Origin of the sequence: Burkholderia sp. LS-044 (assembly GCF_004803625.1) — a bacterium.
Taxonomy (GTDB): domain Bacteria; phylum Pseudomonadota; class Gammaproteobacteria; order Burkholderiales; family Burkholderiaceae; genus Burkholderia; species Burkholderia cepacia.
On sequence record NZ_SSWO01000013.1, the window covers coordinates 170,508 to 227,545 of the forward strand.

A 57,038-nucleotide genomic window follows, 5' to 3' on the forward strand; every position below is an offset into this window, starting at 1 on the left:
CCGACGCGCTGCAAACCGCCGGACGCCTGGCGGCCGGCTTTGCACGAACTGCGGCCGAACGCGACCAGCAGGGCGGCACGCCGAAGGCCGAGCGCAACCAGTTGCGCGACAGCGGCCTCCTCGCGCTGAGCATCCCCGCCGCCTACGGCGGCCTCGGCGCAAGCTGGCGCACGACGTTCGACGCGGTCCGCGTGCTCGCGGCCGCCGACAGTTCGCTCGCGCACGTATTCGGCTTCCATCACCTGATGCTCGCAACCGTGCGGCTGTTCGGCACGCCCGCGCAGTGGGAATCGTGGTTCGAGCGAACCGCACACCAGCAGTGGTTCTGGGGCAATGCGCTGAATCCGCTCGACGAACGCACGGTCAGCCGTTCGCGCGGCGCATGGCACGAGTTCAGCGGCCAGAAGAGCTTTTGTTCGGGGGCACTCGATTCGCAGATGCTGATCGCGTCCGCGCACGACGCGCAGACGCGCGCGTTCCTGATCGCGGCCGTGCCGACGCAGCGCAGCGGCATCTCGATCGCCGACGACTGGAACAACATCGGCCAGCGCCAGACCGACAGCGGCACGGTCACGTTCGAGAAAGTGCGCGTCGAGGAACACGAACTGCTGACGGACCCGGGCCCGCTGTCGACGCCGTTCGCGTGCCTGCGCCCGCTCGTCGCGCAGCTCGTGCTGACGAACGTGTATCTCGGCATCGCCGAAGCCGCGTTCAGCGACGCGCGGCACTACACGCTACACGAAGCGCGGCCGTGGCCCGGCGCGCAGGTCGCGAGCACCGGCGACGATCCGTACATCCTCGGCCAGTACGGCGAATTCTGGGTCGGGCTCGAAGCCGCGCGCGTGCTCGCCGACCGCGCGGCCGATCGCCTCGACGCCGCGTGGGCGCGCGATGCGGCGCTCACGCATGCGGAGCGCGGCGAGGTCGCGCTCGCCACGGCCGCTGCAAAGGTGTCGGCCACCCGCACCGGGCTCGATCTCTGCACGCGCATGTTCGACGTCGCCGGCGCGCGCGCGACGCATGGCGCGCTGCGGCTCGACCGGCACTGGCGCAACCTGCGCACCCATACGCTCCACGATCCGCTCGCGTACAAGATTCGCGAGATCGGCGAATGGGCGCTCAAGCGAACCTGGCCGACGCCGGGCTTCTACTCGTGAACCGCTCCCCTTCCGATGCGTGGCCCGACGCCGCGCCCGTGCTCACGCTGCCCGACCGGCCCGCGCTGGCGACGTCCATTCGCGCCCGCGCGCAGGTGTTCGTCGATCCGCGCTCGGTCGCGCTCCTCGAACGGATTCGCCTGGTCGCGCCGAGCGACGCGAACGTGCTGATCGTCGGCGAAACCGGCACCGGCAAGGAACTGATCGCGCGGCACGTGCACGGCCTCAGTCGCCGCAGCAACGGGCCGTTCGTCGCGGTGAACTGCGGCGCCTTCTCCGAGACGCTCGTCGAGAGCGAACTGTTCGGTCACGAGAAGGGCGCGTTTACGGGCGCGTTCAGCGCGAAGCCCGGCTGGTTCGAAGCCGCGAACGGCGGCACGCTGTTTCTCGACGAGATCGGTGACCTGCCGCTGTCGATGCAGGTCAAGCTGCTGCGCGTGCTGCAGGAGCGCGAGGTCGTGCGGCTCGGCTCGCGCACGGGCGTGCGGCTCGGCTCGCGCACGGGCGTGCCGATCGACGTGCGCGTGGTCGCCGCGACCAACGTCGATCTGCAGCAGGCCGTCGCGCACGGGCAGTTTCGCGGCGACCTGTTCTACCGGCTCAACGTCGTGCAGCTCGCGGTGCCGACGTTGCGCGAGCGCCCCGGCGACATCCTGCCGCTCGCGCGCCACTTCTTCGACGACTACCGGAGCCGCCTCGGCTACGGGCCGCGCAGCATCGACCCGCGCGCCGAGCGCCGGCTCCAGGCATACGGCTGGCCCGGCAATATCCGCGAACTCGAGAACGTGATCCATCACGCGCTGCTCGTGAGCCGCCACGACGCACTGCAGGAGGCCGACCTGCATCTCGCGTCGTACGACGCGACGGCCGCCGTGCATGCACCGGCGCAGGAACCCGACCCGGCAACCGGCGCGCAGGCTGCACTCGAACGCGCGCTGCGTGCGCTGTTCGACGAGGATCACGGCAACCTGTTCGAGCGCATCGAGGACACCGTGATGCGCGTCGCGTTCGAATTCAGCCACCGCAACCAGATCCAGGCCGCACGGCTGCTCGGCATCAGCCGCAACGTGCTGCGCGCCAGGCTGATTCGCGCGAAGGAGATCGCGGCAATGAAGTAGCCGCGCATGGGAGCACGCCGCCGCCCCGCTCCGGCGCGTTTCGCGCCGCGATCCGTGCGGCAGGGTTCGAACCTGATGTATCGTGGCGCGAGGCGCGCGCCTCGTTCCCCTCCCGCATCCGGTCGTCCGTTGCATGACCGCCCGGGCCCGGCGACAGGACGCACGCACGATCCTCCGCAACACGAAAGGCCGTCCGGCGCCCGTGCGGGCCCGGCCGTGCCTCGTTCACCCGTCCGGAACCCGTCGCCATGAAAAAGCTTGTCAACCGCCCGTCCGATGTCGTCCGAGAAATGCTGGAAGGCATCGCGCGGCAGTCGCCGCATGTCGCGATCCTCGGCGACGAGCACGTGCTCGTCCGCCAGCCGCTGCCCGAGCCGGCGCAGCGCCCCGTCGCCGTCATCTCCGGTGGCGGCAGCGGCCACGAGCCCGCGCACGGCGGTTATGTCGGCGAAGGGATGCTGAGCGCGGCCGTCTGCGGCGAAGTGTTCACGTCGCCGTCCACCGACGCGGTGCTCGCCGCGATCCGTGCCAGCGCGGGCCCGAACGGCGCACTGCTGATCGTGAAGAACTACACGGGCGACCGGCTCAATTTCGGGCTCGCCGCCGAGCTCGCGCGCGCGGAAGGCATTCCGGTCGAGACGGTGATCGTCGCCGACGACGTCTCGCTGCGCGGCCGCGTCGAGCGCGGCCAGCGGCGCGGGATCGCCGGCACCGTGCTGATCCACAAGCTCGCCGGTGCGGCTGCCGCGCGCGGGCTGCCGCTCGCACGGGTCGCGGCCATCGCGCGCGACGCGGCGGCCGAGCTGGGCACGATGGGCGTCGCGCTCGACGGCTGCACGATCCCCGGCGCCGACAAGTCGGGCTTCAGCCTTGGCGATCACGAGATCGAACTCGGCCTCGGCATCCACGGCGAGAAAGGCGTCGAACGCCGCGCACCGCTGCCGGCCGATGCGCTGGCCGACACGCTGCTGTCGAGCATCGTCGCCGATCTCGTGCTCGACCGCGGCGAACGCGTCGCGCTGTTCGTCAACGGCCTCGGCGCGACGCCGGACATGGAACTCGCCATCGTGCTGCGCGCCGCGCACGACAACCTGACGCGGCGCGGCATCGTCGTCTCACGCGCGTGGGCCGGCACGTTCCTGTCGGCATTGAACATGCCCGGCTGCTCGATTTCCGTGCTGCGGCTGAACGACGAACGCGCGGTGCTGCTCGACGCGCCGACTCAGGCGCGCGCATGGCCGGGCGGCGGCGCGGTGAATACGCAGATCCGCGTGGCCGAGGCCGCTGCGCAAGAAGCGCCGCTGCCGCCGCTCGATGCGACCGGCCGCGCGTGGGCGGCGCGCCTGCAACCGGCACTGCACGCGGTCGCGCAGACGCTGATCGATCATGAGCAGACGCTGACGGACCTCGATGCGGCCGCCGGCGACGGCGATCTCGGTGCGAGCATGCTGCGCGCCGCACAGGCGATCCTCGCGCTGCCGGAAACCGCGTACGGCTCGCCGGCCGGCGTGCTCGCGGCGCTCGGCGCCGCGTTGCGCCGCGCCATCGCCGGCAGTTCGGGGCCGTTCTACGCGACCGCGCTGCTGCGCGCATCGCGCCGGCTGGCCGATGTCGCCGAGCCGTCGGCGCGCGACTGGGCCGCGGCGTTCCACGGCGCGGTGGACTCGATCAGCGAACTGGGCGGCGCGCACGCCGGCGACCGGACGATGCTCGATGCGCTGGTGCCGGCCGTCGCGGCATTCGAACGGGCGCTCGACAACGATCGCGATCACGCGGGCGCATGGGCGGCGGCGGTCGAAGCCGCCGAGCACGGTGCGCAGGAAACCGCGCAGATGACGCCGCGCGCGGGGCGTGCGAGTTATCTCGGCGAGCGCGCGATCGGCACGCCGGATGGCGGTGCGGTGGCGGTGTCGTACTGGTTGCGCGCATTGCAGCCGCACGTGCGATAAGCGGTGGCGGCAGGCTGATGCGGGCCGCCCGCATCAACCTGCCGCACGCGTCCCGGTTCGCCCCGGCAGCAGCGCGGCGCCGATTGCGGCCACGCCGAAACTCGCGAGCCAGCACCAGTAGCCGATTGCATCGAGATGAACCGGCTCGACCCCGCCGGCTTCATTGACGACGATCCGATGCTGCGTCAGGAAGCTCGACCCGAACAGCAGCGCGAGCACGGCCAGGGTGACCGCCTGCGTGCGCCGGCGCTTCGCGATCAGCCACCAGGCCGCGAACACGAGCGGGTTCGCGAGCCACGCGAAGATGCCGAAGAAAAGGCCCATCCAGCCGGTCAGCAGCACCTGCCAGCCGTCGGCCCAGGAATGCGGATCGGGTGCGCCCGTGCGGAACGGCACGGTGAACATGGCGACCAGATAGAGCACGACGCTGATCGCGAGCAGCACGGTCGTGGCGCGGCCCATCGGCGGTCGGACGGTCGCAGTGGCGGGGGTCGATGTGTTCATGGTCGTGCCGGGCGCCCGATGCGGGTCGTTCAGACGCCTTCGACCAGCACGGCACGATAGCGCGCGCCCTTGAAACGATGCTGGACGACGTCCTGGTATTCGGGGCCGTGATACCACGCGTGCGCGGCTTCCTTCGACGGAAACTCGACGATCACGACACCTTCCGGGCCTTCGCCCTCCAGTGTTTCCTGCGGGCCATAGGCGGCGAGCACCTTGACCGGATGCCCGGCAAGCGTCGCGCCGACCTTGCTCTGGTAGACGTCGAGTTCGTGCTGGTCCTGCGTGCTTTCACGTGTAAACACAATGTAGGTGGCCAAGATACGTGCTCCTGATGCGATGCGTGGAAGGTGGAAAGGCCGGCCGCGCGCCGCACCGTCGGGCAGGACGGCACGCGGCCTGCTCGCAGCTTACAGCGGTTTCGCGACGAGCGCCGGAGCCCGCCCGCATGCCCGCCCGAGCAGCTGCGGCGGGCACCACCGGTCGTCCGCGTACGGATCCTGCCGCGACGCGGACGAACGGAACGGCGCCCGTCACGCAACGGTCGCGGTGGCCTGCATCGTCAGCCAGCCGTCGCGATCCTTCGCCCACAGCTCGATCGTCTTGCCGTCGTCCGACGGCTTGCCGCACAGCGTGAACGGCTCCCCGTCGAACGTCGGGCGCACCGCGCGGAACGCAAAGCTCACGAGCGCGGCATCGGGCCGTTCGCGCCGCACGAGATCGACGAGCAGCGTCGCGATCAGCGGGCCGTGCACGACGAGCCCCGGATAGCCTTCCTCCTGCGTCACGTAGCTGCGGTCGTAGTGGATGCGGTGGCCATTGAAGGTCAGCGCCGAATAGCGGAACAGCATCACCGCGTCGGCCGTGACCGTGCGCGACCACGCCTCGCCTGCCGGCGCCGCGATCGGCTTCGGCGCGGGTGCGCCCGGCTGCGGCGCATCGCGATAGACGATGTCGTGCTCCTCCTCGACGCACGGCACGCCGTCGCACTCGATCCGGTGCTGCACCGTCACGAAGACGAGCCGGCCGCTGCGGCCCGTCTTGTCCTCGAGGTTCACGATCGTCGATTCGCGCATCGCGCGCCGTCCCGTGCGCAGCGGCGCATGGAACGTCAGGCGGCCGCCGGCCCACATGCGGCGCGGCAGCGGCACGGGCGGCAGGAAGGCGCCACGCTTCGGGTGGCCGTCGGGGCCGAGTTCGGCCAGCGGCGCGACGGGCAGGAAATAGAGCCAGTGCCACATCGGCGGCACGACGTCGCCGGGCGACGGGCGGTCGAGCGTGGCGGCCAGCGCGTTCAGCGGGAACGCGGTGATGTCGTCGCCGAGCGTTTCGGTCTTGCCGAGCCACGCGTCGAGCGACGCCGGGGCGGACGGCTGCGAGGATGGGGTGGACACGTGCGGAATCTCCGGGAGGCTTGCAACGGCTTCAATATGCACGCCGCGCGCCGTTTCGCGAAGCCGGATTTCCCGAATCCCTTCCAGATTCCCGGCTTCGAACCCGCCTCCCCCGCCGCGTGGCCGCGCGGGACGGCTTTCGTCCGATCATTCGATCGCGCTCGCCGTGTGCGGGCCGGGCCGACATCCTTGCGGCTTGACCACCGCCGGCACGCCGCCTAAATTGCTTCAGACGGGCCGGCCGCGACGTGTCATACGGGTGACAAAAACGATAGTTTGCTATCGAATTATTTTGCCCCTATCATCTCGCCCATGACCAATCTGCACGACCTCCGCCTCGCCGTCAGCAGCCTGCTCGTGCTGTCCGCCCGCAAGTGGCGCCGCACCAGTGACGGCGTGCTGAACGCGTACAACGTGTCCGAGGCCTGCGCGACACCGCTGCTGATCGCCGGGCGCCTCGGCGAAGGCGTGCGGCAAGGCACGCTCGCCGAACACGTCGGCATCGAAGGGCCGTCGCTCGTGCGCCTGCTCGACCAGCTGTGCGCGGCCGGCCTTGCGCGCCGCGACGAGGATCCGCACGATCGCCGCGCGAAGACGATCTCGCTGACGGCCGCCGGCCGCGCGGTCACCGCGAAGATGGAGGAGGACCTGCGCGTGCTGCGTGCGCAGGTGCTCAAGGGTGTCACGCGCGCCGATCTCGAAGCGACGCTGCGCGTGCTCGACGCATTCAATACATCCGAATCGCCCCCACCCGCCGCGCGCGCATCCCGCACCGGCAACGCCACGTCATGACCTATCCGAGCCTTCGCGACTGGCTGTTCTCGGGCAAGACGTTCGCCGCGTCGATGCTGGCGCTGTACCTCGGCCTGTATTTCCAACTGCCGCGCCCGTACTGGGCGATGGCGAGCGTCTACATCGTGTCGAACCCGTTCGTCGGCGCGACACGCTCGAAGGCGCTGTATCGCGCGCTCGGCACCGCGCTTGGCGCGGCTGCCGCGATCTTCTTCGTGCCGCCGTTCGTCGAGACGCCGCTGCTGTTCGCGATCATCGTCGCCACCTGGTGCGGCACGCTGCTCTACCTCGCGATCTCCGACCGCACCGCGCGCAGCTACGTGTTCATGCTCGCCGGCTATACGATGCCGCTCGTCGCGTTGCCGACCGTGACCGATCCGTCCACCGTGTTCGACGTCGCGATCGCGCGTACCGAGGAGATCGTGCTCGGCATCGTCTGCGCGAGCGTGGTCGGCAGCGCCATCTTCCCGAACCGGCTCGCGCCGACGCTGATCGAGCGCACCGATGCGTGGTTCAAGGACGCCGCGTTCTACGGCCGCGAGACGCTGTCCGGGCACCTTGCCGGCAAGGCGCTGTCCGCGTGCCGGCAACGGCTCGCGGCAACCATCACCGGCCTCGAATTCCTGCTGAGCCAGCTGAGCTACGACCATGCGCATCCGCGCATCCTCGCGCGTGCGCAGGCGCTCGCGGGCCGGATGCAGCTGTTCCTGCCGCTGATGTCGTCGCTCGCCGATCCGTTGATTGCGCTGATGCGCGACCTGCATATCCGGCCGGCCGGGCTGGACGACCTGCTCGCCGATGCCGCGAAATGGTTCGACGCACCGTTGCCGGCCGTCAAGGCCGGCAACGACGGCGACATGACCGACGACCCGGTCGCGGAGCGCCTGCGCGAACGCATTGCCGCGCTGCAGCCGGCCGACGACGCGCTCGCGAGCTGGGACGGCGCACTGCTGTCGAACGCGCTGTGGCGGCTGCGCCAGGTCATCGACATCTGGCAGGACTGCCGCTCGCTGCGCGCGCTGATCGGCAACGAATCGGGCGTCTGGCAGCCGCGCTACCGGCACTGGCGGCTCGGCGGCACCGAGCGCTTCTTCGATCGCGGGATGATGCTGTTCTCGACGCTGACCGTCGCCGCCGCGATCGTGTTCGCGAGCTGGCTGTGGATCGCGTCCGGGTGGCACGACGGCGCCGCGGCCGTCACGCTCGTGGCCGTGTCGTGCAGCTTCTTCGCCGCGCTCGACGAGCCGGCGCCGCTGGTGTTCAAGTTCTTCCTCGCGACGACCGCGAGCGTGGTGTTCGCGGGCCTGTACCTGTTCGTCGTGCTGCCGCACGTGCACGATTTCGCGATGCTCGTCGTGATGTTCGCGGGCCCGTTCATCCTGATCGGCACGCTGCTGCCGCGCCCGCAGTTCAACATGGTGACGATGCTCGTCGCCGTGAACACGGCCACCTTCATCAGCATCCAGGGTGCGTACGACGCCGATTTCTTCGTGTTCCTGAACAGCAACCTCGCGGGCGTCGCCGGGCTGCTGTTCGCGTATGTGTGGACGCGTGCGACGCGGCCGTTCGGCGCCGAGCTCGCGGTGCGGCGCCTGCTGCGCTCGGGCTGGGAAGACGTCGCGCGCTCCGCGTCGACGCAGCCGCTCGACGACCAGCGCAACCACGCGTCACGGATGCTCGACCGCGTCACGCAGCTGCTGCCGCGCCTCGGCGCGTCCGACGACCACCGTCATCCGTCGATCGAGAGCTTCCGCGACCTGCGCATCGCACTGAATGCGCTCGACCTGCGCCGCTCGCGCCGCCGGCTGTCGGGCGACGTGCCCGACGCGATCGACCGCGTGCTGGCCGGCGTCACCGACCACTACGCACGCTGCGCGGCCGCGAACGCGCGCCAGCCGGCACCGCCCGCGCTGCTCGCGACGATCGACGACGCGCTGCAGCGCGTCGCGGGCCGCAACCTGCCGGGCGCCACGCCGGCGGAACACGGCGCCGCGCCCGCTGCGCCGGCCACGCCCGCCACGCATCGCCGGCTGCGCGATACGCTGCACGCGCTCGTCGGCCTGCGCCTGTCGCTGTATCCGGCCGCGGCGGGGCAGCCGCCGCAGGCGCCCGACGGAGCACGCGCATGATCCCGCTTTCCCATCCGTCTTTCCGACCGCGACCATGATCGGCGAAATCGACATCTTCGGCGTATTCGTGCCGGCCCCGCTCGTGCTGATGCTGATCGCCTACCTGATCAACATCGTCGTGCGCGCCGTGCTCGAGCGCGTCGGCTTCTACCGCCTCGTCTGGCACCGTTCGATCTTCGACCTCGGCATCTACGTGTTCGTGTTTGCCGCCGTCGTGATCGTTTCCCACCATCTCGTGGCTAGCTAACCGTGAAAAAAACCTGGCTCTCGGCAGGGCAAATCCTGCTTACCCTGATCGTCGTCGTCGTGGCGGCCGTCGTGCTGTGGCGCATCGTCAACTACTACATGTTCTCGCCGTGGACCCGCGACGGTCACGTGCGCGCCGACGTGATCCAGGTCGCGCCGGACGTGGCGGGCCTCATCACGTCGGTGCAGGTCGCCGACAACCAGGAGGTCAAGCGCGGCCAGGTGCTGTTCGTGATCGACCAGGCCCGCTACACGCTCGCGGAACGCCTCGCCGAAGCCACGCTCGCCCAGCGTCGCGCGACGCTCGCCCAGGCGAAGCGCGAATACGCGCGCAACCTGCAGCTCGGCAACCTGGTCGCGAGCGAACAGGTCGAGGAAAGCCGCACGCGCGTCGAACAGGGTGAAGCCGCCGTCGCCGATGCGCAGGTGTCGCTCGACACCGCGAAGCTGAACCTCCAGCGCACGACGATCGTCAGTCCCGTAGACGGCTACCTGAACGACCGCGCGCCGCGCATCGGCGAATATGTGCCGGCTGGCCGCGCGGTGCTGTCGGTCGTCGACCGCAATTCGTTCCGCGTCGACGGCTACTTCGAGGAAACCAAGCTGCGCGGCATCCATATCGGCCAGCCGGTCGACATCATCGTGATGGGCGAACCGCATACGCTGCGCGGCCACGTGCAGAGCATCGTCGCCGCGATCGAGGATCGCGACCGCACGCAGGGTGCGAACCTGCTGCCGAACGTGAACCCGGCATTCAGCTGGGTGCGTCTCGCGCAACGCGTGCCGGTGCGCGTCGTGCTCGACGACGTGCCCGACGATTTCCGCATGATCGCGGGCCGCACCGCGACCGTCTCGATGCGCGAAGCCGACACGCGCCGCAACGACAACGCGAAGCCGGCAGGCGCCGGCACGGCGTCGGCCGTCGCGCCGGGTTCGACGGCTTCCGCCACGGCCGCCAGCGCAGCAGGAGCATCGCAATGAAGCGGCATGGTCTGCGCCTCGCCGCGACGCTCGCACCGCTTGCGCTGGCACTCGGCGCGTGCAAGTCCGTCGGCCCCGATTACACGCTGCCGCAGCAGGCGTACGTGAATGCGCCGCTCGCGAACCACGCGCTCGACGACGCGAACGGCACGCTCGTGTCGCGCGACGCCGTGCCCGGCAACTGGTGGCAGCTCTACGACGACCCCGTGCTCAACGCGCTCGTGCGCGATGCACTGAAGTCGAACACCGACCTGCGCGTCGCCGCGGCCAACCTCGCGCGCTCGCGCGCGGCGCTGGAAGTCGCGAGCCAGCAGGGCGGCTTCTCGGGCGGCGCGGAAGCCGCCGTGCAGCGCGCGCAGGAATCGGCCGAGCAATACCTGCTCGAGAACAAGCTGCCGGTCGTCAATGAAGGCGCGGTCGGCATCAATGTGTCGTACGAGATCGACCTGTTCGGCAAGCTGCGGCGCGGCGTCGAAGCCGCGCGCGCGGACAGCGAGGCCGTCAGGGCCGCCGGCGATCTCGCGCGCATCACGGTCGTCGCCGACGTCGTGCGCGCGTACGTCGAATCGTGCTCGGCCGGCGACGAGCTGGCCATCGCGAAGCAGTCGCTCGCGCTGCAGAAGCAGCGCGTCGCGCTGTCGCAGCGGCTGCGCGATGCCGGGCGCGGCAACCAGACCGACGTGACGCGCGGCGTGACGCAGGTGCGCACCCTCGCCGCCGATATCCCGCGCTTCGAAGGCCGCCGCAAGGTCGCTCAATACCAGCTCGCCGCGCTGCTCGCGCGCTCGCCGGCCGACCTGCCGAAGGCCGTCGCCGAATGCGAGCGCCTGCCGAAGCTGCGCCAGCCGATTCCGATCGGCGACGGCGCCACGCTGCTGCGCCGCCGCCCGGACGTGCGCGAAGCCGAGCGGCAACTCGCCGCCGCGACCGCGCGCATCGGGGTGGCGACCGCCGCGCTGTACCCGTCGATCAGCATCGGTGCGTCGGCCGGCTCGGTCGGTGTCGCCGCCGATCTGTTCTCGTCCAACACGAATCGCTGGTCGTTCGGCCCGCTGATCAGCTGGTCGTTCCCCGTCAACGGCCAGCGTGCGCGAGTGCGCGAAGCCGAAGCCGCGACGGGCGGCGCGCTCGCGCACTTCGACGGTGTCGTGCTGAACGCGCTGCGCGAGACGCAGTCGAGCCTCGCGACCTACGCGGCCGACGTGCAGCGCACGGAAGCACTGCGCACGGCTTATGAATCGGCACGCAGTTCCGCCGACGAAACGCATCGTCTCTATGTGGCCGGCCGCGAGTCGTTCATCTCCGACCTCGACGCGACGCGCACGCTGACGAGCGTGCAGGCGCAGGTGGCGGCAGCCGAAGGCCAGGTCGCGGCCGACCAAGTGCGGCTCTTCCTCGCGCTCGGCGGCGGATGGGATGACGATGCGGCCTCCGACGCGTCGAAACAGATATCGAAACAGACGCCGAAGCCGGCACCCGCAAGCGGTGCGTCGGCGGCCTCGGCCGCCGTGACCGCAGCCGAGTAACCTGCCGGTGAAGAACGGGGAGCGCGTTTGCCGCGCTACGCGCGCCGTCCGCTGATCAACTCGCCGGGTGACGCGCGCGGCCAGCCTGGGCTCTCCGGAAGCGTCCGACGCATGGCGCCCCGGGCAGCCGGGCGACCGTGCGCAACCGGAATGCCGGGCATCGCAAACCCGAGCCGCATTGGGCCGGCATTGAAGGTAAACTCGTCCGCACTTTTCCGTCTCTTACTCGCCGCCCGCCGGGCGGTTCATTTTCCGGAGATCCATCATGCGAACCAGCGCCCGCAACCATTTCGCCGGCCAGGTCAGCGCCGTCAAGACCGGTGCCGTCAACGACGAAATCACGCTCCGGACGCAGGACGGCCTCGACATCGTCGCCGTGATCACCCATGGCAGCGCGGCTTCGCTGGGCCTCGCGGCCGGCTCGAAGGCGTTCGCGCTCGTGAAGGCGTCTTCGGTCATCGTGATGGTCGACGTCGACAGCGGCAAGGTGTCGGCCCGCAACTGCGTCGCGGGCACCGTATCGTCGGTCACGAAAGGGGCGGTCAATTCGGAAGTCGTGGTCAAGGCCGCGGGCGGCGCCGAGATCGTCGCGATCGTCACCAACGACAGCGTCGATCGCCTCGGCCTCGCGAGCGGCACGGCTGCGTCCGCGATCTTCAAGGCATCGAGCGTGATCGTCGGCGTCGAGTGAACGCGTGACGATCGTGATGGCGATGGCGATCCGTTTGGCATCGCGCATTCGTGCGGATCATGCGGATCGCACCGTGCGGCTGTCGCGCCGATGCCGACGATGACCGCCGCGTTCGATGACGCTCGACAACGGGCGCTCCAGTCGCTGCTGTCCGCAGCCGCAAACGCCGACACGCCCGACGCACGCCTGTTCGGCACGCTCGTTGCGGCACGTGCGCGCCGCAACGAACTCGGGCTGCTCGGCCTGTCTCATCCGCAACTGGCCGCCGTGCTGGCGCGGCAGTTTCCGCGCCTGCCTGCGGCCGACGCCGCGGCTCTCGTGCCGACGGCCGCGACAGCGCTGCTGCCATCCACCCACGCTGCGTTCGTCGCGACGCTGCACGCACGGCTGATGGACGACGCGAATCCCGCCGTCGACCGCGACGACGCCGGCTGTCTCGCGTCGATCATCGCGCACGCCTGCCTGCGCCCCGATCATCTGTGGCGCGATCTCGGGCTCGACGGGCGTGACGCTGTATCCGCGATGCTTGGTCGCTATTTCCCCGCGCTTGCCGCACGCAACGTCGCTCACCTGCGCTGGAAGAAATTTCTCGCGCAGGAAGTGGCGGCATCGCTCGATGTGCCGCCGGGCCCGGCGCCAGGGTGCCCGGGCTGTGAGGATTTCGGCTTCTGCTTTCCTCAAGCGCGATAGTCGCCACCGTAACCCGTGCTGCCGATTCGATTCGTCGCATCGCCATTCGAAGAAGCCGCGTTGGCCGGCATTGCGGCCACCCAGCCTGCCGGCGTGCGGCTTCGAAGCCGCCCTCCGCTTCTACGAAAAACCAGGGTTCGCTGAAACCTGGCACGACCGCGGCTGGATACACATCGAGCGCCGCGACCCGTTGCCGGAATTCCATCCGCATCGCAAATTCAATGCGGCGACGAGTTGGTTCAGTCGCCGCTTCCGGCTCGCGAACTTCCGCACGCTCTTAGACGACGTGCTCGCAGCCGGCATTCCCGAACAAACGACCGGTTGACCGCGCGCGCATCGGCCCACGCACAGAGCCTGGGGCGGCAGAGTCGGCTCACCGATCGATCCGGACAGATTGCCGCCCCGGTTGATCCAGAGCGAAGACCAGGCTCGCCCCCGTTGTTGCGACCACGACCCGGCAGCGCCGCCAACAGATGCGAGCGCGATGCAGCGCACGCCCCATAAACGGTTACCTTACGCGCCGCTTCGTCCGCCACTTGTGGTGCGGTCAATGCCGGTGCCGGTGATGAATGTCCGGAAAATGCGCATGGCTGTGCGTGATCGGCAGATGCACGTGCGGATGCGTGTGCGGTTCGTTGCCGTCGTACGTAAAGTCGTGCGCATGCTGGTGATGTTCGTCGTGCCGATGGCGGTGCGTGTGCTCGAGCCGCTCGTGCGTATGCGTGTGTTCATGCCGCTCGCGAACGTGCAGCCAGATACCGAGCGCCATCAGCGCGGCAGCGATCCAGAACGTCGCGGGCGGCAGCGCGGGCCAGATCAGCAGCGACAGCACGACGCCGAACAACGGCGCGATCGAGAAATACGCGCCCGTGCGCGCGCTGCCGAGATGACGCAGTGCGACGACGAACAGCACGAGGCTGATCCCGTAGCCGCCGAGCCCCGTCAGCATCGCGGCGGCCGTGACCGGGAGAGCCGGCAGCGTCGCGCCGGTCGCCAGCGCGATGCCGATGTTCACGGGCGCTGCAATCAGCCCCTTCACGCACGCGATGACCATCGCATCGTTCGCGGCCACCTTGCGGGTCAGGTTGTTGTCGATCGCCCAGCACAGGCATGCACCGATGATCAGCAACGCGCCGACCGGCACACCGGCCCGGCCTGGCGTCCACGACAGCAGCGTGCCGCCGGCGACGATCGCGACCATCCCGAGGAACACTTGCGTATCCACGTTCTCGCGAAACACCACCCATGCGATGACAGCCGTCAGCACGCCTTCGAGATTGAGCAGCAACGCGCTCGTCGCCGCCGGCGTGCTCGATAGCCCGAGCATCAGCAAGGCCGGCCCGGCCACCCCGCCCGCCGCGATCGCGCCGGCCAGCCACGGCAGGTCGGCGCGCTGCAGCGGCGCGGCGTCTGCGGCCGGTGCGTGACGGCTGTGCAGGCGGCGAAGCAGGATACTAATACCGAGCCCGACGCCGCTGCCGAGATAGAACAGGCCGGCGACCATGAACGGCGACATCGCGCCGATCAGCGCCTTGGCAAGCGGTGTCGCGGCGCCGAACAGCGCGGCAGCGGTGAGTGCGACGAGAATCGCGGAATGTCTCGAGTGCATGATCGGACTGGATTGACGTTGAATGGCGCCGGTAGCGGCTTCGGGTTGTGTCGCAGTTGGCGTTCAGTACCTTTCTGAATGCAAGCTGAATCGCACCCGTCAACTTGCGAACGAACCGACGTGCCCCGGCGAGATTATCGCGCGTCAACGTGTCAGGACGACCGGGCACGAACGCTCACACGCCATGTCGATGCTTCCGGCATTACGCCATTTTAGGAAACCGAATTAACTGGATGAAGCGTCGTCGCGTTCCGGACATGCGTACCGTCCACGCGCAAACGACACAGTCGAGACATCGCGCGTGCAGCACCGATCGACGAACTTTCTTCGTCCGGTTGCAGGGTCTGTTCGAGGCGGGATAGATAAGAACCCGGCGCGTCAGGCGCCGGTGGGAGGAGTCCTGACCTGCCTCTGTCGAGGCAGGTCAGTCAGTCGTGTCGTTCGCCGCAGGCGATGTGCATGCGGGTCAGCGCCGCGCGGCATGCAGCCGCGCGGTGCCGGTTACTCGTTTCCGGCCGTTTGCTGCTCGACCTGCGGCACTGCGTCGGCTTGTGCTTCCACGTTCGCCGGTTGCGGCTCGGCGGCCGCCTCGGCCTGCTGCTCGGCCTTCGGCTGCTGCTGCGCGCCCTTGGCGGATTGCGCAGCGCCCTTGCCGGGGCGGCGAGCCTTCAGCCGGCGCGCCCGCGCTGCGTCGTCATGCGTGACGCGCCCTGCTTCGTTGCCCTGCAGGTCGACCCGCACGGCATCTTCGACGAGGCACGACCAGTAGCGGTTGCCGCGGCACCACGTCGACATCGCTTCGCGCAGTTCGGCTTCGTTGAGCCCGACGGCCTGTGCTTCGCGCGCGAGGTCGTCCCAGATGCCGACCTTGAGCGGCACTTTGGGGGCCGGATTCTTCGGGAACGCACGCGGAAACTTACGCTGCAGTTTGCCGATCGCAACGATGACCGGATCGACCGGCGCCGACGGCTTCGCCGATGCTGGCTTCGCGCGATGCGGTGCTTTGCCGCCGGCCGCAGCCGGCTTGGCGCCACGCTGCGGCTGGTCGCCGGACTTCGGCTTCGCGCCGGTGTCCGCCGGCGCTGCCGGCCGCTTCGCGTTGCGCTCCTGCTTGGCCTTCGCTGCGAGCTGCGCCCGCAATTCGGCAAGTTGTTCAAAACCCATAAATTCAATCCACCAGGAATATAAGGTGTGGTTCGTGCGGTCACACCGCGCGGCGCACCAGCTTCGCCGCCATGCGTGCGACCCGTCTGCCGCCGAGGCGGAACACTACGGGGCCGCATCGCGCACGCCACTCTGTTTTCAGGCACCCGGCCACGATGCCGGACAAGGCAGGAGTGGAAGTATACCGGTACGCGCGACGGCCGGTTGACTCACTGGTCTGCATTGGCCCGATTCGGGGTACCGGAAATGCATCCGTACGGTCGTGTTGCGCATTATATGGATACGTCTCCGGAAGCCACGTCGTTCACCCTCGTCGGCGGAAATCGGGGCCATCTTGCGCGCCGCGATTGCCCCGGCGGCGGCACTGGCCGACGCCCCACGAGAGGTATTCCGCCTTGGGGCGCCGCCACGATCGTGCCGCATCGATGCGCCGCGAACCTCGGTCGCCATTCGCGATCCCGGGCGGCGCCGTCGGTTGCGTGTAAATCGACGATTGCGCCAATGTGAAGCGCCCGGCGACGGATCGGCGCGTGTATCGCGACATGCTAATGCCTCCGTCGATCGCATCGATATCCATACTCGACTCGTTGCGTCCGCATCGACCCCGTCGCCTACGAAGATGCCGAAAAGTGCGTAGTATGGCCGGATCGATGGCGGCGGAGGTATCCCTCGGCCCGTTGCGCTGCGCACCGGGCCAGCCGTCGACATCTCGCTTGCCGGCGAAAAGAACCGGTTGCACGAAACGGAGCAGATACATGGTTCCCCCACACGACATCCCGCACGACGGCATCACGCGCGAGGAAATACACCACCGGCAGATCGACATGCGCGGCTATCGGCGCAGCGACGGCCAGTTCGAAGTAACAGCCTGCCTCGCGGATCGCAAGGCTTTCGATTTCACACCGCCGGGCGGCACCCGGACGGTCGCTGCGCTGTCGCCGATCCACGACCTCGGCGTGACATTGGTCTTCGACGCCGACATGATCGTCCGCGCCGTATCCACGTTCCTCCGGTCACATCCGTATGCGCAGTGTCTGGGGGGCGGCGACTCGCTGCAGACGCTCGTCGGATTACGCATCGGCGCCGGCTGGAACAGCGAGGTTCGCAAGCGCCTGCCGTCCTGCGATACGTGCACGCACCTGAAGGAATTGCTCGGCCCGATCGCCACCACGGCCTATCAGACAACGGTCGGCATGCGGAAGTCATCGCTCGAGGAGCGCGACAGCGACGGAAAGCCGCTCAAGATCGACAGTTGCCATGCATATGGCGCATCGCGCGATCTGGTGAAACGCCTTTGGCCCGAATACCACCGGCCTTCGGCGCAAACAAAAGGCAGCTAAGCGCCAGGCAGTCGCGTCAGTCCAGTACCCGCACCGCAGGATCGGTACCGCACCGGTGTGCACGCGTCATGTGCACGAACGTACTTCGGTCCGGCCTCACGCCGACCGGCCGAGGCTGTCGGCGGCCTGAGTGATCAGAAAACGCCCAGTGCAAGTCCCGCTGCAAGACCGGCGCCCAATTCGGCGCAGCGCGCGAGATCGTCGCCGTCGATCGTCTTGGCCGCGAGGATGCGTTCCGGCGTCTGCGCGTGCGTACAGACGATCAGGCCCGGCGCCACGCTCTTCAACCGCCAGCCCGTCGCGATCCGGTCGATCTGGCGCAAGGCGTTCTGTCCATCGCTTCCCGCGCAGATCATCACCGCATACGGGCGGCCGTTCACGCGATCGAGCGCCGCGTAGTAGCAGCGGTCGAAGAAATCCTTCATCAGCCCGGACATCGCCGCGAGATTCTCAGGTGTCGCAAACAGATAGGCATCGGCGTCCAGCACATCGTCTGCGCTCGTCGCGTCCGCGCGCTGCAGCCGGACGTCGACGCCGGATTGCTCACGCGCCGCGCCGGCAGCCGCTTCGGCCATCTGTTGCGTGCCTCCGGTCATCGTGTGATAGACGATCAACAGCGTCTTCATGCGTCGTCACTCGCGTTCGGCTTCAGGTAAGCCGGCAGCATCGCCGGGTTCCGCTGGATGGCCAGCGATCATATGAGGCGGTTCTGCATCCGCGGATCTGCCGGTTTGCCGGCTCGTCGGGCCAGGGCGCGCGTCGAACATGCGCATTGCGCCGGCCTCGCTTCGCGCATGATCGACCGGATGCACGATCAGTCCGCTGCGGCGCGTGATGCGTCGGAGTCTTCCGGTCGCGCGTAGTACGCGAGAAACATGTCTGCGGCGGATTCCGCGACTTTTAGTTGCTCCGGCGCCGCGAGTGGCGGCTGACCCATCGTGATCTGCGGCCAGAACGCGAATGCCTTCACGACACCGTGCAGCTGATGCGCGGCAAACACCGGATCGGTGACCGACAGGCGTCCGGCCGCCGCGGCCGTTCGCACCCAGACCGTCATGTCTTCCTCGCGCTCGCCGAGACGCTCGACCATGTCGCGCGCGCGTTCCGGCGAATGGATGGCCGCACCGATCGCGACACGTGCGAGCGCGAGAAATGCCTCGTCGCCGAGCAGGCGCATTTTGCGCTCCAGCAACGCGAGCAATTGCTCGCGCAGCGGCACGTCGGAACGATAGGTTGGCGAGCTGCCGGTTCGAGTCGCATCCCACAATTTTTGCAGGATTGCGGCGAACAGCGTTTCCTTGCCCGGAAAGTGGTTGTAGACCGTGCGTTTCGACACGTCCGCGCGCGCGGCGATTCGATCCATGCTGGTCGCGTCGTAACCCGACGCGAGAAATTCCTCGATGGCCGCGTCGACGATGGCCGCGCGCTTTCGATCGGTCAGGCGCTGAGGGGGAGTGCTGGTATCCATTCGGAAATTTTACACCGCGTAGTTTACTTACCCAAAAAATAAACTACACTGTTTAGTGTACTTTATTCTCCGGACGAACCTACATGGCATCGCCTCTCGTTTTGATTCATCGCATTCTGGGTTTTGCGGCCGCCCGACGCGGCCGCACGCTGTCTGGCGGCTCGCCGCAGCACAATGGCGAGCGCTTCAGCAATGTCGCCCCCCGGCCGGCCGAGGGGTTGGGCAAGACACTCGGCATCGCGTGGAACATGCTGTTCAACAAGCCGCGCAATACCGTGCCCGCAGGGATGCTGCCCGTCGATTCGCTGACCCGCGCGGAACTAGACGCGGCCGCCGATCGCAGCCTGTACCGGCTCGGCCATTCAACGCTGCTGCTCAAGCTGCGCGGCGAATTCTGGCTAACCGATCCCGTCTTTGCCGAGCGCGCGTCGCCGTTTCGTCGCGTCGGCCCAAAGCGTTTCCATGCGCCTCCGATCGCACTCGAAGATCTTCCGCCGCTGCGCGGCGTGATCCTGTCGCACGATCACTACGATCATCTCGACCGCGACACGGTGCTCGCGCTCGCGGCAACCACCGGTGTGTTCGTGACAACGCTGGGTGTCGGCGACCGCCTGATCGAATGGGGAATCGACGCGAAGAAAGTCCGTCAGCTCGACTGGTGGCAGAGTGTCGACGAAGCCGGCTTGACGCTGACCGCCACGCCTGCCCAGCATTTTTCCGGGCGCAGCCTGTTTGATGGCAACAGCACGCTGTGGGCATCCTGGGTCATCGTCGACGACGACTTGCGCGTGTTCTTCAGCGGCGACACGGGCTACTTCGATGGTTTCCGGACGATCGGCGAGCGCCTCGGGCCGTTCGACGTCACGCTGATCGAAACAGGCGCATACGATGCGCAATGGCCGTACGTCCACATGCAGCCGGAAGAAACTGTGCAGGCGCACATCGATTTGCGCGGACGCTGGCTGATCCCGATCCACAACGGCACGTTCGATCTCGCGATGCACCGCTGGCAAGAACCGTTCGAGCGCGTCACGGCGCTGGCGATCGTGCGTGGCGTCGAACTGTCGACGCCCAGGATGGGCGAGCGCCTCGCTCTGGACGAGCCGCATCGCGGCGAGCGGTGGTGGCGCACTGTGGACGAGCGCGTGCCATCCGTTGCCACGAAATCACGCCGCTGGCCGCTTTGCACGTCGCAAGCGATGAAGTAGGTACACCGGACGTTGCGCATTTTCCCGGGAGCGCGGCAATGCCGAGCTTCCGGGAAGCTCGTTTCCGGCGTACCTGCATGTCGATGGGCCCGCCTGTAGACCCGATTACCCGAGTAGAGAAGTCATGCATCCGGCACCTGCCCCATACTCCCCCGGCCAACAGGTCGACGCCGCCACCATTGCTGCATTCAACCCCGTCTCTCCCCGATCGACCCGCCAGAGCCGGGAGAGCGACCTGCGGCTGACACTCGCAGAGCGCGTCGCGAGGTGGACGGACGGTGTTGACCACCTCACCACAGCCATTCCGAACCTGAGCCTCCATCGAAGGGAGACACCGACGCAGCCGATGGACTGCATGGTCGAGCCAAGCTTCGGGCTCGTCGTCCAGGGCACGAAGCGGATCATTCAAAGCGGCGATGTGTATCTATGCGATGCCAACCGTTTTCTAATCACGTCGCTCGACTTGCCTGGTTCAACGCAGGTCATCGAGGCCAGCCGAGAAACGCCGTTTCTCGGGATCGGGCTCAAGCTTGATTTTCGCGTCATAGCCGAACTGATGGCGCAGGTCGCACCGGATCACGAGGATGCCCCCGCAGGTCGCGGCCTCGTCGTCGGCGATATGACCGAATCGCTCTATGACGCAGTCAACCGGTTGCTGGCGTTGCTCGATGATCCCAACGCCATTGCAGTTCTCGCTCCGTACGTCGAGCGGGAAATCTACTACCGGCTGCTGACGAGCGACCAGGGTGGCCGCCTGCGTCAGATTGCGTCCGCCGGCAGTCAGGGCAACCGCGTGTCGCGGGCGATCCAGTGGTTGCGAACCCATTACGACGAGTCGCTGCGAGTCGACGATCTGGCGACGCAGGTTCAGATGAGCAGTTCGACTTTCCATCACCACTTCCGCCTGCTCACTGGCATGAGTCCGCTGCAGTACCAGAAATGGATACGACTCAACGAAGCACGTCGGCTGATGCTGTCCGAGCGACTCGACGCCACGTCGGCATCGTTCCGGGTTGGATATGCGAGCCCGACCCAGTTCAACCGCGAATACAGTCGGTTGTTCGGCAATTCGCCGCGAAGAGATATCGATAACCTGCGCAGCGGAACGGATGTCGTTCTGTCGGTGGCGGCAACTTACTGATGGCCGGAGTCGTACCGAAGATGCAGGATACCGATTTGGCGGTATCCGCAGAATGGTTGGATCGGTTCCACGCTTGGTCAGGGCGAGTCACACGCTTGCAGCGGGACGCGCGCCTCTCGATTTCTTGCCGACTCAGGACTGACGGCTCGGCGGCCGCCTGGCGACTTGTAATTGAGTATCGATTGATGCGTGACTGCCCCTCGAAGTCGGATGTTTCCCCCAACTCGCGAGCAAAGTACAGATACAAGCAGTTCGTTCCATGCCGCTCTCATGAGCCGGTGATGACTTCGCCCCCTCTTCAACGACCAAGTCCCTTGGCGGCCTTCCCAGCGCTCGGCGAAAAATTCTTTGGCGCCGGGATTCTCGCGTCACTCTGTAATCCAACGAGTTGAGCAACCAATGCGCGTTGTCACGTGACAACTCGCGCCGATTATTGGCGCGGACATCCGATCAGAGACTCGACAGCGTGTCGCGGGGTATGTGATCCGCGGAATTCGATTTGTCTCAGATACCGAGGCGAGCTACACAAATCTCAAACACTACATAACACGTATCAATAAATACAAATCGACGCGTCTTTATGCGTGCTGCCGGACGCGGGGCACGAAATGATCATGCGCCCCCATTTAAAGGCGCAATCTTGTCGATATTGCGTGAAACAACATGAAGAATATTGCGCAACTCGTTGCTGGATAAGGACTTCCGTGAGCATCGAATTTCTTGAAATTGTTTCACGATCTGGCCCGTTTGAGTTATCACGCGACCTTCAATCTGGGGTTTGTCGCAAATCGAAGCCTCGTACGCACGGCTGTCGTGCGAAAACTGATACTGCGTCGGCGGGAACGGGGTAGGCACAACAAGACCTCGCCCTACCCTGCTGGCTAACGTTCGATGAAGATGCAACTGAGCGTTTCCCAACAAATAGGGACATATCATCGATGCTTATGGCATACGCTCGGGGTGCTGTTCCAGTAAGCGGGCCCACCGTTTTTCGGGGGTATGAATGCGGATTGCCGACGACGAATGGGCGGAAACTGCGATCAAACGATGCATCAAGCTCTTCGATACAATGTGTGCCGACCGACGTGCAGGGCAACGTGGCATTCGACACACACGCTCTTCAAACAACACTCCAGTTGTCACGTAACAACTCAGCAAACAACCGCCCCGGAGAATGGCCTTTCGCGACGAGCCAACAGTGACGAATCATCCCTTTACCGATCTATCTGTTCAATCAGCGGGGTTTGGTCGCAACAGGGATCAAAAACGACTCAGAGCGGTCGTTGCCGGACGTTCTGGGTCGATTGTCACGTGACAACTCACCTCGCTGCGAGGTAATCGTGCGAAACCAACGATCAAATATTGAAATGATCTCACCGAGGTCGTAACCGCGATCTACCCAAATATTTCTCGGTGTCGGACCGCATCGAAAAGTGCCAAATTTCTACGTCTTGTCACGTGACAACTGAGCTTCCCGACGACATTCTCTAAGCCGACCTACCGAAGTCACTAAGAGTTTTGCCGAGAGCTCCGCAAGATCAAGCGGCCAGCCTCCAAGGCGTCAATCCGTCACCACCGTTAAAGCTCGTCGAACTTTCCCGCGATCTTTGTACGTGCATTTCGAGCAAGATCGTCGATTTTATTTTTACTCGATCATCGCCCATCGCTGACTCGTTAGCCATTCGGCTACTTGTCACGTGACAACCCAATCGGTCACTAAGACATACATCGCATCGACGGCTTTTTCTGGACATTTAGATAATAACTGCATATATTACGCAAAACTCCGTGGAGGAATTTAATGGCTTTCAAGATCGCCGTCAGTAATCAAAAAGGTGGGACTGGGAAGACAACCATCTCCGTCAATATCGCGGCTGCGTTCGAAGCAGGCGGCAATAAGGTCGCCCTGATCGATGCCGACCCTCAAGGCACGTCCGTCCGGTGGGTAACGAGCGGCGAGAACACGCTGCCGATGACGGTGCTTTCGCTGGCCCCTGCCGGCCGCGGCATTGGCGGTGAAATCAAAAAACAAGACGCGAACTTCGATGTGATCGTCGTCGACTGCCCCGGCAACCTCGAAGATCCGCGAATCGCATCGGTACTCGAAGTTGCCGATTTCTGCCTTGTGCCGCTGTCGCCGTCGCCTGCCGATCTCTACAGCACCGTCGCGATGATCCGCATGATCGAATCGATGCGATCCGTCCGTAACCCAAATCTGTCTTCCGCATTAATGCTGAATAGTGTTAATGGAAAAACTAAAATGCGTGAAGAAATTTTAAAAATTCTAAGAGCAGAAGAAATAGGGGAGCATCTGCTCGACAGCCAGATCGCGCAACGCGAGGTCTACCGTCAGACGTTTGCACTCGGCACCACGATCCATCATCACAATCGGTACCTGAAGGGCCTGAAAGAAGCCCGAGCGGAAATCGAAAAGCTGGTCACGGAAATGGCCCAATACATCGCGTCAACGCGCGCTACCGGAGCCGCCCATGGCTAAGGACACCTCGAAAGACAAGAAGCCGACCGGCAACCTGCATCTCGCAGCCGGCCTGCTGCGCGGGCTCGCGCAGGAAAATGCGGCACTCGAAACGCGGCTGCCCGAACCGGCGTCCGCACCGAACACCATCGGCGAATCGGCGCCCGCCAGCGCCCCGGCCGCGGCAGCACCCGCTGGTACGGCCGATCTTGGCGCGCCACAAAAGGTGCTGGTCAAGGATTGCATTCCGAACCCGTTCAATCCGCGCGTGTTCTACTCGGAGTCGAGCCTGCACGAGCTCGCCCTGACGCTGAAACGGGAAGGGCAGATCGAGCCGATCAAGGTGACGCGGCTGCCGGAGTTTCCCGGCAAGCTCGTCGTGATCGACGGGCAACGCCGGCTTCGCGCGACGAGCATCAACGGCGACGAAACCATCAACGCCACGTTCCGCACCGATCACACGCCCGAGCAGCTCTACACGATCGCGTATCGCGCGAACCACGACCACGAACGCCAGACGATCTTCGACGATGCGGTCGCGTGGAAGCGTCTCCTCGACGAGAAGGTCTTTTCCGACCAGAACACGCTGGCGGAAAAGATCGGCAAGGACAAGGCATCGATCAGCAAGACGCTGTCGCTCAACGCACTCCCGAACACACTCCTTGAACGGATGGCGAGCGCGAACGACGTGGTCGGCCTGCAGGCGGCGTATTTCCTGAAGCTGATCTTCGAACGCCTGGGCGAACCGACGGCCGACCGGCTGCTGACGGCCGTGATCGACCGGAAAAAATCGGTTCGTGATCTCGAGAATTTCCTGCGTACGCAGAGCGACGGCAGCAAGAAGGCCGGACGCACCCGTTACAGCGTCCGGCATGACTTCGCGCTCGAATCGCAAGCGATCGGTCAGTTGAAGACCTATCCGGACGGCCGCCTGGATCTGCAGCTCAAGGGCGTCGACGCATCGCACCAGGAGGCGCTCGCCGACAAGCTGAAGACCGTCATCGACGCGTACGTTGCCGAGCTGGCAACGGCTACGCAAAAGTAACGCGCGAAAAGCAGAAGGCCTCGCATCCGCGTTTCATCGCGAAGCCGGACGACGACGTCCGGCACGCGACGCGCACCCGGCTGCGAGGCCTCGTTCAGTTGCCTGCGAGACTGCTTTTCAGCAAGAATTCCAGCAAGTCGTCCGAGGTCGGTTCGCCCCACGTATCCAGCGCGAGCCATCGGAAGAAACTGGTCTGCGCGAGTTTGCTCGCCTTCTTCTTCGGCGACAGCGTCAGATCCTTCGAGCCTGCCACCGTCTCGTTGTAACGCTCGATCAGCTTGGTCTGGTCGTCGATCTCCAGTTCGCGAAAATACGCGCCTGCTTCCTCGACCTTCGCCGCCAGATATTTGTCGCGAATCTGTTCCTGCTTGCTCTGCGCGGATTCCTTCGCCGGTGCGGCCGCCTCCGTTCCCTGCCCGTCGGCCAGCGTATAGCCGTGGGTCAACGCCTTGCGGAAGTATGCGGCCACGTTGTCGACCGGCGCCGCATTCTTCTTCGTAGTCCGATTGAGCGTGTAGGCAATCGCAGCCTTGATGCGCTGCACGCCGTATTGCGTGATCAGCCGGCGCGCTTCCGAACGCGGAATGCCGAACTTGGCGACCTCCTCGACCAGCGCTTCGTTCTTGACGTCGCCGTCCTCCACCGTATCGGCGCTCTGCTTGCGCGTCACCTTGAACTGGACTGCTTCCACGCTCCGGCCGGACTTGTGTTCGATCAGCTCGAGCGTGTGATCCGAAACTTCGTTCACCTCCTGAATGCACGGCACCAAGACCTTGCTCTTGAACAGCTTGTATTCCTTGTACGACTGCGACGCCTTGTCCTGGCCGAGAATGAGGTCACGAAATTTCGGCAGCGGGATCTTCGCGGTGATGCCGATTCCTTCGTAGCGCACCGTGTTTTCCCACAACGCGAGCGAGTGCGACCGCCGGAACTCGCGAGCGATCCGCATATCGATCAATGCGTAGATCTCGGGGTTGAGCAACTCGCTGCGAATCTGGTCGGAGAAGCTGTACTTCAGCACCGATTGCTCGAGCTCCGCGCCGGCGAGGAGGCCTGACGCTTTCCAGACTGTCGATCGATCCGCGGCCAGATAGTCCCAGTTGACGACGGTACTGATCAGCGAGTTGACCGTGTCCTTCACGTATTTCGTGTTGTTGCTGTTCAACCCGCTCTCGTGCGAGAGCGACGCGATCGAGATCGAGAAGCTCGTCCGGCCCGGCTCGAACGCCTCCTGCCGAAGCGCGTTCTTGATCAGCGAGCTGAACATCTTGCGCTGCTGCAGCCCGATCTTCCCGGACTTGGGCGCGATATGAATCGCCTGGACCGCCTTGCGCAGCAAGTCGGGAGGCTCGGGTGTCTGAAACAGCGAAACCTGTTTGTCTGAGCCTTTGCTTGCGGGCTTGCGCGGCATCGTAATGTCCGGATAAGGTCACCTTGTTGAGAGCGGACTTTATACCTTTTCGCGGCGAGGGGCAACGCCCTTGTTCCTGCTTTACTTGCACTATCTCGGCTAACCTTCAGATCCAAAAGGAAAATCTTCGATCAGACGATCTTTGCGGGACCCCATATCCATCTACCTTTCGATTAAAATGCTTCCCACAAGCTGCTACCTTTCATACCCGGCCACGGAAACCCGGCACGGGATTTGCCCTCGCCAAGGTAACCATCCATGGGAAACAGATGTGCAGAACCGAGATCGTTGGGCACATTCATGGTGCCGTGCAGCACAGTCTCGTTTTCCTCCCATAACTTGCTACCTTCATCGATTCCCACAGGAGGGTACCTTTCAACCGGTCTTGATTGCATGGACGCCGCAGACAGCTCCCATAAACGGCAACCCTCTGGTTTCCCCATAAGAGGTTACCTGTCCGTGCGATCGATCCTGTCCATGGGAACCAACCACTGGAAAATCTGGAAAAAGGCAATCGGGCAGCCCCGGATGCCACCCATAACTGGGTACCTTTGAAGCGCCCCATAACCGGCTACCAACGAAAAATCACTGTGCACTCAGGCGTCTAGGGATCAAAAAAAATGCCCCATAAAAGGCTACCTACATGCCTTCCCATAGACGACTACCCAACGTGTTCGGTGGCCGATTTCCCATAACCGGGTACGCTTGCCCCATATCCACAACCCTGACTCCCCACAACCCGGTACCCCAAACCCCAAATCCACAGACCTGAAACCCCAGACCCTTACACCTGTGCCCCCATAAATGGGTACCGAACACCTGTCAAACCCTTGTGGGATAAGGCTGTGAGCCGTCTAAAAGTAGTTAAAGAAGTAAACGTCGTTAACAAAAGATGTAAACACACGTGCGCGTCCACAGAAAGACGAACCCCATAAACCGCTACCATTGAGTAGCCGTCTATGGTGTTGCAGGCATCTCAAAGCTTCGATTCAGGCCTGGGAAACAGTGGCCTGGCTCCTCGTTCCGCAAAGGTTCCAGGCCCAACAAGGCTTCCAGAAGAGGTGAGTACATACTCACATCGGCTGAAACGTAGAAACTTATGGGAGAAAAACGGGGGGAAACTGCCCGTTTCCAGGTACAGGTTCCCGTTTATGGGATCGAAAAACCGTCCCCGCAGCCTCGCGAATGAACGTCATCGACCGGCAAAGTCGATCGGCGACCGGAAACATAGATCTCTTCGGTTTCGTTCACAGCAGTTTGAAATCATCCGCTACGGCCGGCGAAGGAATTTTTGCACTCAGGCCTCCTTGTCTGTGAAGAAAGTTCTCCGATCGTCGGCTTGTGCTTCTGGCCAAACCTAGCCTGTCGGCTGTGCACAGAGGAAATCGACGCAACTCGCTTCGCCGCGGCCGGGGGACGTCCAACTTTCTACCTTTCGCTCCATCAACCGAAAATCAATGCTGTGCCTCCCGTCGACAACGAGAGGCCTAGGAACGGCTTTCCTGAGATCAAGTAGGGGGCGGCCATCATTTGCACGTTTCACCGGGTTCTGGGTCGATCCAGCATGCGTTGGGAGCCAACGTGAAGATGGGAGGGATCACGAGGCTCACCACAATCGAATTCGAGCGATGATCCCGAACATTCTCACCTTCCGATACTTTTGGATCTCGTAAAAGTCCACCGGCCTGACGAGGCCGCAGGTATCGGCATGCTGTGCGGGCGGCAATGCATCGCCACGATGCGCTGCGGCCAAGGTCGCGGAATAAAAAATCTGTGTTTCGGGCACGCCGTCCGATGCGTTCCTGCGCTGAATCGGCCGGATCACACGTCATGGCGACATCATTTCCACGGACCACATTCGCCCGACGACCGTGGTGACATCCGTGCGATGCCGTCAGCGCAATCAATCGTGAAGCGGTCCCGGCCGATGTCTTCACCGCTGTCAACGTCGACGCCTTTCGTCATACGGACCACACGGCGACCGTATTTGCCCACTAAGGCAGCCCCTGGGGTCACAGTTCAGCGATGGGTTGCCTGATCGAACTGCACACGCTGTGTACGATGCAATCGTGCTTGCCTTGATCTCCGTAACACCGAATCGTGGTCATTTATGGGAGGAACCGTCGCTTGAGCCACGTCGACCGGCAACGTGACACACAGTTCGACTGCTGCGACCGCGGTGATCGTGATTGGCCGAATGACGATCACGTCCAGGGTGAGCGTGCCGGCAACCCCGCCTATGAAACAGTCATGGGTATTTCGCATCACACCTCCATACATCACTCGTCCGCGTCTTCAAGGCGCAGGTACATCGCGGGTGTCCGGCTTCCGCAATGGCGCGATCCACAATTCCCGTCCTGTCAGTGACCGTCCCGGTCGAGTGCCGTCCACGTTTTCTCCCATACGTGTATCCCCGAACTCCGTTGCACGTTGACGCCATATTTTTCACGACGCGGTTATGATGCACAGGTCCCGGATGCGGCATGACAACCGACCGGGGCAGGGGCGGTATCTCGATGGTCTTTCAATCCGTGATAAACCAGAAAAGAGAGTTCAGCGATGCGAATCCAGATCAGAAAACTCACGTTGGCTGCTACCGCAGCCGCGTTCCTGTTCGGCTCGGCAGTTCCCGCGTTTGCGCAGACCGACGCCAGCGCGTCCGCTGCACAGGACGCCAAGGCAGCGAAGAGCCAGGCACGCAAGGCGGCCAGGGCCCAACGCAAGGCAGAACACAAGGCCGCGCGTGCGAAGAACAACGCCGAGCTGAAGAAACTCGAAGATGCCGGTTACAAGCCGGCGGCCAATGATCCGAACTATCCGCAGAACCTGCAGAACGCGGAGAAAAAAGCCGGCATCGGCGCAAGCCAGTAAGCGTCGTCCGGCGGCAAGCCACGGATCGATCCGCGGCTTGCCGCATGCGTCGTCGTTCCACGGCGCACATCGAACGCAGCAAACCCGCTATCGACGATAGACAATACGCAATCCAGTCGCTCGCGTTATTTGATTCGTATTCCTGCATTTCACGGCGCGTGCCATTCGCACACCGACGCGGTCAGTTCCGCCCGCCCGGCGCAGCCGCATTTCCCGTCACCCTCAGCCAGTCCTTGAACGCCCGTACGGCGTCGTCGTTCGCGCGTGCGGAGGCGACGTACGTGAAGTAACGCCACGGCGGCAGCGCCGGTTCGCGGAACGGCTGCACGAGCCGACCTTCGGCGATATCGTCCGCGACGAGCGCGATCGGCCCCATCGCGACGCCGAGCCCGTCGAGCGCGCCCTGGAGCGTCAGGTAGAAATGCTCGAGCGTGAGCGAGTGGCGCGGCACGAGATTCGGATGTCCGGCTGCCGCGAGCCATTCAGGCCACATGCCGGGATAAGTGGCCGCGTGCAGCAGCGTGAAGCCGGCGAGATCGGCGGGCGTATGCAATGGTCGCCCTTCCAGCAGCTTCGGTGCACATACCGGTAGCCGGACTTCCGACAGGAATTCCTCGGCAACGTAGCCGTCGATGGCCTGCGGGCCGCCGCGCACAATCAGGTCGACCTTGTCGCGCAGCTTGTCGATCGGCTCGTTCGACGTCGACAGCCGTACCTCGATGGCTGGATGGGCGACCTGAAACGACGACAGCTTCGGCACCAGCCAGCGCAGCGAAAACGTAGCAGGTGCACTGACGCGCAGCACGCGCTGCTGCGCATGGCCGAAATGCTGCGCGGTGGCGAGCGCGATCCGGTCGAACGACGCACCGACCTCGGCGAGATACGCGCGGCCCGCGTCGGTCAGCTCGACCCGCCGGTTATGGCGTTCGAACAGCGGCCGTCCGAGCCACGCCTCCAGTTGCTGAACGTGCCGGCTGATCGCGCCGTGGGTCACGCACAGTTCGTCGGCGGCCAGCGTGAAGCTGCCGTGGCGCGCGGCGGCTTCGAACGCGCGCAGCGAATTCAACGGAGGGAGGCGTCGGGCCATTGCATCGTTTCGCGTGATATTTACTCACGCGATGGTTCAGGTTTAATCGTTTGATCGGGTGCTCAAGCTTCGCCAATATGGCACACAAACGGCCGGCCCGGCCGAACGATTGTCTGAATTTCTCACATGGAGTACGGAGCATGCCGAACGTGGTGGTCGTGGGCGCCCAATGGGGCGACGAAGGTAAGGGACGCGTCGTGGACTGGCTGGCGGCACAGGCCGATCTCGTCGCGCGCTACAACGGCGGCCACAACGCGGGTCATACGCTGGTCGTCGGCGGCAAGACATACAAGCTCGCGCTCCTGCCGAGCGGCATCGTGCGCGGCAAGCGCGGCGTGATCGGCAACGGCGTGGCGCTCGATCCGGAAGCCTTGCTCGCGGAAATCGCGCGGATGGCCGAACTCGGGCTGTCGGTGACGCCGGACAACCTGTCGATCGCCGAGAACGCGACGCTGGTGCTGCCGATCCACCGCGCGATCGACCAGGCTCAGGAGCGTCTGCGCCGCGAGCCCATCGGCACCACGCTGCGCGGGATCGGGCCGGCCTACGAGGACAAGGTCGGGCGTCGCGGGCTGCGCGTCGGCGATCTCGCGGAACCGGGCCGGCTTGCCGCCAAACTGGATGTGCTCGTCGACCATCACAACGCGTGGTTCCGCGGCCTGGGGCTCGACGAGCATTCGCGCGATGCGATGCTGGCGACGCTCGCCGACCTCGCGCCGCGAATCCTGCCGTTCGTCCGCCCCGTCTGGGCCGATCTCAACGACGCAACCGACCGTGGCGAGCGCATCCTGTTCGAGGGGTCTCAAGCCGTGATGCTGGACATCGACTGGGGCACGTATCCGTTCGTGACGTCGTCCGGCACCGTTGCATCGGCGGCGGCGGCCGGCACGGGGCTCGGCGCGTCGAAGCTCGGCCACGTGCTGGGCGTCACCAAGGCGTATGCGACACGGGTCGGCGGCGGCCCGTTCCTCACCGAGCTGTCCGACGCGACCGGCGAAACGCTGCGCGCGCGCGGGCAGGAGTTCGGCGTGAATACCGGCCGGCCGCGCCGCTGCGGATGGCTCGATGCCGCGCAGTTGCGTCAGGCGGTCAGGATTTCGGGCATCGATTCGCTGGCGCTCACCAAGCTCGACGTGCTCGACGGTTTCGAGTCGATCGAGCTGTGCGTCGGCTACGAACTCGATGGCGTGCGGGTCGATCATCTGCCTGCAAGCCTCGATGCGCAGTCGCGTGCGAAACCCGTGTACGAGCGGTTCGACGGCTGGCGCGGCACTGTGAAAGGGGTACGCGAACGCGCGGCGTTGCCGCGCGCTGCGCAGGATTTCATCGCGCGCGTCGAAGCGGTCGCGGGCGCACCGGTATCGATGATCACGACCGGCGCGGAGCGCGACGACACGATCGTGTTGCGCAATCCGTTCGATGCGCCCGCCACGGCCTGATCCGTCATACATGACGTGAATCGTGCGGCGACACCGTGGTCGCCGGGTAGTTTTTGCCGATTCCGCGCGGTTAGCTTGCCGGCGCGTCCGGACGTCATGCACACGAACCGGACGACGCGTGCATGGCGGCTCGGCGACACGATTCGGCATCCGGATCATGCCGCGTACGGCGAACTGGACACGTCTGCACCGCTGCTGTACTGTTCCGCACAATTCGCGCCAGACCGGCCCGCGCCGGAACCGCCGGCACCATGGGCGCACGGTGGCGCGACGTGATCTCAATCCCGGGGACAGGTCGATGGACACGTTACAGATGATGCGCATTTTCGTCCGGGTTGCGGAGGAGGGCAGCTTCACGAGCGCGGCCCAGCGCCTGGACATCACGACGGCCTATGCATCGCGGTCGGTCGCGCAGCTCGAGACGCATCTGCGCACGCGCCTGCTCAACCGCAGCACGCGCCGCATCGCACTGACCGATGCCGGGCAGCGTTATCTCGACCGTTGCCAGCGCATCCTCGGCTATATCGACGAAGCGGAAGCCGAGGCGGCCGATGCACAGGCGAAGCCGTCCGGGCGGCTGCACGTTCATGCGACGACGAGCTTCGGCCAGGCCTACGTGGTGCCCGCGGTCGTGCGTTACCGGCAGCGTTATCCTTCGGTCGCGGTCGAGCTCACGCTGTCGCAGCATGTGCCCGACATCATCGACGAAGGCTACGACGTGTCGCTGCAGTTGAGTGCGACGGAGCTTCCCGATTCGGGGCTCGTGTCGCAGCGGCTCGGCGAGGTGCACAGCGTGCTGTGCGCGTCGCCCGCGTATCTGAAGGAGCGCGGTACGCCGCGTACTGTGCGCGAGCTCGACGGCCACGCGTGCCTGCAGATCGTCACGCCCGTATTTCCGCGCGATCGCTGGCATCTCGACGGCCCCGACGGCCCCGAGACGTTCGACCTGCCGTTGCCGGATTTCCAGGTGAACATCGCCGATGCGCTCGGGGCCGCATTGCGCGCCGGCCTCGGCATCGGTTCGCTGCCGATGTCGTCGGCACTGCCCGCGCTGGCGAGCGGCGCGCTGGTGCGCGTGCTGCCCGACTACCGCTTGCAGAAGCTGACCGTCTACACGCTGTACGCATCGCGCCAGTATCTCGATGCGAAAATCCGCACGTTCGTCGATTTTCTGCGTGAATGCGTACCCGAAATGCTGTCCACCGACGAGGCTGCGCTGAACGCTTCCTGCACGTCCTGAAGTCACGCCGTCGGCGTGTGAGGATGACGCTGCGCGTCAATCGAACAAATAATATGCAGTCCTGTATTTGAACCGGGTATCGAATTCATCTGCACGACCGGCTAGACCAAGGATGCGCGGGCAACTGGCACGCCCATATGAAAGTGCTTGCTTTCGATATCGAACATCGTTGGTTCGGCGCATGGGTGCTGCGCACGTCACGTGCGTGGCCTACGGCGCGATGCGGGATAGCGGCACCGCCTGGTCGCGCAGCTTCACGACATCGCGGCCCGGCGCATCGCCGAAGAGGCGTGCGTATTCGCGGCTGAACTGCGACGCGCTCACATAGCCGACACTGCGGCACGCCTGCTGCGCATCCATTGCCGACAGGCACATCAGGCGGCGTGCCTCCTGCAGCCGCAGCATCTTCTGGCATTGCAACGGGCTCATCGACGTGACCGCGCGGAAGTGGTGATGGAACGTCGACGGGCTCATGTCCACCTGTCGCGCGAGCGATTCGACCGTCATCGGATCGAGGTAGTGGTCGCGGATCCAGGCGACCGCGCGCGAGATGCGCTGCGTCGTCGAGTCGCCCTGGCCGACCTGCGCGACGCGCGCACCCGACGGGCCGCGCAGCAGCCGGATGAAGATTTCGTCGACGATCAGCGGCGCGAGCAGGTCGATGTCGTCGGGTTGTGCGATCAGTTGCATCAGCCGCACGACGGCGTCGACGATTTCGGGCGGCGCATCGTGCGTGTCGAGTGCGCCGCAGTCGACGGCCTTCGGCAGCCCGCGCGGAAACACGCGTGGTGTGAGCGCCGCGATGCGGGCCGGGTCGAGTTCCAGTTGTGCGTAAAGGAACGGCTCAGCCAGGCTCGCGCGCGTCACGCGGCCGGTGACGGGCAGGTCGGCAGTCGTAACCAGCATCCGCGATTCGTCGATCACGTAGGCGGCGTCGCCGACACGTGTCGATTTCGCGCCTTGTCCGACGATGCTCAGGCACGCGTGGTGCACGCCATGGTTCCAGTGTGGCGGCGACGCGGACACGCGTGCGATGCGCAAGCCACGCACCGGGAGCTCGAACGTGCCGTCGTGCGGTGCATAGGCGGCGATCAGCGCAGCGAGCCGGGCTTTGGGCGACTGAGGGTCGTGATCGGGTGTGGTGCGCTGTAGCGGCGTCGTTCGGGCGTCGATTTCCATATTGCGTGAGCGGATGACCGAGGGGGCGGTGCAAGGTGCGCGACTGCGATTCCCCGTCGGTGTCTCGGCAGGTTGCTGGCGTGGCGGTCACATCGTACGGCGAGTCGCGCGCACGTGATTGCCTAAATCTGTCGGAAATCAGCCCAATCATCCGGATCTGCACGGCCGGCGGCCGCATTGCCCGTCGTTGCGCAGTGTGCAGCGCACAAATTCGGAAATTAAGGCAAAACAATCGCAGGATCAGGCAAGCCAATTTCCGGCGGTTTTCATACCATTGCACCTGCTGAAAGAAACGTGTTCCAGTGCGCTCGGGCGATGCGGGTATGAGCGTCGCCAGGCCGACGGATGCCGCCTGGCGTTGCCGCTGTGAATCGCTGCAAGAGACTCAGGACTGCTATTCGAATATTCGTGCATCGGGCCAACCGAGGCCGGCTTGCGTCCGTTGCATGCCGGTGCGCGTCCGGCGCGAGCGCACCGACCGATCCGGCGTGGCCGGCGTCGGTGCCGCCGCATTGGCCGGGTCGACACATGTCGGTCGGGACGCGGCAGCGGGTGTGCGCGTCCAGGCGGCCGACCGCGCAGGGGAATCCGGACAAATGGACCAACTTCAATCGATTCGGGCATTCGTGACGGTGGCAAGGGAAGGCGGTTTCCGCCGGGCGGCGACGCGGCTGCGTGTGTCGACGGCGATGGCGAGCCGGCTGGTCGATGCGCTCGAGACGCGCCTTGGTGCGCGCCTGCTTCAACGCAGTACCTGCCACCAGTCGCTGACGGAAATCGGCGAGTTGTATCTCACGCACGTCGAACGGATTCTCGGGGCGATCGACGAGATCGACGGTCGTTTCGTCGCGATGGGCAGCAAGCCGGAAGGCGCGCTGCGCATTGCCGCGCCGGTCGCGTTCGGGCTCAGCCAGTTGAGCGCGTTGCTCGATCGTTTCGTGAGCCGGTTCCCGGACGTGCGGCCGACCGTGACGCTGACCGACGCCCATGTCGATCTGACGTCCGAAGACATCGACGTTGCGTTCCTGACCGACGGCATGCCGGTGACAGGTGCGCACGCGTTGCACACGCTGGCCTCTTACGAATCCGTGCGCGTCGCGGCACCGGGTTATGTCGCCGCACACGGCGGCGCGGCTGCGTCGGGCGACTGGCCGGATCTTGCGGCCGTGCGGCTCGATCTGCCAGCCGCCGGTGGCGACGATGCGTCTGCGTTCCGACCCGACGCGACGCCCGGCGGCAGTCATGGCGTCGGCCATCTCGAGATGGCACGGCGGCTGGCCGTGGCCGGCATGGGCGCCGCGGTGCTGCCCGCGTATCTCGTCGACGCCGATCTGGCGGACGGCGCGCTGGTGCGCGTTGCACCGGTTCACTCGCTCGCGCCCGTCACGCTGAAGCTCGCGCACGCGCGTACCGCGCGTCTGCCGGCCGCTGCACGGGCATTCATCGAATTCGCCGGCACCGCGTTCCGGCCCGCGAGTTAGCGGCCCGGTTGGTCGCCGCGGCAACGCCCGCCCGCCAGTGCCGCGGGCTCATGACGCTTTTTCCACGGAAGCAGTTCGACGAACGAACGCTCCGCAGGGCGCAACGAACGCCCGACATACGCAACCGCATCCGCGGCAAACAGGAAGCGACAGCATTCCGGCCGCGCGTGCAGGTTACGAGGAGATCTGGTGATTCCAATTGAAGGTCGTCTATTTGCGAGAGGTCGCTCCATGCGCGTCGAACGGGTTCCATACCGCTTAATCACTGCCGCAACGGCCGCCGTTTTCCTGGCCGCGTGCGGGAAAAAAGAATCGGCACCGCCGCCGCAAACGCCGGAAGTCGGCGTCGTCACCGTCCAGCCGCAAGCCGTACCGGTCTTCACCGACCTGCCGGGCCGCACCAGCGCGTTCCTCGTCGCGCAGGTCCGCGCGCGGGTCGACGGCATCGTGCTGCGCCGTGAATTCACCGAAGGCACCGACGTCAAGGTCGGTCAGCGCCTCTACAAGATCGACCCGGCGCCTTACATCGCCGCGCTGAACAGCGCGAAGGCAACGCTCGCGAAGGCGCAGGCGAACCTCGTCACGCAGAACGCGCTGGTCGCACGCTACAAGGTGCTGGTGGCCGCGAACGCGGTCAGCAAGCAGGACTACGACAACGCGGTGGCCACGCAAGGCCAGGCCGCGGCGGATGTCGCGGCCGGCAAGGCGGCGGTCGATACCGCGCAGATCAACCTCGGCTATACCGATGTCGTGTCGCCGATCACCGGCCGCGTCGGCATCTCGCAGGTGACGCCGGGCGCGTACGTGCAGGCGAGCCAGGCGACGCTGATGTCGACGGTGCAGCAGCTCGACCCGGTGTATGTGGACCTCACGCAGTCGAGCCTCGAAGGGCTGAAGCTGCGCCAGGACGTGCAGAGCGGGCGCCTGAAGACGTCCGGCCCGGGCGCGGCGAAGGTGTCGCTGATCCTGGAAGACGGCAAGACCTATTCGGAGCCGGGCAAGCTGCAGTTCTCGGACGTGACGGTCGACCAGACCACCGGCTCGGTGACGATCCGCGCGGTCTTCCCGAACCCGGGTAAGGTGCTGCTGCCGGGCATGTTCGTGCGTGCACGGATCGAGGAAGGTGTGAACGAGAACGCGTTCCTGGTGCCGCAGATCGGCGTCACGCATGACCAGAAGGGTCAGGCGATCGCGATGGTGGTGAACGCCAGCAACAAGGTCGAGCCGCGTCCGCTGAAGACGACGGGCATGCAGGGCCCGAACTGGGTGGTCGAAGGTGGTCTGCAAGCGGGTGATCACGTGATCGTGCAGGGCGTCGACAAGGTGCGCCCGGGTGCGCCCGTGAAGACCGTCGCGGCGCAGCTTGCACCGGCGCCGGACGCCGCGTCCGGCACACCGGCAAGCGCCGCGAATGCGTCCGGCGCCGCGCCGGCGAGCACCGCCGCCAATGCTGCCGCGAGTTCGACCGCTGCGTCGTCCGCTGCGTCGTCCGCGCAATAAAAAGGAGTCCGTTTCATGGCCAAGTTTTTTATCGATCGCCCGATCTTCGCGTGGGTGATCGCGATCGTGCTGATGCTGGCCGGCGTCGCATCGATCTTCAAGATGCCGATCGCGCAGTATCCGACGATCGCACCGCCGACGATCCAGATCCAGGCGAACTATCCGGGCGCTTCCGCGAAGACGGTGGAAGACACGGTGACGCAGGTGATCGAGCAGCAGATGAGCGGTCTCGACAACTTCCTGTACATGTCGTCGACCAGTGACGACTCGGGCAACGCGACGATCACGCTGACCTTCTCGCCGGGCACGAACCCGGACGTCGCGCAGGTGCAGGTGCAGAACAAGCTGTCGCTCGCGACACCGAACCTGCCGCAGGTCGTGCAGCAACTCGGCATGCAGGTCACGAAGTCGAGCAGCAACTGGCTGATGTGGTTCGCGTTCAACTCCGAGGACGGCAGCATGTCGAAGGAGGACCTGACGAACTATGTGGCGTCGCACGTGCTCGATCCGCTCAGCCGCGTGAACGGCGTCGGCCAGACGCTGCTGCTCGGTTCGCAGTTCTCGATGCGCATCTGGCTCGATCCCGTCAAGCTGACCAACTACAGCCTCACGCCGACCGACGTGTCGGCAGCGATCACGCAGCAGAACGTGCAGATCGCCGGCGGCCAGATCGGCGGCACGCCGGCGAAGCCGGGCACCATGCTGCAGGCGACGATCACCGAATCGACGCTGCTGCGCACGCCCGAGCAGTTCGGCAACATCCTGCTGAAGGTCAACCAGGATGGTTCGCAGGTCCGCCTGAAGGACGTCGGCCGCGCGGCGCTCGGCTCGGAGAACTACACGTTCGACACGAAGTACATGGGGCAGCCGACGGCCGGCCTCGGCATCCAGCTCGCGACGGGCGCGAATGCGCTCGCGACCGCGACGGCGCTGCGGGCCAAGGTCCAGGAGCTGTCGAAGTACTTCCCGCACGGCCTCGTCGTCCACTATCCGTACGACACGACGCCGTTCGTGCGCCTGTCGATCGAGGAAGTGGTCAAGACGCTGCTCGAAGGCATCGTGCTCGTGTTCCTCGTGATGTACCTGTTCCTGCAGAACCTGCGGGCAACGATCATCCCGACGATCGCGGTGCCGGTCGTGCTGCTCGGCACGTTCGCGATCATGGGCCTCGCCGGCTTCTCGATCAACACGCTGTCGATGTTCGGCCTCGTGCTCGCGATCGGCCTGCTGGTCGACGATGCGATCGTGGTGGTGGAGAACGTCGAGCGCGTGATGGCGGAGGAGGGCCTGTCACCGAAGGAGGCGACCCGCAAGGCGATGGGCCAGATCACCGGCGCACTCGTCGGCGTGGCGCTGGTGCTGTCGGCGGTGTTCGTGCCGGTGGCGTTCTCGGGCGGTTCGGTCGGCGCAATTTATCGTCAGTTCTCGCTGACGATCGTGTCGGCGATGGTGCTGTCGGTGCTCGTCGCGTTGATCCTGACGCCGGCACTGTGCGCGACGATCCTCAAGCCGATTCCGCAAGGGCATCACGAAGAGAAGAAGGGCTTCTTCGGCTGGTTCAACCGTACCTTCGACCGCAGCCGCGATCGTTATACGGGCGGCGTGAACCACGTGATCCGGCGCTCGGGGCGCTGGCTCGTGATCTACCTGGCCGTGTTCATCGCGGTCGGCGTGATGTTCGTGCGCCTGCCGAAGTCGTTCCTGCCGGATGAAGACCAGGGCTACATGTTCATGATCGTGCAGACGCCGTCCGGTTCCACGCAGGAAACGACCGGCAAGACGCTCGACAACATCAACACGTACCTGACCACGACCGAGAAGGATGTGGTCGACTCGGTGTTCACGGTCAACGGCTTCAGCTTCGCGGGCCGCGGCCAGAACGCGGGCCTCGTGTTCGTGAAGCTGAAACCGTACGAGCATCGCCAGCGCTCCGACCAGAAGGTGCAGGCGCTGATCGGCCGGACCTTCGCGCACTACTCGCAGTACAAGGACGCGATGGTGATCCCGTTCAACCCGCCGTCGATTCCCGAACTCGGTACGGCTGCCGGCTTCGACTTCGAGCTGACGGACAACGCCGGTCTCGGCCACGAGGCGCTGATGGCCGCGCGCGGCCAGTTGCTCGGAATGGCCGCGAAGGATCCCACGCTGGCGCTCGTGCGCCCGAACGGCCTGAACGATACGCCGCAGTACACGGTCGACATCGACCGCGAGAAGGCGAACGCGCTCGGCGTGACGGCTGCGGCGATCGACCAGACGTTCTCGATCGCGTGGGCGTCGCAGTACGTGAACAACTTCCTGGATACCGATGGACGGATCAAGAAGGTGTATGTGCAGGCGGACGCGCCGTTCCGGATGACCCCGGAAGACATGAACATCTGGTACGTGCGCAACAGCGCCGGTGGCATGGTGCCGTTCAGCTCGTTCGCGACCGGCCACTGGAGTTACGGGTCGCCGAAGCTCGAACGCTACAACGGCGTATCGTCGATCGAGATCCAGGGGCAGGCTGCGGAGGGCAAGTCGACCGGCCAGGCGATGGCCGCGATGGAAGCGCTCGCGAGCAAGCTGCCGGAAGGTATCGGCTACTCGTGGACCGGCCTGTCGTTCCAGGAAATCCAGTCCGGCTCGCAGGCGCCGATCCTGTACGCGATCTCGATCCTCGTCGTGTTCCTGTGTCTGGCGGCACTGTATGAAAGCTGGTCGATCCCGTTCTCGGTGATCATGGTGGTGCCGCTCGGCGTGGTCGGCGCGCTGCTCGCGACGATGCTGCGCGGCCTCGAGAACGACGTGTTCTTCCAGGTCGGCCTGCTGACTACCGTGGGCCTGTCCGCGAAGAACGCGATCCTGATCGTCGAGTTCGCACGCGAGTTGCAGGCGAACGAGAACATGGGGCCGGTGCGCGCGGCGATCGAGGCGGCACGCTTGCGGCTGCGTCCGATCCTGATGACGTCGCTCGCATTCATGCTCGGCGTGCTGCCCCTTGCGATCAGCAACGGCGCGGGCTCGGCGAGCCAGCATGCGATCGGCACGGGCGTGATCGGCGGGATGATCACGGCGACGTTCCTCGCGATCTTCATGATCCCGATGTTCTTCGTGCGGGTTCGCGCGATCTTCAGCGGCGAGACGGAGAACGTCGACGATGCCTGGCGTCTCGTGCAGGGCGACCTGCAGCGCAGTCACGGCGACGCACACGATTCGAAGGGGCAGTAACGATGCAAAAACATGCTTTGACTGCAAGTGCGGTCGCGATGGCTGCCGCGTTGTTCGCTGCGGGCTGCACGATGGCGCCGCATTACAAGCGGCCCGACGCGCCCGTCGCGCAGGCGTACCCGGCCGGCGGCGTCTATGCGACGCAGCCGGGTGCGGCCGGCGCGCGCAGCGCGAACGGCCAGGCGGCGACCGCCATCGGCTGGCGCGAGTTCTTCGTCGATCCGCGCCTGCAGCGGCTGATCGAGATCGCGCTGAAAAACAACCGCGACCTGCGCGTGTCGGTGCTGAACATCGAGGCGGCGCGCGCGCAGTACCAGATCACGCGCGCGGAGCTGTTCCCGACGCTTGACGGTACGGGGACGGGCAGCATTCAGCGCATTCCGCAGGGCTTGTCGACGACCAATGCGCCGCTGATCTCGCGCAACTACAACGTCGGGCTGTCTGCGTCGTGGGAGCTCGACCTGTTCGGCCGCGTGCAGAGTCTGAAAGACCAGGCACTCGCGCAGTACCTGTCGACGTCGTATGCACGGCAGGCATTCGAGATCTCGCTGGTGTCGCAGGTGGCCGATCAATACCTGACGCTGTTGTCGACCGATGACCTGCTGAAGGTCACGGAGGACACGCTGAAGTCTGCTCAGGCGCAATACGACCTGACCAAGCTGCAGTTCGACAACGGCACGGGCTCCGAGCTCGAGCTGCGTCAGGCGCAGACGGTGGTCGAGCAGGCGCTGTCGAACCAGCAGGCGCAGGCGCGTGCGCGTGCGCAGGCACTGAACATGCTGGTGCAACTGATCGGCGAGCCGCTGCCGGACGACCTGCCGGCAGGCATGCCGCTCGACGCGCAGAACCTGCTGACGGACGTGCCGGCCGGGTTGCCGTCGGATCTGCTGACGCGTCGTCCGGACGTGATGCAGGCTGAGCAGACGCTGCTGGCCGCGAATGCGAATATCGGCGCGGCACGCGCGGCGTTCTTCCCGCGCATCTCGCTGACGGGCGCGTTCGGCACCGGCAGCCCGACGCTGGGCGGCCTGTTCAAGGCCGGCACGGCGGCGTGGTCGTTCGCGCCGCAGATCACGATGCCGATCTTCGAAGGCGGGCAGAACATCGCGAACCTGAACCTCGCCAACGTGCAGAAACGCATCGAGATCGCGAACTACGAGAAGGCGATCCAGTCGGCATTCCGCGAAGTGGCGGATGGCCTGGCCGCACGCGGCACGTACGACCAGCAGATCGCGGCGCTCGAGCGCAACGAGCACGCGCAGCAGCGACGTTTCGACCTGTCGGACCTGCGTTACAAGAACGGCGTCGACAGCTACCTGTCGGTGCTGACCGCGCAGACGGATCTGTACTCGGCACAGCAGACGCTGATCAACGCACGTCTGGCGCGCTGGACGAACCTGGTCACGCTGTACCGCGCATTGGGCGGCGGCTGGATCCAGCGGGCCGGCGAGACGCCGCGCGCGCCGGATGCGCCGGTCGATTACGACAAGGCGGCCGCTCCGGCGCTTGCGTCGTCGGCGGCGACGAACGGGTAAGTGAAAGGCGGGGCAGGAGCGGGCAACTGCTTCTGCCTGCCGAACCGGCGAGATGCAAAAACAAAAACGCCACGGACGAACGTCCGTGGCGTTTCCTTATTGCTCGGCTGCTCACATCCGAAGCGATGTTGCGCTACGCCTGCTTTGTCCAAAGCGTGCGGCCGAAGAACGTCAGCGTGCGATCCCATGCCATTTGCGACCACACCGGATCGGACTGCGTGCCGGCGATACGGCCGGGGCCGACGGCCGTTTCGTTCGCGAACGCATGATGCGCGAGATAGCGATGGAATTCGAAACCGACCTTCGCGTCGGTCAGCTTCTTCTCGAGCGCATCGACCTGGTCGATCGCGAAGAACGCATCCTGCGTGCCCCAGTGGCCCATCAGCGGCACCTTGAGCTTCGCCGGATCGAGGTAGTCGAGCGGCGGGAAACCGTACCACGTGACGCCCGCGTCCGCATCGGCGAACTGCAGCGACAGCAGCGTGAGTGCGCCGCCCATGCAGTAACCCGTTACCGCGACACGCGACGCAAGCGTCTTCAGATAGGTCACGGCGCCCGGAATGTCCTGCGAGGCCGCGTCGCCGAAATCGAGCCCGGTCATCAGGTGGTGCGCTTCTTCTTCCTCGACCGTCGACTTGCCGCGATACAGGTCGGGCACGAGCGCGAAGTAGCCGCAGCGCGCGAGGCGATCCGCGACGCCGCGGATCTGGTCGTTCAGCCCCCACCATTCCTGGATGACGACGACCGCGGGCGCGCCTTCGGTTTTTGCCGGCGTGGCGAGATAGCCCTGCAGTTCCTGGCCGTCCGGGCGTCGAAACGTGATCATGGAACCGGATGTTTGAGACATGAAACCGCTCCTTTTCGAAAAATGCGATGAGTGCGGCATCGGGGCCGGCCTGCGGCGCGGCGACGATCGGGCAAGCCGGGCGTCGTGGTTTCCGCTCGCGTTCGTTTCGGCCGGCGCCGACCACGCGGCCATTCTATGCGCAAACACAGGCTGCCTGCGTGAACGGCACGGCGTTCGCAAGACCGCGTGCGATGAGGGGGCGATTCGTTCCCGGAACGGATGGCCGAAAAGCAACACCCCGCCCCGTTTGAACGGGAGCGGGGTGTTGTGCGGTGTGCCGCGCGTGTCGGAATACGCCGGCGCGTGACGGGCGCTTACTGGCCGAAATACACGGAGTCGCGGCCGTCCTGCTTGACCGCGATCGCGCGGCCGGCACGCACACCAGCGGCGGCTTGCGCGCCGTAGCCGGCTTCATCGGCGTTCGTCACACGGGCCTGTGCGGTCTGCAGCGCGCGCGGGTAATACTGATCGGAGACTTCGGGCTTGTAGCCGGCCTGTTCGAGCTGGACGAGTTCCGCGCGCACCTGGGCGCGCGTCAGTTGGCCCGACGGATTCGACTGTGCGAATGCGCTGTACGAGGCGGACAGGGCGGTTGCGGCGACGACAGCGTAGATGAACGACTTCATGACGACCTCCGGTTTCATTGATTTCGCGCTTCGCTTGTTGCGTTCAGCGGTTGATTGCATCGTAGCGATCGCGTTACCGGTCGGAAATACGCGTTCCAGCGAATAATTATTGCAACTGGGTAAACGATCTGAACGGGTGAGTATTTCGTCTGACGATTGCGGGCCTGTCCGGCGCTTGCTCTGGGCCACGGGCGAGGCCGTCAATGGAGCGATGTCGTCGATCGGCAAGTGGCCGAACCACGATGAATAAATCGTATTCCGAAGTGTTAAAGTGGGGCTGACGACATCATCGTTCGTGTCGTACCGTGTGCGTACTGCCGCGTCACTCGGCCAGGACTGCCTGCCGTTTCCGGTATTCGGCAGGTGTGATGCCGACGTGCCGGGTGAAAGACCGCCTGAGCGTATCGACGTTCGCGAAGCCGCATTTCGCGGCGACCTGTTTCGGCGTGTCGTGGCCGTTCTCGAGCAGGTGGCGGGCTGCCGAAATCCGGGTCGCCTCGACCCATGCGGCAGGCGTCATGCCGACTTCCGCGCGGAACAGCCGAGCGAAGTGGCGCGGGCTCATGCCCGCATGCTTCGCCATCTCCGCCACCGAGTGCTCGAGTTCCGGATTGGCCGCGATCCAGCGCTGGACCTCCTGCAGTACCGAACGCCCGGCGGGGCGCGCCTCGCCCTTGCGGCTGAACTGGAGTTGCCCGCCCGGTCGCTTGAAGAACATGACCAGTTGCGCGGCGACGCGCCGCGCGATCTCGCGGCCGAGATCTTCCTCGACCAGCGCGAGCGCGAGATCGAGCCCGGCCGTCACGCCGGCGCCGGTGCGCAGCTTGCCGTCGCGCACGTACAGTGCGTCCGCGTCGACGGCGAGCGACGGATAGGCTGCGGCAAGCGCGTCCGCGGCAGCCCAGTGCGTGGTCACGTGACGCCCTTTCAGCAGGCCGGTGGCCGCGAGGATGAACGCGCCGGTGCAGATCGAGCCGTAGCGCTTGCTCTGCACGGCCGCCGCTCGCAGCCACGCGAGCACGTCGGTGCGCAGTGCGATCCGGCCGGCGCTCGGCGCGCCGGCGACCAGCAGTGTGTCGATGCGCTCGGGAATGTCGGGAACGATCCAGTCGGGCAGCAGCTGCGCGCCGGACGAACTGCGGATCGGGCCGGACTCGCAGGCAATGATCCGCAACGTATAGACCGGTTTCCCGCATTCGGCGTTCGCTTGCGCGAAGACGTCGAGCGGTGCGGAGACATCGAGCAGTTGAACGCCCGGAACGGCGAAGATTCCCACGACCTTCGGCATGATCGATTGCGTGTTGTTTCGAACGTGACGGGTAGCAGTATAGAGGGGCCGGCGATGCACGGAGCGCGCGGCGGAGCCTGTTTCCGACGTTCTTCTTGCCTTGCGGGCACCGTGTCCGTCTGTCGCGCAAAATGGCAGGATTTGACGTAATGCGTCTATTGGAGACAGCTATCGGGATCCGGAGAATCAAGGGTGTTTTCAATGGAGGTCGATCATGACTGAGAACGTTGCAGGCATCACCATTCCCGATAGCCAACTGACGCGCGAGATCACCGAACTCGTTCGCGATACCGCGTCGCCGTTGCTGTTCCATCATTCCAGCCGCGTCTTCTATTTCGCTGCGCTCGCGGGCCAGCGGCGCGGTTTGAAATACGATCCCGAGTTGCTCTACTGCGGCTGCATGTTCCATGACATGGGGCTCACGCACAAACACAGCAGCGCGTGCGAGCGGTTCGAGGTGGACGGCGCCAACGCCGCCCGCGATTTCCTGAAGGGCAAGGGCATCTCGCAGCAGGATATCGATGTGGTATGGACTTCGATCGCACTGCATACCACGCCGGGCATCCCGCAGCACATGCATCCGGTGATCGCGCTCGTGACCGCGGGTGTCGAGATGGATGTGCTGGGCCTGAAATATCCGGAATACAGCGACGTTGAACGCGAGGCCGTCGTCCGTGCGCATCCGCGTACGCCGCACTTCAAGGAAGACATCATCCAGGCGTTCTACGACGGGATCAGGCACAAGCCCGACACGACGTTCGGCAACGTGAAGGCCGACGTGCTCGGCGACAAGGATCCGCATTTCCACGCCGGCAACTTCTGCAGCGTGATCCGGTCGTCCGCGTGGGCGGGCTGATTGTTCGCGGTATGACGCACAACCTCCGCTGCTGAACGGAGATCGTGCGCGGAACACGAATCGCGATTCACATATATTCAGGAATGCGATCATGTTGGACCAGTCGAACGATCGAAAGCTGATCGGAGCGAACGGCGCGCCGGTCGAAGATGACGTCAACATCCAGACGATCGGCCCGCGCGGCCCCGCGCCGTCGCAGGACGTTTGGCTGATCGCGAAGTGATTCCGGAGCAGCGCACGCGTGCGAATGATGCCGGTGCGTACGGCGTGTGCTGTGGCGCATGGCATTAGCCGATACACAAGGGCAAAAACCTTCACGGCAATCGGCAGGCGGTTGCATGTTTTCCGACGTTCACCGGTGTACTTGGTGCGGCCGACTTTGTTGGACAGCACCACGCGTTGGATCTTCGGGGAGAGTCGCAGAACATCCTCCACGACAAGGCGGCAACTGTGCGAAGGCCGGATCGACATATGGCGTGGACATTACGGCGACATGGGTGCGGCTTGCGGTGTCGTCGAAGCAAGCCGGGCGGTACGGCGACACGACATCGCTGCATCACCAGCGGAAAGGTAGCCGTGTATGGGGGCGTGATTCGTTGCGCTGCCGGATTTTCGACCCATACGAGTGTTTCGATGGCGCCCAAACCTCACTACATATCCGACAGCCCCGGTGTCGGTGTGTGCTCGACACTGTTTGACGATGTCTGCAAGGGGAGGCCGAATGGCCAACGAGGTCTCGCACTGGGTGTTCATGACCGACGACGAGAAACGTGCGATATGGGAACGCATCCGACGCGAGGCGCGGCGATGTGTTTCCGTCGTGACGAACGGTGAATTGCCGGGAGCGGCGTTCCCAGTGCCGGGGACCGGGGGCCGCACTTGACGAAATCTCCGTGTCCTTGGCGAACCTCTCGGCCTTGTCAGGAAGAATGGGCGGCGGATTGGGAGCGGATGAAATCAGTAAAGATGTTGTTACGTGACAACCACGTGATATTTCCCCGACTTTATATACTGAACAAGTGCATTCCATCACCCTGGCGAATCTTCGATTCGCCCCCCAGTAACGCGCCTCCAGGCAGGTGGATCATGCTTGCCCCCGCCTTTGCAGACACCCTGACCTCCACCACAGCCCCACTCTCCATCCACCTTCCGTCAGTTTCCGGCAAAACGCCTATAATGATTGGGCAAATTGCCGGGAGAAGTCATGAGCACCATTGCTTTTCATCCTTCGGGCGTCGCGCATCCGCGTCAGGCCGAATTCACGATTCTCGAACAACTGCTGGCGATCCGAGTCCGATCGGGGGCCGATCTTGCCGAGCTGGCGAGCGCGCGCGTCGACGTCTCGGTGATCGACCGGCTGTCCGAGCGCGGGCTGAAATCGGACGAACTGGCCTTCATCATTCCGCGCCGCACGCTGAGCCATCGTCGCCAGGCGCACGAACGCCTGTCGCCGGAGGAATCGGACAAGGCGATCCGTCTCGCGCGCATCGTCGCGCAGGCGACGGCCACGTTCGGCGACCAGGACAAGGCGATGGCGTGGTTGCGCAACGGGCTCCAGCGCTTCGGCGGCCGCACGTCGCTCGACATGGCGAGCACCGAGCATGGCGCGCGGCTCGTCGAGGAAGCCCTCACGCAGATCGACGAGGGGTATTTCGCTTGACGACGCTGTGGCGGATCAGCAATTTCGCCGACCTGAAAGGCATCGGCGGGTTGCGCGCCGGCGGGCGCTGGCATTTCGCCGGGCAGCCCGTCGTGTATCTCGCCGAGCATCCGGCGCTTGCGCTGCTCGAGACGCTCGTTCATTTCGAGATCGCCACGGTCGCGCAATTGCCGAGCGGGTACCAGTTGCTTCGCATCGAGGTGGCCGATTCGGTCGATATCGCCGAAATCGCGGAGGGCGACGCGCCGGACGACTGGCGATCCAACGTCGACTGGACCCGCAGCGCCGGTACCGAGTGGCTGCACACGCAGCCGAGCGCGCTGCTGCGCGTGCCGAGCGTCGTCGTGCCGCACGCGCACAACTTCCTGCTGAATCCACTGCATCCGGCTGCTTCCGAGGCCCGTATTGCCGAAGTGATGCAATCACCGTACGACACCCGGATTCTGCGGCTGGTCCAGTCGAAGCCGGGTGAATAGGGAGCCGGACGACCCGGAGCCTGCGCCGGACGCGGGATCAGCGCTCGTGTGCGGCGCGATCCGCTGCCGCATCGGGTGGCAGCGTCTGCCGGAGGCGCGTGACCGTTCGCGTACTGACGAGACCGAGCATCGTACTGACGGCGGCATGTGCATGGCCCGCAAGCAACTGGCGGCGCGCAACCGTATTGCGCAGCACGCGCGGGCTGATGTCCGCCGCATGGAAGCCGATCGTGCTCAGCGCGTCGCGCACCACGAGCAGCAGGAACATGTCGTTCATCGCGCCACCGCCGCGCGGTGCGGGAAACAGCAACGCGGATGCCGGCGCGTCGGCCGAGCGCGCACGCCATGCGGCGAGCGGCGCCAGTGAAAATTCGGCGAGCGTGATCCGGCGCGCCGGCCGCGCCCGATCGCGCGGCACGGATAGTGCCGGCGGCCGCGCGTCGAGATCGAGCGCGTCGTGCGTCGTTGCACGTATCTCCGCCGAAGTGATGCCGCTCGCGAGCAGCAGCGCGACGATCGCGCGATTCCGGCAATCGGCCGGCGTGTCGTCCGGTCGAGGCTGCACGTGGTGCTGAAGCGCCGCGTCGGCATCGGGCGGCAGGTAGCACGGCTCGGGCTCGCCGTCCGGCCATGCGAGATCACGCGTCGTCCGGCCGGCCGGATGAATCGTGCGCACGCCGGCCTCGACCAGATGCCGGCCCAGCCGGTCGATCAGCTTCGCGTAGCGCACGCGAGTCGACGTGCCGGGCGCACAGGTGCGCTCGAGTTCCGCCAGGAAGGCCGCGACGTGGTCGGGCCCGAACGTGGCCAGCGACACGCGGTGCGCGATCAGATGACGCAGGAACCGTTCGAACATCGCGACGTGCTGCACGACCGAACGCGGCGCGAACGGCCGGCGGTCGGCGCCGGTTGCGGCGGTTTCCTGCCATGCCCGGAAGGCGCCGACGGGGTCGTGGGTCCAGCGATTCGTGTCCATGCACGATTTATAGCCGGAACGCGGAGGCTCCGGCAATCGGTCAGATGGCCAGTCCGACGCAACCGGTGCGTCAGTGCGCGGGACGTGCGTCGACGATGCAGTCGTTGTGCCGGGCCAGGCAAGCGAGCAGCAGCGTGTTGAAGAAACGGAGTGCGTCCGGCACCCAGTTCCATCGCGTCGGGGTCCGCATCCGAATCATCCGTGGCTGACCGACATGAGCCCGGCCCGTCGTGTGAGGAGGCTGGGTGTCGGGCCGGCAATCGCAAACGAACCGGCTGCTCGGCGTGCGATGTCGCTGGCACGCGGCACCGCGCAACGTCACCAGCCGCCACCATCAACCGTCGCGCGAAGGCGAAGAAGCCGCAACCGGTGTCGCGCTTGCCTGTCCGCTGAGCCGCGCAAATGCGGCGAACGCCAGTTGCGTCGCGATGGCAGCCAGCGTGCCGGCCGCCATGCCGTTGCCGAGCACGATCTGCACGGGTGAGCTGAAATGGCGATACAGGTTCGGCACCAGGATCGGTGCAAGGCCGACGACGAGTGCGGCCGCGAGCGTGTACTGGTTGGCGCGCGCGTGCAGGTCGACGCCGGCGAGCAGCCGGATGCCCGTCACGCCGATCATCGCGAACACGACCAGCGCGGTGCCGCCGACCACCGCCGCCGGAATCGCATAAGCGAGCCGCGCGAGCGGCGCGAACAGCGCGATGACGATCAGGATCGCGCCGGCCGCGGCCGTCACGTAGCGCGAGCGCACGCCGGTCGTCTGCACGACGCCGATATTCTCGGCGCTGGTCACGATCAGCGGCGTGCCGAACAGCGCGCCGGCGAGCGACGCCAGCCCATCGCCGCGTATCGTCTTCGGCACGTCGCGCGACAGCGAGATCGGCTTGCCGCACGTTTCGCCGACGGCGACCGTCTGCGCGGTGGCCTCGGCCATCGAGATCGCGGTGAAGATCAGCAGCGGCAGCGCGGCCAGCACGTCGAAGCGCGGCATCCCGAACGGCAGCCATACCGGATGCGTGAACAGCGGGCCGCGCCACACGTCGGCGAGCGCTGGCATCGCATCGAGCGCCCAGCCGAGCATTGCGCCGGCCATCAGTCCGATCAGCACCGCGAGGCGCCCGAGCGTGCCGCGGAACGCACCCGCGACGACGATCGTGGCGACGATCGTCGCCAGCGCGAGACCGAGCGCGCGCGGCTGGGCGAAGTCGGCCGAACCGGGCTGGCCGACGACGATCGTCGCGTAGATCCGGATCAGGTTGATCGACACGAGCAGCAGCATCGCGCCGACGACGATGCGCGGAAAGAGCCGCAGGCAACGCGTGAAGACGGGCAGCAGTACCCAGTAGAACGCGCTGGCGAGCAGCACCGCGCCGGCGGCGGTCGGCAGGCCCGATTGCGCGGCGATACCGGCGAACAGCATCGTCGGTGCGCCGCCGGGCACCATCACGAACGGCATGCGCGCGCCGATCGGGCCGGCGCCGAGCGATTGCAGCAGCGTGCCGATCCCGCAGGCGAAGAACGCTGCGCCGATCAGCTGGACCGTCAGGTCCGCCGGCAGCGCGAGCACTTTTGCGATCAGGAACACGGCCGTGATCGGGGACGCGGCCATCGACAGCACGTGCTGCAGCCCGAACAGCGCGAGCTGCCAGGCGGGCAGCCGTGCGTCGACGGGCGTTGGGATCGGATCGTGCGACACGGCAGGCCCCTCGGAAGCGAACGGCGACGAGCGCCGGAAACCGGCGGTGAACGGCAAGGTCAGGCCCGCAGCCAGGGCAGTTGCGCGGCGCTGTAGCGGAACGTCTGGAACACGCTGTTGAGCTGGCCCGGCCCGGTCTTGCGCGCGGCTTCGTCCGGGTATTCGGCGAACCACGGAATCACGTATTCCCAGACGACCTCGCCTGCGGGCGTCACTTCGAACAGGCGGCCTGTCGACGATTCGGTGACGTGCGTGTTGCCGTTCGGCAAGCGCTGCGCGTTGCCCATGAACGGCGTGTAGAACAGGTTCACGACGTCGTCCGCATACGACCACACGACGCGCTGCGTCGCCGGATCGATCTCGACGACGCGCGAGAACACGACGTGCGCGCCGTGGCGGAAATTGCCGTTGTCGAACGCGAGGATGTTGCCGTTCGCGAGCGGCACCGGCGCGTGCTGGTGCGACACGACGTCGGGCCCGATCCGCAGGTCGACGCGCCCGGTTTCGCGGTTCACCCCGATGATGCCCGACGTCGTGCGCAGGCTCATCAGCACGCGGCCGTTCGCGTCGACCGCGAGGCCGTTGACGAGCGGCCAGTGATAGCGCCCGAAGCCGGCCGCGATCGGGAAATCCTCGGGTCGCAGGTGTTCGCGCGCACGCCATTCCCACACGATCTGCCCGGCCCGGTTCACTTCGCGGATCACGTCCGCATACATCACTTCGTCGCCGCCGTGCGGCGTGCCGCCCGGCACGCGCCGCGCGAACGCGGCGTCGACCGGTTCGCACGCGGCGTACAGCAGGTTGCCGTTCGGCAGCCACTGCGCGTCGTGATGATGCGCGGGGTCCTCGTAGCGCCACACGGTTTCGCCTTGCGGCGTGACTTCGTAGAAGTCGCCGCCATGCCACATCGACCACGGCGCATAGCGCGATTCGGAGTGCGGATGATTGCCGTTGTAGCCGAGGTTGCCGTTCGCGAGGATGACCGCATGGCGGCCGGGGCGCACGGGCATCTTCCACTGGTGCGCGACTTCACCGTCGATGCCGACGAGATAGACGTTGCCGTCGGCCGTCTGCGGCGCGATGAGCGTATAGCCGCCCGCGGACAGTGCGGGATCGTGGGCGATGAGGCCGACGCCACGGCGGCGCTGGGTAATCTGGTCGACGGTTGTCACTGCGCTCTCCATTCGAATCGGACACGGGGATGCAGCGCAATCTAGACGATCCGGGCGATCAGTAAAATCGGATTATTCTTGACGGCCTGTTCGGAAAAAACTAACGGATCACTCATGCGTTCGATATCGCAGGCATTCCGCTGTTTCGACGAAGTCGCGCGACGCGGCTCGATTCGCAAGGCGGCCGACGCGCTGCACCTGACCGCCGCGGCGGTGCACCAGCAGATCCGCAATCTGGAGGAGCAGGTGGGCGTGCCGCTGTTCGACCGGCTGCCGCGCGGCATGCAGCTGACGCTTGCCGGCGAGATCGTGATCGCGGCCGTGCGGCGCGGTCAGCGCGACTTCGACAACGCGCTCACGCAGGTCGAGGACCTGCGCGCGCTGCGGCGCGGCCACGTGAACCTGGCGGTGCCCGCGTCGACCGCGGAAAAGCTCGTGCCCGACGCGATCCTTGCCGCGATGCAGCGCTATCCGGGCGTCACGTACAGCGTGCGCTCGGGAAACGGCGAAAGCATCGTGCGCTGGGTCGAGACGGGCGAGGCCGACATCGGCTATGCGTTGCGCCGGCGCACGTCGGCGGGCGTCGTCGAGGTGCGGGCGTTCGCCCAGCCGCTGGGTGTCGTCACGGCGCCCGGCCATCCGCTCGCGGCGTCAGGCGGAAAGGTGCGGATGCGCGACTGCTTCGCGCATCCGCTGATCCTGATGACACCCGACACGGAACTGCGCGCGATGTTCGACCAGATCGATGCACGACAGCCGCGCAACGTGCGGCCGCTGGTCGAGACGGGTTCGGTGCCGATGGTGCGGCGCCTCGCGGCCGAAGGCGCGGGCGTCGGCTTCCTGATCGCCGAGAACGTCGCGGACGACGTGGCTGCCGGCCGGCTCGCGTGGACGCCGCTTACCGATGCGGGCGCGCGCTCGTTCAGCTGCATCTACCAACGGGCGGACATGAGCGCGACTGTCGCCATGACGATGTTCCTCGAGTTCTTCTCCGACGCGATCGAAGCGATGGAAGTCGGTTTCGCGCGCGACGGCCGAACGGCCGGCAAGCGCCGCCGGGCAGCGCGATAACGACAGCGGCCACGCGAGCGCATCGCACTGCGATGCAGTGCAACACGCGTACCCGCGCGCGTGCGGTCGTGACGTTGTGCGTGCAACGTCCGGCTGCATTACTTCATTCCCTTATTGCGGAAAAAAATTTGTTCATGGGACTATCGAATGCGTTGTCGGCGCACCGAGGGGGTCGCAGGCAGCGTGGTGTCCCTCGCAACGACTGACAAGAACATCGGCAGACAATGAACAGAACAGCGATCTTTCCGTATGCGTCCGCGTTGCTCGCGGCCGCCATGATGACGGCCTGCGGCGGCAACGACATCGAAACCGACACAGGCGCCACGACGACACCCACGGCCGACACGAGTTGTCTCGCAATCGACAACAGCGGCTCGACTGTCGTGGTCGGGTCGAACCAGCCGGGCGACCCGTCACTGCCGGAAGCGTCGTCCGGTTATCGCACCGGGATGAAGCCCGTCTATGCGAAAACGTATCTGGTCGCCACGTCGAACGCCTACGCGAGCGCGGCCGGTTGCGCGGTGCTGAAGAAAGGCGGCACGGCCGCCGACGCGGCGGTTGCCGTGCAGGCCGTGCTCGGGTTGACCGTGCCCGAAGCGACGGGCCTCGGCTCGGGCGGTGTGCTGCTCTACTACGATGCGCGCGGCAAGACGCTGCAGGCGTATGACGGCCGGGAAACCGCGCCGGCCGCCGCGACGGAGAACTACCTGCGCTATGTCGACGATGCGACCGACCACTCCGCGCCGCTGCCGAATGCGCGTGCGAGCGGCCGCTCGATCGGCACGATCGGTGTGCCGAGGCTCATCGAGGCGCTGCAGCAGGATCACGGCCGGCTGCCGTGGCAGAACCTGTTCGGCGATGCGATCACGCTCGCGACCAACGGCTTCCCGATCGGTGGCCGGCTCGCCGACGCGATCGCGGCGAACGCCGCGAACCTGAAGCGCGACCCCGAGGCCGCCGCGTATTTCCTGAACGCCGACGGTTCGCCGAAGACACTCGGCACCGTGCTGAAGAATCCGGCGTATGCGCGCACGCTGACGCTGATGGCGCAGTCGGGTGCGAACGCGCTGTACACGGGGCAGATCGCGCAGGACATCGTCGCGAAGATCGCCACGACGAAGGGCGCCGATGGCTCGACGCTCACGCCGGGCAAGACGACCGTCGCGGATCTGGCCGCCTACCAGGCGAAGCGCCGCGACCCGGTGTGCACGACCTATCGCAGCTACTGGGTGTGCGGGATGCCGCCGCCGTCGTCGGGCGGCATCGCGGTCGCGTCGGCACTCGGCATTCTCGAGAACTACGATCTGAAGTCGCTGAAGCCGACGGCGATCGATCTCGAAGGCGGCAAGCCGACCGTCGCGGGTGTGCACTTCATCACCGAGGCCGAGCGGCTCGCGTATGCCGACCGCGACAAATACGTGGCCGATACGGATTTCGTGCCGCTGCCGGGCGGCACGTGGAATACGCTGCTGAACAAGCCTTACCTGAAATCGCGCGCGGCGCTGATCGACCCGTCCAAGAGCATGGGTACCGCGCAGCCGGGCGATCTCGGTGCGGTACCGCTCGGGGTCGACACGACGTTGATCGAGCACGGCACGAACCAGTTCACGATCGTCGACGGCGACGGCAACGTGCTGAGCGCGACGACCACGGTCGAGTCGAGCATGGGCTCGTTCCACATGACCAACGGCTTCCTGCTGAACAACCAGTTGACCGATTTTTCCGCGAACCCGGTCGACAGTTCGGGCAATCCGGTGGCCAACCGCCTGCAGCCGGGCAAGCGGCCGCGCAGCTCGATGGCGCCGACGATCGTGTTCGGTCAGGCCGCGGACGGCTCGCGCGGTGACTTCGTGATGGCGACCGGTTCGCCGGGCGGCGGCACGATTCCGCAATACGTGGTCAAGACGCTCGTCGGCGCGCTCGACTGGGGTCTCGATGCGCAGCAGTCCGCCGGGCTCGTCGACTTCGGCGCAAGCAACAGCCCGACGACCACGATCGGCGGCGAGCATCCGAACGTCAACACGGCGAACAACGGGGCGAACGATCCGCTGATCACGGGGCTGCTCGCGCTCGGGCACAAGGTGTCGACGTCCGCGCAGGCGAGCGGCGTCAACACGGTGATGCGCGTGACGGTCGGCCAGTCGCCCGCGTTGCAGGGCGGCACCGATCCGCGGCGTGAAGGCGTCGTGCTCGGCAATACGTTCCGGCCATAATCGGGCGGTACGCGTGCGGTTCCGGTCTGCCCGTATTGGCCGACGGGCGATCGGGGCCGTGCCTCGTGAAGGAGCCGCAATGATGCATGCGCATCTGCTTGAAATGGACGCCATCCTGTCGGCGCCGGGCTTTTTCGATTTCCTCGCCGACCTGGATTGCGACCGCGCGCTGGACAGTCGCGACGCCGAGCCGTTCGATGCGCAGTGGATGGCGTCGTTCGACGAAATCGACGGCGATCCGGGCGCATCGCTCGACCGGCCGGCCGTGGATGCGTTGAGGGAAAAGGCGTTCAAGCTCGCGTTCGGCGCGTCGGGGCATGCCGGCGTGGCGGCGTGCGTGTCCGACGACATCGAGCTGATCGCGAGAAGCCGGTTGTCAGGCCGTACCGACGGCTGGCCGACGAGCGTCCTTTGGAATGCTTATAGAAGCGGCCGGTTTCCCTGCTAGCCGTTTCCGGTCGCTTCCGGCCGTTTCGCCTGTCTGGTTCCGATCCGCGGCGATCAGCCTTGGCTCCGTCGCGGAATGCACCACGCGACACGCCTCCAGGCTTTCCCCGTCCGCCGGGCTACACCGTCCCGATCCCGTTGCAATCCCCCGATTGTCAAACTGTGTGAATCAATCGTCAGCATTTGCAACCGAAGTAACAGTCCCCGCAAATCAATCGTTTTGCGCGTTCGCGCCGCTACATTAGCTCCACCTGCCGCACGTCGCGGTGAGGCATGCGACAAGCCGCACGAAGGCGGCCCGCAGCAACAACGTCTTTGGGGAGAATGACCATGAACAAGATCCGTACGATTCTGGTGGGTGCTGCACTGACGGCAGTGGCGACTTCGGCTGCGTTCGCACAGACGGCGCAAACCGGCGCCCAGGGTTCCGCGGATGTCGGCGCGCAGGTTCAGACGCCGCTGCTCGGCGGTGGCGTGGGTGTGCAGGCCGGCGCCGGCGCGAACGCGGCAGGCTCGGGTTCGGGCGCGGGCAACGTCGTCGGCGGTGCGCTGAACGGCGTCGGCAAGACGGTCGGCGACGTGGGCTCGGCGGCCGGCAACGCGGTGGGCGGTGCGACGCACGCGGTCGGTTCGGCAGCGGGCACGGCGAAGGATGCCGCCGCATCGGCCGTCCACTCGACGAAATCTCACGTGAAGCATGTCGCGGGCAAGGCGAAGAGCCACGCGCAAGGCGCGGTGTCGACGGCAGGCGACGTTGCCGGCGGCGCGAAGGCGAAGGCCGGTGAGGCGCTCGAAGGTGCGACGAACGCGGTGCAGGGCGGCGCATCGGTCGGTGTGAAGGGTTCGGCGTCCGCGCAAGGCGGCGCGCTGTAAGCGTCACGCTTCCCGTCAAGGCCCGGCCCGCTTCGATGCGGGCCGGGCTTTTCTATTGGCGCGCGCGGCGCGCCGTTCAACGCATCCTCGATACGGGGATGCGTCGACGTTCGCCACCGATCCGGCGACGCGACACGTATGCACGCCTTTGCCTGGAGCCGCCGGCACGTGCCCGCAACGGGCGGCGTGCGCGCCCCCTGCCCATTGCACGCCCGCCATGCTTAAATAGCGGGGCTCCCGGTCGCCGGGCCGCCGGGATCGCGGTGCCGGCCGACACGGGCCAGCATGTCCGATCGACATCGTGACGACAGACGACACCAAAATGCCGTTCCGGCCAGTCCGGCGCGGCCCGATAACATTCCGAGGCCTCACGTCATGACCATCCTGTTCCGTCTTCTCGCGCTCGCCTGCGTGCTTTGGCTGGCCGCCTGCGCAGCCCCGCCCCCGCCGTCCGCCAGCACCGGCGCGTCCGCCGCCGCACCGGATGCCAGCGAACGCCGCGGGCTCGGCACTGCATGGGGCGAGTCGGTGCGATCCGAAACCCGCCAGGTCGATTTCGAACGCGCGGATCCGGCGAAGCCGACGGATCTCGCGTCGGTCTATTACAACGATGCGCTGCCCGGACATCCGCCCGCGTCCCAGGTTCGCCGGTTGCCGACCCGCGTCGCGCTCGCCAACGGCGACATCGCGCTGTCGTTTACGGACGAAAAGGGTGCACCGCTGCGTCTCGCGCGCAGCAATGGCCGCTGGCACATGGCGGGCGTCGAAGGTTCGCGCTACATGATCGTGCTGCGCAACCAGGGGCGCCGTACGTTCGAAGTCGTGTCGACCGTCGACGGGCTCGACGTGCTGTCGGGGCGGCCGGGCAGCTACACGAATGGCGGTTACGTGCTGTATCCGGGCCGTACGCTGACGATCGAGGGCTTCCGCAAGAGCCGCGACGAAGTCGCCGCGTTCCGCTTCGCGGCGGTGCCCGACAGCTACGTCGCGAACTCGAAGTACGGCGATTCGGCGAACGTCGGCGTGATCGGCGTCGCGCTGTTCGCGCAGAAGGAGAATGAAGAGGAAGCGCTGCGCCGCAACGCGAATCCGTTCCCCGGCAATGACAACGGCTATGCTCCGCCGCCGGTGCCGCGCGGCGAGTGACGTTGCGTCGTGGATCGGCCGCGCGCGTCGCGGCGAACGATGCACGCGCGGCGATCCTGGGTCGCCGCGGCCCGAGCGGCATGCCGGCGCATGCGACGGACTTCACGACGGTCCTG

The 57,038-nt window shown here is 65.8% G+C and carries 50 protein-coding genes and 1 pseudogene (1 of these 51 only partly in view); 34 read left to right on the forward strand and 17 right to left on the reverse strand.

Going from position 1 to position 57,038, the window contains the following annotated elements; translation table 11 throughout:
* The 3 genes from E9536_RS29035 to E9536_RS29045 all read left to right on the forward strand — a co-directional run.
* On the forward strand, nt 1-1,157 hold the 3' portion of the coding sequence (locus tag E9536_RS29035; protein WP_247873527.1) for an acyl-CoA dehydrogenase family protein. Its footprint begins 190 nt before the window's first position; only the last 1,157 of its 1,347 coding nucleotides appear in the window; the start codon falls outside the window, past its left edge; its stop codon occupies nt 1,155-1,157.
* Nucleotides 1,112-2,275 carry a sigma 54-interacting transcriptional regulator gene (locus tag E9536_RS29040; RefSeq protein WP_168799588.1) on the forward strand — a complete coding sequence of 388 codons (1,164 nt, stop codon included), beginning with the start codon at nt 1,112-1,114 and terminating at the stop codon, nt 2,273-2,275. Before E9536_RS29035 ends, E9536_RS29040 begins: the two co-directional genes overlap by 46 nt.
* A 248-nt stretch (nt 2,276-2,523) precedes the next feature.
* On the forward strand, nt 2,524-4,224 hold the full coding sequence (locus tag E9536_RS29045; protein WP_136471622.1) for a dihydroxyacetone kinase family protein: 1,701 nt from the start codon (nt 2,524-2,526) through the stop codon (nt 4,222-4,224).
* 33 nt (nt 4,225-4,257) lie between these two features.
* On the opposite strand, the gene E9536_RS29050 is transcribed toward E9536_RS29045, so the two are convergent.
* From E9536_RS29050 to E9536_RS29060, 3 genes are all read right to left on the reverse strand, one after another.
* A complete protein-coding gene (locus E9536_RS29050; RefSeq protein ID WP_136471624.1) occupies nt 4,258-4,728 on the reverse strand; it encodes a hypothetical protein in 471 nt (156 codons plus the stop codon).
* 29 nt (nt 4,729-4,757) lie between these two features.
* Entirely contained in the window at nt 4,758-5,045 is a 288-nt protein-coding gene (locus tag E9536_RS29055) for a DUF1330 domain-containing protein (protein ID WP_021160733.1), read from the reverse strand.
* 213 nt (nt 5,046-5,258) lie between these two features.
* Nucleotides 5,259-6,119, reverse strand: coding sequence for a MaoC family dehydratase N-terminal domain-containing protein (locus tag E9536_RS29060; RefSeq protein ID WP_136471626.1), 861 nt, complete (start codon nt 6,117-6,119; stop codon nt 5,259-5,261).
* 312 nt (nt 6,120-6,431) lie between these two features.
* On the opposite strand from E9536_RS29060, the gene E9536_RS29065 reads away from it, so the two are divergent.
* The 8 genes from E9536_RS29065 to E9536_RS29100 all read left to right on the forward strand — a co-directional run bounded on the left by E9536_RS29065 (nt 6,432) and on the right by E9536_RS29100 (nt 13,499).
* A complete protein-coding gene (locus tag E9536_RS29065) occupies nt 6,432-6,911 on the forward strand; it encodes a MarR family transcriptional regulator (RefSeq protein ID WP_060170061.1) in 480 nt (159 codons plus the stop codon).
* Nucleotides 6,908-9,040 carry an FUSC family protein gene (locus tag E9536_RS29070; RefSeq protein ID WP_060085827.1) on the forward strand — a complete coding sequence of 711 codons (2,133 nt, stop codon included), beginning with the start codon at nt 6,908-6,910 and terminating at the stop codon, nt 9,038-9,040. The genes E9536_RS29065 and E9536_RS29070 overlap by 4 nt, the downstream gene beginning before the upstream one ends.
* Before the next feature lie 34 nt (nt 9,041-9,074).
* Nucleotides 9,075-9,287 (forward strand): DUF1656 domain-containing protein, encoded by a 213-nt coding sequence (locus E9536_RS29075; RefSeq protein ID WP_027792190.1) that lies wholly within the window; start codon nt 9,075-9,077, stop codon nt 9,285-9,287.
* A 2-nt stretch (nt 9,288-9,289) separates the two neighbouring features.
* Nucleotides 9,290-10,267, forward strand: a complete 978-nt coding sequence (locus tag E9536_RS29080; RefSeq protein WP_136471628.1) for an HlyD family secretion protein — start codon at nt 9,290-9,292, stop codon at nt 10,265-10,267.
* Entirely contained in the window at nt 10,264-11,793 is a 1,530-nt protein-coding gene (locus tag E9536_RS29085; RefSeq protein WP_136471630.1) for an efflux transporter outer membrane subunit, read from the forward strand. Before E9536_RS29080 ends, E9536_RS29085 begins: the two co-directional genes overlap by 4 nt.
* 265 nt (nt 11,794-12,058) lie before the next feature.
* Entirely contained in the window at nt 12,059-12,484 is a 426-nt protein-coding gene (locus E9536_RS29090) for a TOBE domain-containing protein (RefSeq protein WP_136471632.1), read from the forward strand.
* 99 nt (nt 12,485-12,583) lie between these two features.
* On the forward strand, nt 12,584-13,174 hold the full coding sequence (locus E9536_RS29095; protein ID WP_136471634.1) for a nitrogen fixation protein NifQ: 591 nt from the start codon (nt 12,584-12,586) through the stop codon (nt 13,172-13,174).
* Nucleotides 13,175-13,244: 70 nt separating this feature from the next.
* Nucleotides 13,245-13,499, forward strand: a complete 255-nt coding sequence (locus E9536_RS29100) for a hypothetical protein (RefSeq protein WP_348772184.1) — start codon at nt 13,245-13,247, stop codon at nt 13,497-13,499.
* 222 nt (nt 13,500-13,721) lie between these two features.
* Here E9536_RS29100 and E9536_RS29105 read toward each other — a convergent pair whose 3' ends face one another.
* The 3 genes from E9536_RS29105 to E9536_RS29115 form a co-directional block, all read right to left on the reverse strand.
* Entirely contained in the window at nt 13,722-14,783 is a 1,062-nt protein-coding gene (locus tag E9536_RS29105) for a DMT family transporter (RefSeq protein ID WP_136471636.1), read from the reverse strand.
* Nucleotides 14,784-15,284: 501 nt separating this feature from the next.
* Nucleotides 15,285-15,947 carry a ProQ/FinO family protein gene (locus E9536_RS29110; RefSeq protein ID WP_021163663.1) on the reverse strand — a complete coding sequence of 221 codons (663 nt, stop codon included), beginning with the start codon at nt 15,945-15,947 and terminating at the stop codon, nt 15,285-15,287.
* Between the two features lie 304 nt (nt 15,948-16,251).
* Complete coding sequence (locus E9536_RS29115) at nt 16,252-16,524, reverse strand: hypothetical protein (protein WP_124919956.1); 273 nt, start codon at nt 16,522-16,524, stop codon at nt 16,252-16,254.
* A 178-nt stretch (nt 16,525-16,702) separates the two neighbouring features.
* Here E9536_RS29115 and E9536_RS29120 point away from each other — a divergent pair, with 178 nt between their 5' ends.
* Complete coding sequence (locus E9536_RS29120; protein ID WP_136471638.1) at nt 16,703-17,287, forward strand: DUF2889 domain-containing protein; 585 nt, start codon at nt 16,703-16,705, stop codon at nt 17,285-17,287.
* 134 nt (nt 17,288-17,421) lie between these two features.
* Here E9536_RS29120 and E9536_RS29125 read toward each other — a convergent pair whose 3' ends face one another.
* Together E9536_RS29125 and E9536_RS29130 are read right to left on the reverse strand one after the other, a co-directional pair.
* On the reverse strand, nt 17,422-17,913 hold the full coding sequence (locus E9536_RS29125; protein ID WP_059693699.1) for an NAD(P)H-dependent oxidoreductase: 492 nt from the start codon (nt 17,911-17,913) through the stop codon (nt 17,422-17,424).
* Between the two features lie 188 nt (nt 17,914-18,101).
* Complete coding sequence (locus E9536_RS29130) at nt 18,102-18,755, reverse strand: TetR/AcrR family transcriptional regulator (protein ID WP_059693701.1); 654 nt, start codon at nt 18,753-18,755, stop codon at nt 18,102-18,104.
* A gap of 83 nt (nt 18,756-18,838) precedes the next feature.
* On the opposite strand from E9536_RS29130, the gene E9536_RS29135 reads away from it, so the two are divergent.
* The 4 genes from E9536_RS29135 (at nt 18,839) to E9536_RS29150 (ending at nt 24,625) form a co-directional block, all read left to right on the forward strand.
* Nucleotides 18,839-19,963, forward strand: a complete 1,125-nt coding sequence (locus E9536_RS29135; RefSeq protein WP_136471640.1) for an MBL fold metallo-hydrolase — start codon at nt 18,839-18,841, stop codon at nt 19,961-19,963.
* A 124-nt stretch (nt 19,964-20,087) separates the two neighbouring features.
* Nucleotides 20,088-21,104, forward strand: a complete 1,017-nt coding sequence (locus E9536_RS29140) for an AraC family transcriptional regulator (protein WP_136471642.1) — start codon at nt 20,088-20,090, stop codon at nt 21,102-21,104.
* Nucleotides 21,105-22,905: 1,801 nt separating this feature from the next.
* Nucleotides 22,906-23,601: a ParA family protein gene (locus E9536_RS29145; RefSeq protein ID WP_011350423.1), complete on the forward strand. Its 696-nt coding sequence runs from the start codon at nt 22,906-22,908 to the stop codon at nt 23,599-23,601.
* Nucleotides 23,594-24,625 carry a ParB/RepB/Spo0J family partition protein gene (locus E9536_RS29150; RefSeq protein WP_091922617.1) on the forward strand — a complete coding sequence of 344 codons (1,032 nt, stop codon included), beginning with the start codon at nt 23,594-23,596 and terminating at the stop codon, nt 24,623-24,625. The genes E9536_RS29145 and E9536_RS29150 overlap by 8 nt, the downstream gene beginning before the upstream one ends.
* 94 nt (nt 24,626-24,719) lie before the next feature.
* Here E9536_RS29150 and E9536_RS29155 read toward each other — a convergent pair whose 3' ends face one another.
* Complete coding sequence (locus E9536_RS29155; protein WP_021163671.1) at nt 24,720-26,036, reverse strand: replication initiation protein; 1,317 nt, start codon at nt 26,034-26,036, stop codon at nt 24,720-24,722.
* Between the two features lie 2,559 nt (nt 26,037-28,595).
* On the opposite strand from E9536_RS29155, the gene E9536_RS29160 reads away from it, so the two are divergent.
* Nucleotides 28,596-28,907, forward strand: a complete 312-nt coding sequence (locus E9536_RS29160; RefSeq protein WP_021163674.1) for a hypothetical protein — start codon at nt 28,596-28,598, stop codon at nt 28,905-28,907.
* 181 nt (nt 28,908-29,088) lie between these two features.
* Here the strand turns inward: E9536_RS29160 and gcvA are convergent, their stop codons facing one another.
* Entirely contained in the window at nt 29,089-29,994 is a 906-nt protein-coding gene (gene gcvA / locus E9536_RS29165) for a transcriptional regulator GcvA (RefSeq protein WP_060197394.1), read from the reverse strand.
* Between the two features lie 140 nt (nt 29,995-30,134).
* Between gcvA and E9536_RS29170 the strand changes: the two genes are divergently transcribed.
* On the forward strand, nt 30,135-31,433 hold the full coding sequence (locus E9536_RS29170) for an adenylosuccinate synthase (RefSeq protein WP_060349502.1): 1,299 nt from the start codon (nt 30,135-30,137) through the stop codon (nt 31,431-31,433).
* 298 nt (nt 31,434-31,731) lie between these two features.
* The gene (locus E9536_RS29180; protein WP_027792207.1) at nt 31,732-32,673 is read left to right on the forward strand and encodes a LysR family transcriptional regulator; all 942 of its coding nucleotides are present in this window, start codon (nt 31,732-31,734) and stop codon (nt 32,671-32,673) included.
* 210 nt (nt 32,674-32,883) lie between these two features.
* Here the strand turns inward: E9536_RS29180 and E9536_RS29185 are convergent, their stop codons facing one another.
* Nucleotides 32,884-33,852 carry an AraC family transcriptional regulator gene (locus tag E9536_RS29185; protein WP_136471644.1) on the reverse strand — a complete coding sequence of 323 codons (969 nt, stop codon included), beginning with the start codon at nt 33,850-33,852 and terminating at the stop codon, nt 32,884-32,886.
* A 596-nt stretch (nt 33,853-34,448) separates the two neighbouring features.
* Here E9536_RS29185 and E9536_RS29190 point away from each other — a divergent pair.
* The 4 genes from E9536_RS29190 (at nt 34,449) to E9536_RS29205 (ending at nt 41,575) form a co-directional block, all read left to right on the forward strand.
* Nucleotides 34,449-35,333, forward strand: a complete 885-nt coding sequence (locus tag E9536_RS29190) for a LysR family transcriptional regulator (RefSeq protein ID WP_136471646.1) — start codon at nt 34,449-34,451, stop codon at nt 35,331-35,333.
* Nucleotides 35,334-35,564: 231 nt separating this feature from the next.
* On the forward strand, nt 35,565-36,833 hold the full coding sequence (locus E9536_RS29195) for an efflux RND transporter periplasmic adaptor subunit (protein ID WP_136471648.1): 1,269 nt from the start codon (nt 35,565-35,567) through the stop codon (nt 36,831-36,833).
* Nucleotides 36,834-36,848: 15 nt separating this feature from the next.
* Nucleotides 36,849-40,040 (forward strand): efflux RND transporter permease subunit, encoded by a 3,192-nt coding sequence (locus E9536_RS29200; RefSeq protein WP_136471650.1) that lies wholly within the window; start codon nt 36,849-36,851, stop codon nt 40,038-40,040.
* 2 nt (nt 40,041-40,042) lie between these two features.
* Entirely contained in the window at nt 40,043-41,575 is a 1,533-nt protein-coding gene (locus E9536_RS29205) for an efflux transporter outer membrane subunit (protein WP_136471652.1), read from the forward strand.
* A gap of 133 nt (nt 41,576-41,708) precedes the next feature.
* On the opposite strand, the gene E9536_RS29210 is transcribed toward E9536_RS29205, so the two are convergent.
* Nucleotides 41,709-42,422 carry a dienelactone hydrolase family protein gene (locus E9536_RS29210; RefSeq protein ID WP_136471654.1) on the reverse strand — a complete coding sequence of 238 codons (714 nt, stop codon included), beginning with the start codon at nt 42,420-42,422 and terminating at the stop codon, nt 41,709-41,711.
* Between E9536_RS29210 and E9536_RS29215 the strand changes: the two genes are divergently transcribed.
* On the forward strand, nt 42,421-42,729 hold the full coding sequence (locus tag E9536_RS29215) for a hypothetical protein (RefSeq protein ID WP_060173744.1): 309 nt from the start codon (nt 42,421-42,423) through the stop codon (nt 42,727-42,729). The two genes, E9536_RS29210 and E9536_RS29215, sit on opposite strands and share 2 nt — an antisense overlap.
* 7 nt (nt 42,730-42,736) lie before the next feature.
* On the opposite strand, the gene E9536_RS29220 is transcribed toward E9536_RS29215, so the two are convergent.
* Together E9536_RS29220 and E9536_RS29225 are read right to left on the reverse strand one after the other, a co-directional pair.
* Complete coding sequence (locus E9536_RS29220; protein ID WP_060373563.1) at nt 42,737-43,048, reverse strand: DUF4148 domain-containing protein; 312 nt, start codon at nt 43,046-43,048, stop codon at nt 42,737-42,739.
* A gap of 322 nt (nt 43,049-43,370) precedes the next feature.
* Nucleotides 43,371-44,336, reverse strand: a complete 966-nt coding sequence (locus tag E9536_RS29225; protein WP_136471656.1) for a GlxA family transcriptional regulator — start codon at nt 44,334-44,336, stop codon at nt 43,371-43,373.
* A gap of 214 nt (nt 44,337-44,550) precedes the next feature.
* Here E9536_RS29225 and E9536_RS29230 point away from each other — a divergent pair, with 214 nt between their 5' ends.
* The 5 genes and pseudogenes from E9536_RS29230 (at nt 44,551) to E9536_RS29245 (ending at nt 47,328) form a co-directional block, all read left to right on the forward strand.
* Nucleotides 44,551-45,192: an HD domain-containing protein gene (locus E9536_RS29230; RefSeq protein ID WP_027792216.1), complete on the forward strand. Its 642-nt coding sequence runs from the start codon at nt 44,551-44,553 to the stop codon at nt 45,190-45,192.
* Between the two features lie 91 nt (nt 45,193-45,283).
* On the forward strand, nt 45,284-45,415 hold the full coding sequence (locus E9536_RS42575) for a hypothetical protein (protein ID WP_260433487.1): 132 nt from the start codon (nt 45,284-45,286) through the stop codon (nt 45,413-45,415).
* A 410-nt stretch (nt 45,416-45,825) separates the two neighbouring features.
* A pseudogene (locus E9536_RS29235) lies at nt 45,826-46,026 on the forward strand (DUF1289 domain-containing protein).
* A 370-nt stretch (nt 46,027-46,396) separates the two neighbouring features.
* Nucleotides 46,397-46,852: an antitoxin Xre/MbcA/ParS toxin-binding domain-containing protein gene (locus tag E9536_RS29240; protein WP_006480981.1), complete on the forward strand. Its 456-nt coding sequence runs from the start codon at nt 46,397-46,399 to the stop codon at nt 46,850-46,852.
* Entirely contained in the window at nt 46,849-47,328 is a 480-nt protein-coding gene (locus E9536_RS29245) for an RES family NAD+ phosphorylase (RefSeq protein WP_027792217.1), read from the forward strand. Before E9536_RS29240 ends, E9536_RS29245 begins: the two co-directional genes overlap by 4 nt.
* Before the next feature lie 37 nt (nt 47,329-47,365).
* On the opposite strand, the gene E9536_RS29250 is transcribed toward E9536_RS29245, so the two are convergent.
* The 3 genes from E9536_RS29250 to E9536_RS29260 form a co-directional block, all read right to left on the reverse strand.
* Entirely contained in the window at nt 47,366-48,304 is a 939-nt protein-coding gene (locus E9536_RS29250) for a tyrosine-type recombinase/integrase (protein WP_136471658.1), read from the reverse strand.
* Between the two features lie 334 nt (nt 48,305-48,638).
* The gene (locus tag E9536_RS29255) at nt 48,639-50,000 is read right to left on the reverse strand and encodes a uracil-xanthine permease family protein (protein WP_136471660.1); all 1,362 of its coding nucleotides are present in this window, start codon (nt 49,998-50,000) and stop codon (nt 48,639-48,641) included.
* Between the two features lie 59 nt (nt 50,001-50,059).
* The gene (locus tag E9536_RS29260; protein ID WP_136471662.1) at nt 50,060-51,184 is read right to left on the reverse strand and encodes an aryl-sulfate sulfotransferase; all 1,125 of its coding nucleotides are present in this window, start codon (nt 51,182-51,184) and stop codon (nt 50,060-50,062) included.
* Nucleotides 51,185-51,286: 102 nt separating this feature from the next.
* On the opposite strand from E9536_RS29260, the gene E9536_RS29265 reads away from it, so the two are divergent.
* From E9536_RS29265 to E9536_RS29285, 5 genes are all read left to right on the forward strand, one after another.
* Nucleotides 51,287-52,243: a LysR family transcriptional regulator gene (locus E9536_RS29265; protein ID WP_060173741.1), complete on the forward strand. Its 957-nt coding sequence runs from the start codon at nt 51,287-51,289 to the stop codon at nt 52,241-52,243.
* 224 nt (nt 52,244-52,467) lie between these two features.
* A complete protein-coding gene (locus tag E9536_RS29270) occupies nt 52,468-54,456 on the forward strand; it encodes a gamma-glutamyltransferase family protein (protein WP_136471664.1) in 1,989 nt (662 codons plus the stop codon).
* 79 nt (nt 54,457-54,535) lie between these two features.
* On the forward strand, nt 54,536-54,904 hold the full coding sequence (locus tag E9536_RS29275) for a hypothetical protein (RefSeq protein ID WP_060173739.1): 369 nt from the start codon (nt 54,536-54,538) through the stop codon (nt 54,902-54,904).
* 329 nt (nt 54,905-55,233) lie between these two features.
* Nucleotides 55,234-55,776 carry a hypothetical protein gene (locus E9536_RS29280; RefSeq protein ID WP_136471666.1) on the forward strand — a complete coding sequence of 181 codons (543 nt, stop codon included), beginning with the start codon at nt 55,234-55,236 and terminating at the stop codon, nt 55,774-55,776.
* Nucleotides 55,777-56,151: 375 nt separating this feature from the next.
* Entirely contained in the window at nt 56,152-56,922 is a 771-nt protein-coding gene (locus E9536_RS29285; protein ID WP_027792225.1) for a hypothetical protein, read from the forward strand.
* Nucleotides 56,923-57,038: the final 116 nt, after the last annotated feature.

Coding starts and splice junctions, on each gene's coding strand:
- E9536_RS29250 (WP_136471658.1), bottom strand. CDS start 48,304: ATGGACACGAATCGCTGGACCCACGACCCCGTCGGCGCCTTCCGGGCA.
- E9536_RS29265 (WP_060173741.1), top strand. CDS start 51,287: ATGCGTTCGATATCGCAGGCATTCCGCTGTTTCGACGAAGTCGCGCGA.
- E9536_RS29200 (WP_136471650.1), top strand. CDS start 36,849: ATGGCCAAGTTTTTTATCGATCGCCCGATCTTCGCGTGGGTGATCGCG.
- E9536_RS29180 (WP_027792207.1), top strand. CDS start 31,732: ATGGACACGTTACAGATGATGCGCATTTTCGTCCGGGTTGCGGAGGAG.
- E9536_RS29220 (WP_060373563.1), bottom strand. CDS start 43,048: ATGAAGTCGTTCATCTACGCTGTCGTCGCCGCAACCGCCCTGTCCGCC.
- E9536_RS29090 (WP_136471632.1), top strand. CDS start 12,059: ATGCGAACCAGCGCCCGCAACCATTTCGCCGGCCAGGTCAGCGCCGTC.
- E9536_RS29095 (WP_136471634.1), top strand. CDS start 12,584: ATGACCGCCGCGTTCGATGACGCTCGACAACGGGCGCTCCAGTCGCTG.
- E9536_RS29285 (WP_027792225.1), top strand. CDS start 56,152: ATGACCATCCTGTTCCGTCTTCTCGCGCTCGCCTGCGTGCTTTGGCTG.
- E9536_RS29075 (WP_027792190.1), top strand. CDS start 9,075: ATGATCGGCGAAATCGACATCTTCGGCGTATTCGTGCCGGCCCCGCTC.
- E9536_RS29155 (WP_021163671.1), bottom strand. CDS start 26,036: ATGCCGCGCAAGCCCGCAAGCAAAGGCTCAGACAAACAGGTTTCGCTG.
- E9536_RS29085 (WP_136471630.1), top strand. CDS start 10,264: ATGAAGCGGCATGGTCTGCGCCTCGCCGCGACGCTCGCACCGCTTGCG.
- E9536_RS29115 (WP_124919956.1), bottom strand. CDS start 16,524: ATGGATATCGATGCGATCGACGGAGGCATTAGCATGTCGCGATACACG.
- E9536_RS29140 (WP_136471642.1), top strand. CDS start 20,088: ATGCATCCGGCACCTGCCCCATACTCCCCCGGCCAACAGGTCGACGCC.
- E9536_RS29205 (WP_136471652.1), top strand. CDS start 40,043: ATGCAAAAACATGCTTTGACTGCAAGTGCGGTCGCGATGGCTGCCGCG.
- E9536_RS29130 (WP_059693701.1), bottom strand. CDS start 18,755: ATGGATACCAGCACTCCCCCTCAGCGCCTGACCGATCGAAAGCGCGCG.
- E9536_RS29185 (WP_136471644.1), bottom strand. CDS start 33,852: ATGGAAATCGACGCCCGAACGACGCCGCTACAGCGCACCACACCCGAT.
- E9536_RS29230 (WP_027792216.1), top strand. CDS start 44,551: ATGACTGAGAACGTTGCAGGCATCACCATTCCCGATAGCCAACTGACG.
- E9536_RS29045 (WP_136471622.1), top strand. CDS start 2,524: ATGAAAAAGCTTGTCAACCGCCCGTCCGATGTCGTCCGAGAAATGCTG.
- E9536_RS29040 (WP_168799588.1), top strand. CDS start 1,112: ATGGGCGCTCAAGCGAACCTGGCCGACGCCGGGCTTCTACTCGTGAAC.
- E9536_RS29170 (WP_060349502.1), top strand. CDS start 30,135: ATGCCGAACGTGGTGGTCGTGGGCGCCCAATGGGGCGACGAAGGTAAG.
- E9536_RS29210 (WP_136471654.1), bottom strand. CDS start 42,422: ATGTCTCAAACATCCGGTTCCATGATCACGTTTCGACGCCCGGACGGC.
- E9536_RS29195 (WP_136471648.1), top strand. CDS start 35,565: ATGCGCGTCGAACGGGTTCCATACCGCTTAATCACTGCCGCAACGGCC.
- E9536_RS29125 (WP_059693699.1), bottom strand. CDS start 17,913: ATGAAGACGCTGTTGATCGTCTATCACACGATGACCGGAGGCACGCAA.
- E9536_RS42575 (WP_260433487.1), top strand. CDS start 45,284: ATGTTGGACCAGTCGAACGATCGAAAGCTGATCGGAGCGAACGGCGCG.
- E9536_RS29160 (WP_021163674.1), top strand. CDS start 28,596: ATGCGAATCCAGATCAGAAAACTCACGTTGGCTGCTACCGCAGCCGCG.
- E9536_RS29135 (WP_136471640.1), top strand. CDS start 18,839: ATGGCATCGCCTCTCGTTTTGATTCATCGCATTCTGGGTTTTGCGGCC.
- E9536_RS29105 (WP_136471636.1), bottom strand. CDS start 14,783: ATGCACTCGAGACATTCCGCGATTCTCGTCGCACTCACCGCTGCCGCG.
- E9536_RS29110 (WP_021163663.1), bottom strand. CDS start 15,947: ATGGGTTTTGAACAACTTGCCGAATTGCGGGCGCAGCTCGCAGCGAAG.
- E9536_RS29145 (WP_011350423.1), top strand. CDS start 22,906: ATGGCTTTCAAGATCGCCGTCAGTAATCAAAAAGGTGGGACTGGGAAG.
- E9536_RS29150 (WP_091922617.1), top strand. CDS start 23,594: ATGGCTAAGGACACCTCGAAAGACAAGAAGCCGACCGGCAACCTGCAT.
- E9536_RS29120 (WP_136471638.1), top strand. CDS start 16,703: ATGGTTCCCCCACACGACATCCCGCACGACGGCATCACGCGCGAGGAA.
- E9536_RS29190 (WP_136471646.1), top strand. CDS start 34,449: ATGGACCAACTTCAATCGATTCGGGCATTCGTGACGGTGGCAAGGGAA.
- E9536_RS29215 (WP_060173744.1), top strand. CDS start 42,421: ATGAAACCGCTCCTTTTCGAAAAATGCGATGAGTGCGGCATCGGGGCC.
- E9536_RS29240 (WP_006480981.1), top strand. CDS start 46,397: ATGAGCACCATTGCTTTTCATCCTTCGGGCGTCGCGCATCCGCGTCAG.
- E9536_RS29275 (WP_060173739.1), top strand. CDS start 54,536: ATGATGCATGCGCATCTGCTTGAAATGGACGCCATCCTGTCGGCGCCG.
- E9536_RS29070 (WP_060085827.1), top strand. CDS start 6,908: ATGACCTATCCGAGCCTTCGCGACTGGCTGTTCTCGGGCAAGACGTTC.
- E9536_RS29065 (WP_060170061.1), top strand. CDS start 6,432: ATGACCAATCTGCACGACCTCCGCCTCGCCGTCAGCAGCCTGCTCGTG.
- E9536_RS29280 (WP_136471666.1), top strand. CDS start 55,234: ATGAACAAGATCCGTACGATTCTGGTGGGTGCTGCACTGACGGCAGTG.
- gcvA (WP_060197394.1), bottom strand. CDS start 29,994: ATGGCCCGACGCCTCCCTCCGTTGAATTCGCTGCGCGCGTTCGAAGCC.
- E9536_RS29260 (WP_136471662.1), bottom strand. CDS start 51,184: ATGGAGAGCGCAGTGACAACCGTCGACCAGATTACCCAGCGCCGCCGT.
- E9536_RS29050 (WP_136471624.1), bottom strand. CDS start 4,728: ATGAACACATCGACCCCCGCCACTGCGACCGTCCGACCGCCGATGGGC.
- E9536_RS29225 (WP_136471656.1), bottom strand. CDS start 44,336: ATGCCGAAGGTCGTGGGAATCTTCGCCGTTCCGGGCGTTCAACTGCTC.
- E9536_RS29270 (WP_136471664.1), top strand. CDS start 52,468: ATGAACAGAACAGCGATCTTTCCGTATGCGTCCGCGTTGCTCGCGGCC.